Source organism: Prauserella cavernicola (assembly GCF_016595675.1).
Classification (GTDB): Bacteria; Actinomycetota; Actinomycetes; order Mycobacteriales; family Pseudonocardiaceae; genus Prauserella_A; species Prauserella_A cavernicola.
The window spans coordinates 1-57,671 of the sequence record NZ_JAENJH010000008.1 but is presented as its reverse complement, the minus strand read 5'-3'; the positions used below and the strand labels follow the sequence as shown (position 1 = coordinate 57,671).

Sequence of the window (57,671 nt, the reverse complement as noted above, 5' to 3'; positions counted from 1 at the left end):
GGATGACCCACACCGTGCTGCCCGAACCGTAGGGGTCGGGCAGCTCCGCCCACTTGTTCAGCGTCGCGAGCTCGGAGCCGTGGACACCGGCGATCGGCTGGAAGGGCACGCCGAAGGCGGAGGCGCGCATGCCCGCGGTCAACGTGGCGCAGGCGTGCTCCTCCAGCTCGACGGCGCCGCTCTCGATGGCCCTGCGATACCACGGCGCCAGCCCGAAGTTGCCCTCCATCGCCACGATGCCCGCACGTGCCCTGCGGACGGCGCCCGCCCGGCACAGCAGGTCGATGTCGTAGCCGGGCGACTGCTTGACGATCTCCAGGTCCCGTCGCCCCGCGCGCACCAGTTCCCGCACGAGCGCGAACGGTCCGCGGTGCAGGAAACTGCCGCCGAGCGCGACGGAGTCACCGTCCCCGATGTGTGCCGCCAGCTCCGCCAGCGACCCGATCTTGCCTGTCGTCGTCACGCCGCCTTCTCCTCCCGGAATCGTTGGATGCGCTGCCGCAGACCCGGCACCGAGGCCGAGCGCACGAGCTCGGCCAGGTCGGCGTCGGCGGTGTCCGCGGTGAGCGCCCTGTGAAAGCTCGCGCGCGCCTGCGTGGTGAGCCGGCCCGAGCGCTCGGCCAGCGCGTCCCGCCGTCCGTCCCAGTCGGACGGATCGGCGAGCTCGGTGAGCAGGCCCAGCCGCAGCGCGGTCTCCGCGTCGAGGACGGCGCCCTCGCCCTGGATCCACCGCGCGGCCGAGGACCCGACGCGCTCGGCCAGCCTCCGCGTGCCCAGCACGATGCCGAACGCCAGCCCCGGCAGCCGGAACGCCGAGCCGGGCGCGGCGATGCGGTGGGAGCAGGCGCAGAGCAGGTCCGCCGCGGCGCCGAAGACCTTGCCGTGCACGAAGGCGGCCGTCTCGAACGGCGCGTGGTGCACGAGCTGCAGGAGGTGCTCGATGCGGACGAAGCGGTGCAGCAGCTCGCCGTCGGTGGTCTCGGCCAGGCCGCCGAAGTCGAAGCCCGCGCTGAAGGTCCTGCCCTCGCCCCGGAACTCCACCAGGTCGGTGGGCTCGGCGTAGGCGCCTTCCACGGCGTCGATAAGCTGCTCGACCAGCGGAGCCGACAGCGCGTTGCGCTTGGCGGGCCGGTCGAGGATCAGCGTCAGCGCGCGGCCACTGCGGTTGACGCGCAGCTCGCTCATCACGCCTCCCCGAGCTCGGCAACGACCTCGGCGTTGTGCTCGCCGAGCGAGGGAGGCCTGCGGCGGATCTCGGGCGCTTCGCCGCCGAAGCGCAGTGGTGAGCCGAAGGTGCGGGTCACGCGCCCGCCGGGCAGGTCGAGGTCCGACACCCAGCCCATGTGCTCGACCTGTGAGTCGGCCAGCGCCTCGGAGTAGCTGTTGACCGGGGCGCACGGCACGCCCGCGTCTTCGAACAGGGTGATCAGTTCGGCCGCGGAGTGCCCCGCGAACTGGGTCTCCAGCAGTTCCCTGAGCTCGTCCTGGTGCTGCGCCCTGGTGGTGGTGGAGGAAAAGCGCGGGTCGGCGGCGAGGTCGTCCCTGTCGAGCGCGCCGCACAGCGCGCGCCACAGCTTGTCGTTGCCCGCTGCCATGGCGACGTGGCCGTCGGCGGCGGCGAAGACCTGGTACGGCGCGTTGCGCGGGTGGGCCGAGCCGAGCTTGCCGGGATCGGTTCCCTTGCCGAAGTACTCACTGACCTGCAGTGCGGCGATGGCGAGCGAGGAACCGAGCATCGACACGTCGATGTGGGTGCCCTGCCCGGTGTGCTCGACCTCGCGCAGTGCCGCGGCGACGGCGAAGGCGGCGTAGAGCCCGGTGGCGAAGTCCGAGATCGGCACCCCGCACTTCACAGGTGCACCGCCGGGCTCGCCGGTGACGCTGATGATGCCGCTCATGGCCTGGATGGTGAGGTCGAAGCCGCCCTCGCGGGAACGCGGGCCCTCCTGCCCGAACGCGGAGATCGACGCGTAGACCAGCCCGGGCTGATCGGCGCTGACGGTGGCGTAGTCCAGCCCGAGCTTGGCCATCACACCCGGCCGGGAGTTCTCGATCACGACGTCGGCCTCGGCGATGAGCCTGCGCGCGGTCGCGTTGTCCTCCGGGTCCTTCAGATCCAGTGCGACGGAGCGCTTGTTGCGGTTGAGGGAGGCGAAGTTGTCGCTGAAGCCGTCGGTGATCGGCGGCCACTGCCGCATGGTGTCACCCGCGGGGGACTCCACCTTGACGACATCGGCTCCCAGATCCGCCAGCAGCATGCCGCAGTACGGTCCGGACGCGACGGTGCAGAGCTCGACGACCCGGACATCGCGCAGCGGGACAACCATCAGCAAACACCCTTACCTTCGTGAGTTCGTAACGGGTCAGGTCCGCGACTCGCGTCGCGGGGGATAGGCGGTGCAGCCCAGGTCGAGCGAGATCGCCCTCGCCGCCTCGACCACGGCGTCGCGGTAGCTGCCGCCGGAGTTGGGTTCCACGCGCTCGAGCGGGCCGGACACGCCGATGGAGGCCTCGACGGCACCGGCGGCGTTGACGATCACCGCGGCGACGCCGCCGACCGACTCCCGCCACTCGCCGTGGTTGACGGCGTAGCCGCGCTCGCGGATCGAGGCCAGCTCGGCCGCCAGCTCGGTGCGGTCGCGCACGCCGCGACCGGTCGAGGCCGGTACCTCGTCGCCGAACAGCGCGTCCACATTGGACTCGCTCAGCTCGGCGAGTAGTGCCTTGCCCGACGCCACGCAGTGGGCCGGCGCCCGGCCGCCGATCGAGGAGTAGGCCCGCACCGGTTGCGGGCTCTCGATCTTGTCCAGGTAGACGACCTCGGCGCCCGACAGCGTCGACAGGTGCACCGTCTCCTCGGTGACCTCCGCGAGCCTGCGCATGTGCGGCGCGGCGACGCGTGTGACGTCGACGCGGTCCATGACGGCGCTGGACAGTTCGAACAGTTTCAGCGTGCACTCGTAGGTGCCGGGGGTGCTGCCCTGGCGCGCGTAGCCCGCGGCCGTCAGCGTCTGGAGCGTGCGGTGCACATTGCTGCGCGTCAGGTCCAGCTGGCGCGCCAGCTCGCTCACTCCCCGGGGTTCGTGGCTTCGCGCGAGCGTTTCGAGCACTCGCAGTCCTTTCATCAGCGTGCTGTCCATGCGTTCTAAAATACAGGACAACGTTTCAAAATACGATACCGACTGCGTTCTGGCGCCGTCAATCCGTTGACATTCGCGCGCGTCGAGGTCAAGACTGTCGGCCTCGTCCCGAAAAATGACACAACGTTCTAAATAATAGAACAACCCAGGAGGGCGGATGTCCGGCTCCCGATCAACGACGAACCCGCGGAGCAACGTCGTCAAGGCCGCTGCGGGCAACTTTCTCGAGATGTACGACTTCGCGGTCTACGGTTTCTACGCGGGCGCCATCGCGACCGCGATCTTCCCCACCGGCAACGAGTTCGTCTCGATGATGTTGTCGTTTCTGACCTTCGGTGTCGGGTTCCTCATGCGCCCGCTGGGCGCGATCGTGCTGGGTGCCTACATGGATCGCCGCGGCAGGCGGGCCGGGCTCATCGTCAGCCTGTGCATCATGGGCGTCAGCGTGGTGATCCTGGCCGCGGTGCCCACCTACAGCACGATCGGCATCGCCGCGCCGATCCTGGTCGTGTTCAGCAGACTGCTGCAGGGCTTCTCCGCGGGTGCGGAGTCGAGCGGGGTGTCGGTGTATCTGGCGGAGATCGCCAAACCCGGCCGTCGCGGGCTGTACGTGAGCTGGCAGTCGGCCAGTCAGCAGCTCAGCGTGGTCTTCGCCGCCGTCGTCGGCGTGGTGCTGTCGGCCTCGCTCACCCAGGACCAGCTCAACGACTGGGGCTGGCGCATCCCGTTCCTCATCGGCTCGCTCGTGCTGCCGTTCATCTTCTGGGTGCGGCGCACCCTGCCGGAGACCGAGTCGTTCTCCGAGCGCACCAGCCGCAGCACGCCCAGTGTGCGCACGATCTTCCGCACGTTCGCCTCCGCCTGGCCGATCGTCTCGGTCGCCGTCGGCCTGGTGACGCTGACGAGCGTCATGTTCTACCTCATCACCGCCTACACGCCGACGTTCGGCGAACGCGAACTGAACCTCGGCTACCTCGCCTCGTTCGTCGCGACCGTCTGCGTCGGACTGTCCAACTTCATCTGGATTCCCGTCATGGGCGCGCTCTCGGATCGCATCGGCAGGACCCGCCTGCTCGTCACGGCCTCCGCGGTGACGGCCGTCGCGGGCTACCCGATGCTGCTCTGGCTGACGTCGGACCCGTCGTTCGGCAGGCTGCTGACGGTGCTGCTGCTGTTCTCGGCGCTGTACGGCGCGTACCAGGGCGCGATGGTCGTGACGCTCACCGAGATCATGCCCGAAACCGTGCGCGTCACCGGGTTCGCGATCGCCTACAGCCTCGCCCAGGCGATCTTCGGCGGTTTCACCCCGGCCATCGCGACATCGCTGATCGAGTTCTCCGGTGGCAACGCGGCCATGCCCGCGGTCTGGCTCTCCTTCGCGGCGGTCATCTCGCTCATCGCGGCGCTGATCGTGCGGAAGCGGGGGATCGCGCACCAGGGCAGCGGGCCCAGGGCGCGATCGACGAAGCCCGCGGCGCAGAACGTGTGACGGTATGCACCCTGAACCGATCCGCTCCCGCGCGCCGTGTTAGATCGGGCAGGTCGCCGACGCACGTGAGGAAGCCAGGTCATGCCGAGCGCAGTTGCAGACGAGTCGATCCGCGCGGCAGGGCCACGGTGGTGGCACCGCGAGTTCTTCCGGCAGCAGTTTCCGTTGCTGCCGGGAGCACTCGGCTTCCTCGTGCCGGGCGAGAACGTGGTGAAGGTGATCGCGGCGTGGGACATCTACGCCATCACCTACGTGCTGCTGACGTGGCTCACCTACCGCGGCCGCGACGCCGAGGGTCTGCGGGTGCTCGTGCGGGGCCTGCGGCAGCGGAAGGTGACCCACTTCCTGTTCGGCTCGCCGACTCAGGACCTGCCCAAGGTCGCCGCCGTGATGGCACTGGCCACCACCGTGGTCGTCATGCCGATGTTCCGGACACTCGGAACGCCACCGGCACTGTTGTTCACGATCTGCATTCTGTCGGTGGTCACCGGCTGGATCTCGATGCAGGTGGGCTTCGCCATCACCTACCTCACCGTGTTCGTGAACGACGGCGGGCTGTCGTTTCCCGGCGACGAGGAGCGCAGGCTGATCGACTTCCTGTACTTCGCGTTCGCCGTGGGCGCCACCTCCGGCACCACCGACGTGTCGGTGACCAGTCAGGCCATGCGGCGCCAGGTGCTGGTCCACGGCGTGTTCGCCTTCGTGTTCAACACGCTGATCCTCGCCGCCGCCGTCTCGATCGTCGCCTCGTTCGTCAGCTCGTGACGGCACGGGTCCCGCAGGAAGAGTCCACTGAGGACCAGCGGCGGCACTCTGGGCGACGACTATGACGGCAATCACTTTCCGTATCGTATAGTTTGACCCCGCATGCTCCGTTTTCACTCTTGTGAGTGTCAATGCGCATGCGAAATGCTGCGAAACGTGAATACTTCTGGGGACAATGGCCTGTCCCGGCGGACACTTCTGGGGATCACCGCCGGAGCCGCGGCGACCACGCTCGCCACGGCGGGGACCGCGAGTGCCGCGGTGCCGGCAGCCGGGTCGCGCCGCGCCGCCGATCCGAAAGCGACGGACCTGACCGCCGGCCAGGCCTGGCGCAAGCTGGTCCGGGGCAACGACCGGTTCGTCGACGGCAGGCAGAAGCACCCGCACGAGTCGCTGGAGTGGCGGGAGTCGCTCGTGGAGGGGCAGCACCCGTTCGCGGTGGTGCTCGGCTGCGCCGACTCGCGTGTCACGCCCGAGCTGGTCTTCGACGAGGGTCTCGGTGACCTCTTCGTCATCCGGTCGGCGGGAGAGGTGCTCGACACCGCGGTGATCGGCAGTATCGAGTACGCCGTCGAGCACCTGTCCGTCCCGCTGATCGTGGTGCTGGGTCACGAGAGCTGTGGCGCGGTCTCGGCGACGGTCGACGTGGTGCGGAACGGCACCGAGGTCAACGGCGACATCTCGACGCTGGTCCGGGCGATCGAGCCCGCCGTGCGGGCCACTCCCGCCGACTCCGACGCCGATGCCTACCTTGCCGCGTGTGTCGCCGAGCAGGCCCGCCGCAGCGGTCAGTACCTGCAGGAGCGTTCGAGCATCATCCGCGACGCGGTCGCGCACGACGGCGTCACGGTGGTCGCCGCGACCTACGAGCTGGCAGGCGGCAAGGTGGCCAGACTCTGACGCTTCACTGGGAAACGTCACACCCGCGCCGTCCTCACTGGACGAGGCACGGTGCGGCCGGGTCGGGGATCACGTGGTGGCTCAAGGGGTTCTGGTCCCACGCGGTTGGTCTCGACCATCCGGGTGAGCAAAGATCGACGGAGAGTAGCCCCTCCTTTCGGATGCCACACTAGGAACTTTCGCGGGTGTCACCCGGTTCATCCCCCTCGTTACCTTCCGAATAACCCAACGTGAGGTCGGGAAGGAGCCAGAGCATGAGGGTACGTTCACTACTGGTGGGAGTGGTCGCGGCAGCAGCCGCGGCCCTCGGTGTCGCGGCGCCGGGAGTTGCCGCCGCCGCGGAGCCGCCGGTCACGCCGTTCATCGTCGGCGGACAGCCGGCCGACCAGGCCTACTCGTTCATGGCGTCGCTGCAGTCGGGTGGTCAGCACTTCTGCGGTGGTTCGCTCATCGACCCGGAGTGGGTGGTCACCGCCGCGCACTGCGTGGAGGGCTCCAGCGCCTCCGAGGTCTCGCTGCGCCTCGGCAGCACCGAATGGGCCTCCGGCGGCGAAGAAGCACAGGCCGCCGAGATCATCGTGCACCCCGACTACGGCCCCACCGGCACCGGTGACATCGCGCTGATCAAGCTCGACGCGCCCGCCACCTCGGAGCCCGTGGCGGTGGCCGACTCCGCTCCCGCAGGCACCGAGTCGCGGATCATGGGCTGGGGCCAGACCTGCCCCGAGTCCGGCGGCTGTGGCGCTCCCGACGAGCTCCAGCAGCTCGACACCCAGGTCGTCGACGCCGCTGACTGCACCGGCATCGACGCCAACACCGAGCTGTGCACCGACAACCCCAACGGTGACTCGGGCGCCTGCTACGGCGACTCCGGCGGACCGCAGGTGGTCGCCGACGGTGACGGTTGGAAGCTGATCGGTGCCACCAGCCGCACCGGCAACAACGACCCGACCTGCGCCACGGGCCCGTCGATCTACACCAGTGTTCCGGCCTACCTCGACTGGATCGGCGAGACCACCGGCGGTGCTGTCGCCGCCTGAATGGTCAGCACGTGAACCCGGGCCCACCGGGCACGAACCCCTCCGGGGTCTCGTGTTCGGCGGGCCCGGTTTCGTGTGCGTCCACACGCGACAGTCAAGGACCTCGGCCGAACCGTGCCCGAACGGACAGCGCGTGATGCCCGTTCGCGCCCCGCCGGGAGCTGCCAGCGGCACCTGTCCCACGTCCGGGTGGCCACCACTAAGCTTTCCGGGTGATCGATCTTCGGCGAGTCCCGGAGTTGTGGCGCCGGTTCCACGGCGTGGCGTGGTACCTCCCGATCGGCGTGCTGCTCTTCGTCGGGTCACTCGTGCCCGCGCTGCACAGTCACGGCACGCAGTTCGGTGGCATGTCCAACCGGCCCTACGACGTGCTGGCCATCGTGGCGATCGCGCTGCAGTGCGTGCCGCTGGCCATGTGCCGCCGGTGGCCCGCCGTCAGTCTCACGCTGGTGTCGCTCGGGTTCGTGCTCGACCAGCTGCGCGGCTACCACACGTTCGCGGGCACCGCGCTGGCCATCGTCCTCGTGAACACCGGCTCCAGACTGGAGAAACGCAGGCGGGTCACCATGCTCGCCTTCTCGGTCGCCTACGTGCCGCTGACGGTGACGTTTCATCTGCTCGGCGGAACCGAGTCGCTGGCCGGGTACGTGATGTTCTACCTGGCGCTGGTCCTCGCGTTCGGGATCGGCTCGTGGTTGCGCGCCACGCGCGTCGCGGAGGCCGAACGCCGCCGTCGCGTCGCCGAGGACACGCGCAACGCCGAACGCACGCGCATCGCCCGCGAACTGCACGACGTCGTGACCCACCACGTGACGGCGATGGTGGTGCAGACCGAGGCGGCGCGCTACCTCGCCGCGAAGCCGGAGCGCCTCGACGCGACACTGGCGTCGGTCACCGACACCGGCAGGCAGGCCATCTCCGATCTGCGGGACCTGCTCGATCTGCTCAACCCGGAGCACGGCACCACGGCCGGGCACCAGCGCGCCGACGGGTTCCTCCCGCTCGTGGAGCAGACCCGCCGGGCCGGGCAGCCGGTGGAGTTCACCGAGCGGGGCACGCCCGCGCCGCGCGCGGGAACCGCGGGACCGGTGGCGTACCGCGTCGTGCAGGAGGCGCTGACCAACGCCCTCAAGTACGCCCACGGCAGCCCGACGTCGGTGGACGTGCTGCACGGCGAGCGGGAGATCACCGTCGAGGTGCACACCGACGACGCAGGCTCGCCCTCCACCGGACAGACCTCGCCGGGCGGGAGCGGACGAGGACTGTCCGGGCTGCGCGAGCGGGTCGACGTGCTCGGCGGAGACTTCGCCGCGGGGCAGCGCTCCGGCGGCGGGTTCTACGTCCGGGCGCGGATTCCGGCGGGGAGCGCCTCGTGACCGAGCAGATCCGGGTGCTGGTCTGCGACGACCAGCTGCTGATCCGAACCGGACTGGTGACGATCATCGACGCGCAACCCGACCTCGAGGTGGTGGGGGAGTGCGGTGACGGGAAGGCCGCGGTGGAGCTCGCTCCCAGGGTGAACCCCGACGTGGTGGTGATGGACGTCCGCATGCCCGTGCTCGACGGCATCGAGGCGACGCGCAGGCTGGCCGGAGCGGGTGTGGAACGCCCGGTGAAGGTGCTCGTGGTGACCACGTTCAACCTCGACGAGTACGTCTACGAGGCGCTGCGTGCCGGGGCGAGCGGGTTCCTGCTCAAGGACGCGCCGCCCGCCCAGCTGCTGCACGGGATCCGCACCGTCGCGTCGGGCGCGGCGCTGCTCGATCCCGAGGTGACGCGCCAGCTCGTCGGCGTGTACGCCACCCGCATCCGGCCCGTCGAGGGCTCGGTGGACGACAGCCCGCTGACGCCCCGCGAGCTGGAGGTCCTGCGCCTCATCGCGGAGGGCTTCTCCAACAGCGAGATCGCCGGGACGCTCGTGATCAGCCACGAGACCGTCAAGACCTTCGTGTCCCGCATCCTCACCAAGCTCGCGCTGCGCGACCGCGTGCAGGCGGTGGTCTACGCCTATCGCCACGGTCTGGTCGCCTGAGTGTCGATCACACCGGCGACACCCCGACGAGCAGGTCCTGCCCGTCGGGGTGCTCCTCCCCGGATCCCACCGCGTCCAGCTCCTGCCGCGCGGCGTCCTCACAGGCCACCAGCACGCAGCACAACGCGAGCACAGCGGACGCCCTGCCGTCGCCGTTCATCCAGTCCCCCCGAGCCGTTCTCGTGTCCAGGAACCTACGGGCCGGTGGCTCGGAAATCGTCACCTCGCGGTGGACACCTGGGCGTAGCTCTCCCGGGGGACGCGAGCGTCCCGGTTCGTCCGGCGGCCGATCGGGGTAACGTCAGGGCGTGCGCACCCGGGAACGGCGCGTAGCCGACGCGATCACCGAGATCCTCGCGCGGGACGGACAGGATCCGGACCCGCGCGAGCTCGCCCGCGTGGTCGGCGAGAACGCGGGCGCCACCGGCTGCGCGCTGGTGATCGGGCAGCGCCGGTTCTGGTGGGGCGAGGGCGACGGGCCCTGGCTGGAGCACGAGGTGACCTACGACGGCGAGGTCCGGGGCCGGCTCTTCATCACTCCGGAGTCGGCCGGCCCGCTCCCGGCGGTGGCCCTGGTGCTGGGTCCCGTGGTCGCGGCGTTCCAGCTGGCCGACGACACCGACCGGCTCCGCCGTGAGGGCGATGCGGCGACCAGGGAGCTGGTGGACGACCGCTGGCGCGCGGCGGCTGAGATGGAGCACCAGCGCCGCAGCCTGGAACGCGATCTGCACGACGGTGCGCAGCACCACCTGGTGGCGCTGCGGATGTCGCTGGCCGTGGCCGAGCATGCGCTCAGCGAGGGGCGGGGCCGCGAGCGCATCGCGGATCTGCTGGCACAGCTGGAGAACGCGGAGCGGGTGCTGATGGACACGGCGGCCGGGATCCTGCCGAGCGCGCTGGTGGCCGACGGGCTCGCCGCGGCGTTGCGCACCCAGCTCGCCCGCTACGACACGGTCCTGCTCGACATCTCGAGTCTGCTCCGCCGGTATCCGGCGCCGGTCGAGTCGGCGGTGTACTACGTGGTGCTCGAGGCGGTGAACAACGCGCGCAAACACGCGCCGGGAGCGAGGGTGATGGTGGCCGTGCGCGACAGCTACCACGGCCTGGAGTTCACGGTCGCCGACGACGGCCCGGGCTTCGAGGTGAGCGCTCCCTCCGACGGGCTGCCCGGCCTGGCCACGCGCGCCGGGTCGGTCGGCGGGACCGTCCAGGTGCGTTCGACGCCGGGCGCCGGGACGACGGTCGACGGCAGCGTGCCGCTCTGAGTCACGTGCCGCTCAGCTGAGCAGGCCCTCCAGCGTCCGGACCAGCAGCTCGCAGGCCGCGCGGTCGCGGCCGCCGACCGCGGGGTGCTCGGCGTGCGCGCGCCAGCGGCCGACCGCGGCGGCGGCCGCCGCCCCCACAGCGGAGTCCGGCGCGTCGACGGGCAGGTCCAGCCTGCTGCGGGGGTCGATGCCCTCGGCGCCCAGCACACGTGCCGCCGCACCGGCCACCCCGCGCAGCAGCTCACCGCGCGCGATGGCGTCGAGCAGCTCCAGCTCGGCGAACTCGTGGGTGTCGACGCGAACCCGTTCCACGGCCCAGCGCAGCCGGTGCCCGCTGGGCAGACGCCGCACCAGCTCGGCCATCGAGACCACCGCCCGCTTGGCCGCGATCACCGGACCGCGGGCAGCGAGCGCGGCGGCCACCGCCTGAACCGTCGACGTGCCGGCGTCGGCGAGCACCACCCGGTGTCGCGCGTCCCGCAACGCCCTGCGGAACTCCGGTGCGGGCGTGGCGACGCACAGCACGGCGTCGACGCCGCCCCTCGGGCCGTCGTCGGCGAGGAACTCCTCCGCCAGCGCGCGGTCCGGCTGCGCGTCGATGGCGAGCACGGCCACGCCGCGAACGTCGGCAGGGTCGTCGAATCCGTCGATCCGTTCGGTGCAGCCGACCACCGCGAGCCGGGGCGCCATCGTGAGCCGTTCCGCCACCGCGTCCCACGCGGCGCGCTCGGCCGTGCCGTCGGTGGCCTCCTGGCCCTGCCGCACCAGCTCGCGCACCTGCCGGTAGGTGGTGCTGCGTTCCAGCTCGGCCGGGTCGGCGTGGGTCGACATCGGCGGCTCGATGCGTTCCGGCAGCCGCACCGTCACGTGCGCGACACCGTCCACGAGCGAGCACCGCATCTCGCCGCCCAGCACCGCGATGCGCTCCATGTCCTGGCGCAACGTGCCCAGTTCGACGTCGCCGGGCGCCGACAGCCTGGCGCGCAGCGCGTCGTCGCGGGCGAAGGTCACCGTCACCGGCTGCGCGGACTCCGCCCCTGCCACCAGGTTCAGCGCCGCCGCGACCGCGTGGTAGAAACCGGACTCCAGCTGCCAGCCCGCCCGCAGTCCCAGCTCGCCGGTGAACACCACCGGGCGCGGCAGCGTCGCGGCCAGTTCCTCCAGCGCGGCCCTCGGCCCCGAGTCGGGCAGCATCGCGGGAAACACGCCCCGCACCACCACGCGGAAGGAGTCGATCAGCTCGTCCAGCGTGTCCTGCGCCTCGGACAGGCCGGTGCCGTCGTCGGCGGCCACCCGCAGCCAGCGCCGCACCTCGCCGAGATCCCGCAGGGTCGTGGTGGTGACGGCACCCGCGAGCCGCTGGCGTTCCAGGTCCCGCACCACGGCGAGCCGCGTGCGGGCGATGTTCAGTTCTCCGACAAGCCTGCGGGCCCGCAGTTCCGCCGCCTCGTGGTCGGCGTCGAGCCGGACCAGGCGCACCGCCATCCCGAGCCAGGCCGCCGTGTCGCGATGCCTGTCCTGTGCTTCGTCGTCCCAGCGGTCCGGGGCGATGACGTAGACCGAGCCGCCGCCGCGCACCCGCGCCTCGGCCACCGCGCCCGCGATCCCGGTGATCCCCGGCGGCCACGACTCCACGACGGCGGGTGCCCGTTCGCCGGGCACCGCGTAGACGACCTGGCCCGCGACGCTGTCGGCGAGGTTGCGCACGAGCGCGGCCGCCAGCCGGGCGGGGGAGACGTCGGCGGCCACCTCGTACGGCGGACGTCCCCGCGAGGTGAGCCTGCGTAGGGCACGCACTCGCTTACCCGCCCGATCCGTCGATCCGCCTCGCCTGCAGGTAGGCCAGCACCGCGAGCACGCGGCGGTGGTGCACGGTCGCGTCGCCGGGCAGGCCGAGCTTGGTGAAGATCGCGGCGATGTGCTTCTCCACGGCCTTGGCGGAGATGAACAGCTCGCCCGCGATCGCGTTGTTCGCGCGGCCCTCGGCCATCAGCCGCAGCACGTCGGTCTCCCGCTCGCTCAGCGAGGCGAGCGGGCTGCCGTCCTGGCTCGCGCCGCCGCGCACGAGGCGCTGCGCGAGCGCCGGTTCGATGACGATCTCCCCGGCGGAGATACGGTCCAATGTGTCGCCCAGCACCCGCACGCCTGCGATGCGTTCCTTGAGCCGGTAGCCGATGCGCTCGGCGCCGATCTCCAGCACCCGCGTGAGGTAGTGGGTCTCCGCGTAGTGCGACAGCAGCAGGATGCCCGTGTCGGGGCGCAGCGCCCGCACCCGCTCCGCCGTGGTGAGCCCGCCGTCGGGGCCCGGCGGCATGCGGATGTCCAGGATCGCGACGTCGACCGGATCGGTGGCCACGGCCGCGATCAGCGCGTCCCCGTCGGCGAAGCAGCCCGCGACTTCGTGCCCCGCCGCCTCCAGCAGCAGCACCAGGCCCTCGCGGAACAGGGCGCCGTCCTCGGCGATCGCTACGCGCACCGCAACACCGCCCTGCGCTCGCGCGGCATCGCGCCACCCGGTTGCTGATCGGTGATCCTCACCCTGACGAGTCGTCGCCCCCGCACACGCACGCGCACCACGCTACCGGGCCGCAACGTCTGGAAGTGATCGGCGACCAGTAGCCCGGTGCGCGAGCGCGCCTCAGCGCCGAGTTCGGTACTGGGCAGGTCGAGCCGTAGCCGCAGTCCTCTGCCCTCCGCGACGGCGTGCAGGCCGGGGCCGAGCCCGGTGGTGGCCAGCACCGGCGGGTAGATCATCGAGCCGACCTTGCGCAGGTCCTCCAGGATGTCGGTGACCCGGCGCTGCGCGTCGGCGAGTCGTTTCTCCACGTCCCGGTCGGCCACCGCGCTGGAGATCATGCCGAGTTCGAGCGCCAGCGCCGAGGTCTCGGCCGCGGCGCCGTCGTGCAGGGTGCGCTCCAGCCCGTACCGCAGGAACGCGGTGGTGCGGTCGGGCGGCCGCAGCAGTCCGGGCAGCGACGTGCCCCAGTGGTGTAACCAGCGGACGAGGCGGCGCATCACGCCAGGGTCGTCGCACTCCGACCTCCCGGCAAGGGGGATTGCCCTCCTCGTCACTGGGGATATCCCCCGCGGTAGCGAACCGTGTCCGGACAACGCCATCGTGCGGCCGGTCTCACTCGGCACGGCGTCGCCGGGCGGCGGCCGCGATCGTCGGGCCCGCGAGCAGCAACGCGGCCGCGGTGACACCGCCCGCCAGCCACAGCGCCCGGTTGGCGGGCTCGGGGTCGGGTGTCTCGGGCTTGGGCACCGACAGGTCCTCCGGTGGCGCCGTGCCGGGCGCGTCGGTGTTCGGGATGGTCGTCACCGCCGAGAACGGGTTCACCACACCGTAGCCGATGAGCTCGTTGGGCAGCGCGGTCGAAGGCTGGTCGGCGCCGTTCTGCAGCCGTTCGACGACCTCCGTCGCCGACATCGCCGGGTAGTAGGCCCTGACCAGTGCCGCCGCGCCCGCCACGTAGCCCACGGCCAGCTCCTCGCTCGACGCGACGCGGTGTCCCTCGCCCTGCGGCGCGACCCCGACGAGGTCCTCCGAGGGCGCCGCCAGGGTCGGGTCGGCGCCGTAGGTCGGCTGGCCCACGGGACCGTCCTGTCCGAGCGGAGCCACCGACACCACGCCGGGAATCCGCGCGGGGAAAGCGAGTTGGCCCTTCTTCTGCACCGAGGCGGCGCCGACGACGACCACGTCGCGCTGCTGCGCGTAGGCCACCGCCGCCCGCAGCTCCGGCATGTCGAGCGTCGCCACCAGACCCACCGCGACCACCCGCGCGCCACCGTCGACGGCGGCCCTGATGCCCCTGCCGATGTCCACGGCCAGGCCCGCGTGGTCGAGGATCTTCGGCGGGTCGTCGTTGACCCGGACCGGGAAGATGCGCGCTTCCGGTGCCACGCCGCTGAACGGCACGTCCGGCGTGCCACTCGGGCGTGCGGCGATCAGCGACGCGATGAACGTGCCCCGGCCGAAGCAGTCGCCGTTGCCGGGGCCGCCCGCGAGGTCCGTACCGGGCAGCACCGCGCCCCGCAACGTGGGCGCGTCGGCGCTGACGCCGGTGTCGACGACGCCGACGATCACGTCGCCCTTGGTCAGCGGCCACGTCCGGTCGGCGCCCATCCGTTCCTGTGCCCACGACATCTCGTTGATCGCGGTCTGCGACGGCGGGGTGCACTGACCGGCGGGCTGGGCCGCGGCCTGTGGCACCGGCAGCGTCGTCAGCACCAGCCCGCACGCCGCCGCGGCGAGCATCGTCCTTCTCATTCCGGCGCCTCCGTCCAGCCGATCTGCAAACCGATCCCGTCGCGGCGGGTCACCAGCTGCGCCCTGCCAGGGGGCAGCTGCCTGCCGCGGGCGCCGTTGAGCAACGGCAGTTCGTTGGCGGGCATCGACAGCGCGAGCTCCGGCGTGTTCGATTCCTGCAGCCGCCGCGTCACCGGCTCCATCGCGGAGCGGCTCGACCCGGCCGCCGCGCGGGCCATCACCATGTGCAGCCCGATGTCGGCGGCCTGCGGCACGAGCTCCACCATCGGGCCGAACGGCCCGCCCGTGGCGCCGAGCAGCAGGTCGTAGTCGTCGACGAGGACGAAGACCTCCGGGCCGCTCCACCAGTCTCTGCGGCGCAGCTGCGCCGGGGTGATGTCGGTGCCGGGGACGCGTTCCCGCAGCAGCTCGCTCACCTCGCGGACCATCGTCTCGGCCGCCGGTGCCGACACCGCGGCGCCGCGCCGGTAGGCGTCGGGCACCGACTCCAGCAGCGTCCGGCGCGGGTCGACCACCAGGATCTGCGCCTGTTCCGGGGTGTAGACGGCGGTGATGGCCTGTGCGATCAGGCGCAGTGCCGCCGTCTTGCCGCTCGCGCTGTCGCCGACGATCGTGAGGTGCGGGCGGTCGGTGAAGTCGTGCCACACCGGCTTGAGGTCCAGCTCGCCCGCGCCGAGCGCCACCTTCGGGCCGGGCAGTGGTGCGGGCAGTTCGCTCGCGGGCAGCACGGTGGGCAGCATCCGCACCGCGGGCGCGCGCCTGCCGGACCAGCTCTCCGCCACGGCGGTGCCGAGCTCGCGCGTCGCGTCGGAGAGCCCGTCGGCACTCTCGAGACCGTCGATGCGGGGCACGGCGGACAGGAAGTGCATCTGGTCCGGCGTCATGCCGCGGCCGGGGATCTGCGGCACCTGCGCGGCCTTGCGCATGTTGATCACCGAGTCGATCGAGTCACCGAGCCGCAGCTCCAGGCGCGTGCCGAGCTGGTCGCGCAGCGCGCTGTGCACATCGGACCAGCGGTTGGTGGTGAGCACCAGGTGCACGCCGTAGGAGAGGCCGCGTCCGGCCAGTGCCCGCAGCGCGAGGTCGTGCTGCTCGAACTCCGAGCGCAGCGCGCCCCAGCCGTCGACGACGAGGAAGACGTCGCCGTACGGGTCGTCGGCGAACTCGCCCTTGGCGCGCCGTTCCCGGTAGGCGGGCATGCTCTCGACCTCGTACTCGGCGAACTTCTTCTCCCGCTCGGCCAGCAGCGTCTGCACCTCGGCGATGGTGCGGGCCACGCGCTCGGCCTGCAGTCTGCCCGCGACGCCGCCGACGTGCGGCAGAGCGTCCAGAGAGGACAGTGTCCCGCCGCCGAAGTCGAGGCAGTAGAACTGCGCCTCGGCAGGTGTGTGCGTGAGCGCGATCGAGGTGATCAGGGTGCGCAGCAGGTTGCTCTTGCCGGACTGCGGGCCACCGGCGATGCCGACGTGCCCACCGGCGCCCGAGAGGTCCACGACGTGCAGGTCGCGGCTCTGCTCGAACGGCTTGTCCACCACGCCGACCGGCACGACCATCCGGCCGCTGCCCGGCCAGCCCGCCGCCGTCAGCCCGCGGTCGGGGTCGGGCACGAGCGGCGGCAGCAGGGTGTCCAGGGTCGGCGGGTCGGACAGCGGCGGCAGCCACACCTGGTGGGCGGGCGGGCCGAAGCGCACCAGCTTCTCCACCGCCACCGACAACACGGACTCGCCGGTCTCGGTGGTCTCCTCCTGCCGCTGCGGTACGGGAGTCGGTTCCGGCGCGGGCACGGGGAGCTTGCCGGCGCCGAAGGGCACGACCTGGCGCCGCACCTCCTCCTGCCGCTGCTCGCGCGTGCGCCTGCGGTGCGGGCCGGACACGTACGCGGCCTTGAACCGGCTCAGCGTCGCCACGTCACTGCGCAGGTAGCCGTTGCCCGGCGCGCTCGGCAGCTGGTAGGCGTCGGGAACGCCGATCACCGACCGGCTCTCCATCGCCGAGAACGTCCGCAGGCCGATCCGGTAGGAGAGGTGGCTCTCCAGCTTGTGCATGCGGCCGTCGTCGATGCGCTGACTGGCGAGCAGGAGGTGAACGCCGAGCGAACGGCCCAGGCGCCCGATCATCACGAACAGTTCACCGAAGTCCGGATTGGACGCGAGCAGCTCGGAGAACTCGTCGACGATCACGAACAACGTCGGCAGCGGTTCGAGCGGAACACCGGAGAGCCGCGCCTTCTCGTAGTCGAGCAGCGAGCTGTAGTTGCCCGCCGCGCGGAGGAACTCCTGGCGCCGCACCATCTCGCCGTGCAGCGCGTCCTGCATCCTGGTCACCAGCGTGGCCTCGTCGGCGAGGTTCGTGATCACCGCGGAGACGTGCGGCAGCTGGTCGAGCCCGAGGAACGTGGCGCCACCCTTGAAGTCCACGAGGACGAAGTTCAGGATCTCGGAGGAGTGCGTCATCGCCATGCCCAGCACCATCGTGCGCAACAGCTCGGACTTGCCCGAGCCGGTGGCGCCGATCAGCAGGCCGTGCGGGCCCATGCCGCCCTGCGCCGACTCCTTGATGTCCAGCTCGATCGGCGCGCCGTTCTCGGTGATGCCGAGCGGGATGCGGAACCGGTCGCGCGTGAGCCCGTTGCGGGCGAGCGCGGCGGGGTCCCACGTGTCGAGGTCGGTGACGCCCAGCAGCTGCGGCAGCTCGAAGTTCGCGACCATCGGCTCCGCGACGTCGGTGGTGCCGCCGAGCCGGTAGGGCGAGATCGTGCGCGCCAGCGTCGCCGCCCTCGGCATGCTCAGCACGTCCGGGGTGCACAGCTTGGTGCGCACCTCCTGGCCGGTGCGGTCGGTGCGCACCATGTCGACCTGCTCGTCGCTGACGTCGAGCCGCAGGGTCGTCCGGCCCACCGCGTTGCCGAGCGCCCCGGACACGTCCAGCACCACCGAGTTGCGGTAGCCCGTGCCCGCGAGCCGCGACTCGGCGGGCACCTCGACGCCGTCCAGCACGATCACGACGTAGGGCTCGTCGGCGCTGGGAGAGGCGGCGGCCTCGAACCGGCCGCGCTCGCCGAGCTCGGCGTCGAGCAGGTCGGTGAGCGCGTCCACGCCGTCGGCCAGCAGCCGCACCTGACCCGCGCCGTCCTGCTCGACGGGGTGCTGGGCGTGCGGCAGCCACTTCACCCAGTCCCAGTGCTCCACCCGCTCGGGGTCCGTGCACACCGCGACGCGCAGGTCCTCCGGCGAGTGGAAGGTGACCAGCTGGGAGAGCATCGCCCGCGTCACGCCGCGGACGGCGTCCTCGTCGCCGAAGAACCGGACTTTGGCGAACCCGCGCAGGAACAGCGAGGTCGGCAGGGTCGGGACCGTGCTGTGGGCGTTGATGAACCGGCGCAGCGCCCGCGCGGACAGCGGCTCGAGGTCGGAGATCGGTTTGGTGGCCAGCGGGGTCATCCGCACCGCGAGCCGCTGGGAGCCGGTGCCGATGCGGACCTCGGCGAAGTCGCCGTGCGCGGCGCGCCGTTCCCACAGCCGCCCGCTCATCGCGACCGACCACAGGCCGTCCGGGTCGGGATGCCGCCACGACAGGGACTCCCGCTGCTTGGTGGCCGCCGCCTTCACCTGGGTCCGGACCTGACCGAGGTAGCGCAGGTAGTCACGACGCTCGCCGCGCATCTTGCCCTTGCGCTCGGTGCCGCCCCTGGCCATCTGGACGACGAACATCAGCAGCGCCATCAGCATCATGACGCCGAACATCGTCATGCCGAGTACCGGGTTGCGCGGCGCGATGAAGATCAGCATGAACACGCCGCCGCCCATCATCATGGGCAGCATCATCATCGCGGACAGGAAGTCCCTGCCCACGGTCTCCGGCAGTGCGGGCGGTTCCTGTAGCGAGAGCTCACCGCTCGGCATCTCCGGCGGTTTCTCCCGGCTCGGCCTCCGGAACAGTGTCGTCGTCATCGCGGTCGGCTCCTCGCTGCTGGTGCCCGGTCCGATCCGTACACGGGCGAACGGCCCCGAGACGTTCACTCCGGTCACTGAACCTTTCGAGACGAGCGCTCCGTGTGGGGGTCATGGCGGCGACGAACTCGAACGCTCCGGCGACCACTCAGCCGGCGTCCTCGGCGGGCGGTTCCGGGGAGATGTGCAGGCTCACCATCTGCGGTCCGAACTCCCGCGTCGAGCTGGCCGTGCCGGCTCACGTGCCGATCGCCGATCTCATGCCCACGGTGCTCGGCCACCTCGACCCCTCACTCGCGACCACCGGCCTCGCGCACGGCGGCTGGGTGCTGCAGCGGCTCGGGGGAGCCGCGCTCGACGAGGACCACGGCACGGCCGCCGCCGGGCTCTACGACGGCGACGTCCTGCATCTGCGGCCTCGCAACGACCAGCTGCCCCTCGCCGATTTCGACGACCTCGTGGACGGTATCCACACCGGACTGTCCACGCGCACCGACAGCTGGCGCCCCGAGCTGACGCGGTGGTTCTGCGTCGGGCTCGCCGGTCTGTTCGGCGTGCTGGCCGTGCTGGCCACCACGTTCGCCGCACAGGGCACCACGACGGCGGTCGTCGCGGCCTTCGTCGGCGTCGTGCTGATCGCGGGCGGTGCCGTGATGACGCGGGTGCTCGACGACACGACCAGTGGCGTCACGCTCGGCAGCGTCGGCGTGGCCGCGATCGGCGTCGCCGGACTCGCCATGCCCGCGGGCGCGGCGGGGCCGTCGGCGTGGTTCTCCGGAGCCGGGGTGCTGGCGGCGGCGGTGGCCGTGGCGACGGCGGCCGCGGCGGTCAGGGCCGCGCTCGGCGTGGCACAGGCCGCGTTCCTGGCGGTGGCCTGCGGCGCGGTGCTCTCCGCGCTCGGCTGTGTGCTCGGACTGCTGATCGGGCTGCACGCTCAGGCGACGGCGGCGGTGCTGGTGGCGATGGTCCTGGCGGTCACCAGGGCAGCGCCGCAGCTGGCCACGTGGCTCGCCGGATTGTCGGCCGAACCCGTGCCGGTGACGACGGCGGAGTTCCAGAAGGGGCTGGAACCTCTGCCCAGCAAGGATGTTCTCGACCGCGCGGCGCGGGCCGACGTGCACCTCACGGCGTTCATGGTCGTGCTCGGCGCCGTGTGCGCCGTCGCGCTGCTGGTGGTGTCGTCGACGCTGCGATGGGACACGATGACGCTCAGCCTCGTCGTCTCCGTGTTGTTGCTGTTGCAGTCCCGTGAGCTGAACGGGATCTGGCACCGGGTCGCCGCGATCGCGCCCGCCGCGGCCGCGTTGACGTCGGTGCTGTTGCGCTGGGCCGTCGACCTGCCGTTGCTCGGTCTGGTGTGCGTGATCGTGGGCCTGCTCGGCCTCGCGGGCAACGCCGTGGCGGGCGCCCACGTCCTGCCCGGTCGCAGGCTCGTGCCGAAGTGGGGCCGGATCGGCGACTTCCTGCACTGGGTCTGCGCACTCGCCGTGCTGGCGCTCGTGCTCACGATCACCGGCTTCTACGGCTGGGTCGCTTCCTGGCTGTGAACCATTTCCGACGCGGTGACCGTGTGGGGGAAGGGAAAGGAGGGCGCACATGTACGGCAGGCGTGAGCAGGCCGAAGCACATTCGTTTCTGGTCGGCCGGATTCTCGCGGCGGTGCTGCGCACCGATCCGGACGCACCGGTCCGGCCGTTGCGACGCACCACCGTCGGCCTGGCCGTCGGCATCGCCGTCGCCGTACTCGTGGGAGGCGTCGTGCTGGCCGTCTCCTTCCTCACCGGCCGGGGCAGCGACGCCTGGCGCGACCAGCCGGGCACGCTCGTGGTCGACGAGGACTCCGGAAACCGTTACCTGCTCATCGACGGCAGGCTGCGCCCGGTACTCAACTACTCGTCGGCGAGACTGCTGGTGGAGGGCAACCCTCCGATCTCGACGGTCGGCACCGAGGACCTCGCCGACTTCCCCAAGGGCGCACCGGTCGGCATCGCCGGCGCGCCCGACGCGCTGCCCTCGCCCGACGCGGGCGGTCAGCCGTGGACGGTGTGCGCCGGAGCGGGCGACGCCGAGACGTCGGTCTCGGTGAGCGTCGGCGCCCCGACGGGCGTCACCGCGCTGACCGAGGACCAGTCCGCGCTCGTGCGCACCGGCGACCAGCTCTACCTCGCCTGGAACGGCAGCAAGCTGCGGATCACCGAGGACTGGGTGCCGAGGGCGATGGGCATGGACCCCGCCAAGGCCGTCGCGGTGGACTCGGCGTGGCTCAACACGTTGCCGTCCGGCCCCGACATCGGCTCGCAGCCGGTGCAGCACGGTGGTTCCGGCCCACAGGTCGCCGGTGCGCAGACCCAGCTCGGTCAGCTGGTCACCGTGCCCGAGGCAGTCGGCAACTCCGCCTTCGTCGTGGCGCCGGACGGACTGATGCCCGTGTCGCCACTCGTCGCGGCGCTCGTCGGCGCCGACCCCGAGCTCGATCTGCCTCCGCCCATCACGCTCACCCCGGCGCAGCTGGCCACCGAGCCGGTGACGCCCGCGCCGGTGTGGCAGGCGGAACTGCCCGCGCAACCGCCCGCGGCGCTGGACTCCGAGACGCAGATGCCGTGTGTCCGGTGGGAGAACGACCAGGCCACCCTCGCCACCGCGGGGAACCTGGACGGCTCGTCCGCGAGCAGCGACCCGGCCGGAGTGACCCGCGACGGGCGGGTGGCCGACCTGGTCGACGTCACGCCGGGCGCGGGCATGATCGCCCGCACCCGCCCGGCACCCGGCGTGCCCGGCGCCGGTGTCTACCTGATCACCGAAGCCGGCGCGAAGTTCCCGGTTGCCGACGCGGAGGCCGCGGAAGCACTCGGGTTCTCGGTCGACGGTGCCGCACTGGTTCCCGCGGAGCTCCTGGCTCTGCTCCCGACCGGTCCGGTCCTCGACATCCCGGAACCGTCCATTGTTCAACCCAACTAGGAGGAAATAAGGATGAGTAGGTCCGGTTACGACGACGGAATGCTGACCCAGGTCATCAGCGCCACCGACACCGCGCTCGGCGAGATGCAGCAGCTGAACTCGATGGTGCAGGGCCTGGCCTCGCAGCTGCCCGCGGTCAACAACTCCACCTCGGGTATGAAGCTGTCCGCGCTGCTCGGGGAATGGAGCGGTGACTACAACAAGATTCTCACCCAGCTCGGCGAGCTCAACACCAAGGCGCAGGGCCTGCTTCAGCTCAACCGCAGCACCGAGGCCGACACCAGCGGCATGGCGCACTGACCCCTGTCGCACCACTCCTCCTGAAAGGGGACTCGCTCATGACCATGTTCGACGTCAACCACGACGGTTATCTGGACCTCAACGAGCAGCTCTACCGTGCTGTCGGCCAGCTCGGCGACGTCCTGGAGCGGCTCAACAACCGCCTGCGGAACATCCCGGAGGCCACGTGGGGTTCGGCGCAGCCGATCTGGCTGGAGAGCCAGAACCAGTGGAACAGCGCCTACCAGCAGATGACCCAGGACATCAACGCCAAGGCGGTGTCGTCGGTCAACATCCACCAGATCTTCAAGGACGGCGACACCCAGGGCGGTCGCATCTTCCTCGGCTGACGCTCTTCCGCGGCGGCATCGGCATTCCCCAGTAGACGGCCCGGCGTGACGGGCCACAGTGGAAGGAGAGTGTGGTGGAGGAGACGGATCCGGAAGAGATCGTGCCCACCAGGCGAAACCTCGGCGAGGCTCCCGGTGTGACGACTCCGGGGTCCATGGCTCCGCCCATGGGGATGCAGATGCCGCCGCGTGTGCCGGGGGAGCCGGGCCACCCGGTGCAGCCCGCTGATCAGCTTCCCGTCGACGGCAGGCAGGACCTGGGTGCGCCGACGGAGTTCGGTTCGCAGTCGGTACCGCTGACGCCGATGGAGCCCGCCCGGATCGAGCCGGCGATTCCCGCGGAGCCGTTCCTGGCCCCGGGTCCGCGAATGCCGGTGGCACAAGGGTTCACGCCCGCGGAGCATCGTGTTCCGCAGGAGCCGCTGGCACACGACGTCACACCCGGCGAGCCCGCTCGGCTCGACGAGGCCATTCCGGGGGATCCAGGGATTCCCCCGGAGCCGCTCTCGCAGGAGTTCGCACCGCTGGAACCGGCGCTGCCACTGGAGCCGCTGCTGCCGCGGGAACAGGGCGTGCCGATGGAGCCCGTGGCGCGGACGGATGCGACACCGCAGTCGATGCCGGCCGACCAGTTCCCGCCGCTGGCGCCCGGCGCCAGGCTCGAACCCCGGTACCAGGGCGAGCAGTTGCCAGCGCTGGAGCCCAAGCGCTGGGATGTCGGACAGCGTCCCGACGACACGTGCTGCCCGTGTTGCGGCAACGTTCACGACGGCGCGACCGAACGCGTGGCTCCGCACCGCGAGACGCTGCCCGAGGGCCAGCACGTGAACGAGCGCGGCGAGGTCGTGCCGCGGGGCGAGCACGCGCCGGGTGAGAACACCGAGGGTGTGGTGAGTGAGCCGCGGGAGACGCCGCGGGGCGAGCACGCGCCGGGTGAGAACACCGAGGGTGTGGTGAGTGAGCCGCGGGAGACGCCGCGGGGCGAGCACGCGCCGGGTGAGAACACCGAGGGTGTGGTGAGTGAGCCGCGGCAGGCGCCGCGGGGCGAGCACGCGTCGGGAGAGGACACCGAGGGCGAGGTCACCCAGCCCGAGGAGTACACGGGCGACTGCGCCTGCTGCGGCGAGCAGCACCCCGGCGCCGTCGACCCGCGCACGCTGGACGGGCCGGGACGGACCGAGCAGACGCCCGCCGAAGCCAGGCAGGACACGGAGCAGAAGCCCGTCGAGTCCAGGGAGTCTCCGGACCAGCCAGCACAGGACGAGTTCGTCCGGTCGGAGCAGCCGGACCCCGCGGGCGAGAACCTCACCCCGCAGAAACCGGGCGAGCCGAGGCAGGGGACCGAGCAGACCCCGTTCGCTCCCATGGGAATGATGCCTCCGCCGGCCGGATCACCGGACCAGTTCTCGGGGGGAGAGCCGCTCGGTCAGGGCTTCTCGGAGCAGGCCCCGCTGATCGACCCGCAGCAGGACCAGATTCCGGTGGAACCGGCGCAGCAGTGGGAGGCTCCGCAGTCCGAGTCACAACAGCCGGGCTCGCCGGGTGAGCCGCCGCTCGATCAGGGCGTCCGGGACCAGGGCCCGCTGATCGACCCGCAGCAGGACCAGATCCCGCTCGACCCCGCGCAGCAGTGGGAGGCGCCGCAGTCCGAGTTCCAGGCTCCGGATTCGCAGGGCGAGGCGCCGCTCGACCAGGGCTTCACCCAGCAGGATCCGTCGCTGCCGCAGCAGGAGCCGATCCCGCTCAGCCCCGCCCAGTCGTTCGTGCCACAGGTGGCGCACGCGACGCAGCCGGAGCCGGCCCCGGAACCGGAGCCGACCCCGACGCAGGACACGACCGAGGACACCACGCAGGACACCCCCGGCGACGGCGAGGGCAACGGCAACGGCGAGGGCAACGGCGACGGCGAGGGCAACGGCAACGGCGACGGCAACGGCAACGGCGACGGCAACGGCGACAACGACAGCTCCGGGGACAACGACAGTTCCGGCGACGGCAACAGTGACAGCGACAGTGACAGTGACAGCTCGGGTGACGGCGACGGCTCTGGAGACGGTTCTGGAGACGGCGACGGCTCGGGCGACGGCTCCGGTGACGGTGACTCGTCCGGTTCGGGCGGCTCCGGCGGAGGGTCCAAGGACGGCAACGTCGGCCCCGATCCCAACGTCAAGTTCGACGAGTCGTCCTACAACCAGCTGATCGGCGAGATCGACAAGGTGAAGAGCTCGCTGCGCGACGCCACGCATCTCGACCTCACGTACCTGGACGAGGAGTTCTACCTGCAGCCGCGCAACCAGAAGTGGATCCGCGCGCAGGACCTCAACAGCCGGGGCACGGCCTTCGGCACGTCCCTCGACGCCGTGAACACCGACCTCCGCACCAAGCTGTCGACGTTCTACCAGGCACTCGAGCAGGCCAAGGTGGTCTTCAAGGACACCGACGACCTGGCCGCGTACGACGCGACCAAGTTCACCTCCGAGTACCCCGGTTTCAACGGCACTTCGACCGGCGGCGGCGCCTGACTGAAGAGGGAAGTGGAGATCAGTCATGACGACACCCGAGGGGACCGGGCCGAGCGAACCGCCCGTGGTCGGCGAGGACACCTCGAACATCACGTTCGAGCAGGCCGTCTTCTCCACCACGGGGATGGGGCCCGACATCCACACCCCGGTGGAGAACGGCGCCGGAGAGCAGGGCTGGTTCAAGACCGACGGCGGGGCGGTCGCGGGGGACGACCAGTCGAGCGACACCCAGTCCGGCGGTGACGCGTACAGCTATCACGCGTGGGAGAAGTGGTACATCTCGGTCTACAAGGACCAGGCCAAGGTGGACGCCTGGACCAACGGCCTCGACGAGCTCAACGACGTCGTGGACCAGCTCAAGGACGGCAAGGCCGGGCTGATGGACGTGAGCAAGCTGTGGGACTCCAAGGCGGCGGTCGACCACTACGTGAACTGGCTCAACGCCAACCACGAGGTCCTGCAGGGCTGGTCGCAGAAGCTCAACAGTGACGACTCGGCGTTCAAGGGCAAGGCGGCCTACGCGATCCGGCAGCAGGTGCTGCAGTTCGCCAACACCCTCGAAGACCTCCGGATGCAGATCGTGGACGAACGCCAGACGTCCCAGGGCATCGCCGACATCGCGAACGCGCTCAGCCGCTTCGCGCAGGGCATGTCCGAGGCGTGGTACCAGTACTCGAACCAGCTCCGCACCCTCCTGCAGGACACGATGAGCGCCGTCATCGGCAACGTCCGGACCTACATCCGTGGCATGGGGCTGGTGCACGGCACGCCGAACTACGCGCTCGACATCCTGTCGAACAAGAACTCCAGGGATCTCGCGCTGTCCTACATCGAGGGCGTCGTGAAGAACTACTCGTCCTCGGCGAACACCGCGCCCGTGTTCACCGAGAAGACGTTGCTCGGTATCCCGATCGGCGCCGAGGTGACCGGCACGAACACCTTCACGCCGGCGCCGCTGCCGCCCGGCTTCCCCGAGCTCTCCGGGCCGCTGGACAGTCCGGGCACGTGGGGCACCATCAACAAGCACATCTCCGACCACCTGCTCGAGAAGCTGGAATCGCTCGACACGTCGGCCCGAGACCTCATGACCACGCTCGACACCGAGTACCAGCGATCGAAGGGACCGCTGGAGGACATCGTGCCGCCCACCATGTTGCCCCCGCCCGGTGGCGGGGACAACGGCCTCGGCGGTGACAACGGGTTCGGCGGCGACAACGGACTCAGCGAGGACGACATCCTCGATCTCTTCGGCGACGGCGACAACAACGGCGGCGGCGGTGACGACGGCGGCGGTGGCGGCCTCGACGAGGACGACATCCGCGACCTGTTCGGCGGCGGGGACGACAACGCCGGGGGCGGCGACAACCCGTTCGGCGGTGGCGGGGACAACCCGTTCGGGGACGGCGGCGACAACTCCTTTGGCGGTGGGGACAATCCCTTCGGTAGTGGGGGCGATAACTCGTTCGGCGGTGGGGACAATCCCTTCGGTAGTGGGGGCGACAACTCCTTTGGCGGCGGGGACAACCCGTTCGGTAGTGGGGGCGACAACTCCTTTGGCGGCGGGGACAACCCGTTCGGCAGCGGGGGCGACAACTCCTTTGGCGGCGGCGACAATCCCTTCGGCTCCGGCGGAGACAACTCGTTCGGCGGTGGCGGGGACAACCCGTTCGGCAGCGGGGGCGACAACTCGTTCGGCGGCGGCGACAACCCGTTCGGCACCGGAGGGGACAACTCCTTCGGCAACGGCACCGTCCCGCCCGGTGGTTTCATGCCGCCGCCCGGTGGCTTCGGAGGCTCGAACGGCACGCCGAACAGCAACCGGTTCGGCAACCAGAACCCGCCCATCGGATCCGAGGGCAACGCCTTCAACGGCGACGGGTTCGGCAACAACTCACCGGATCTCCCGCAGCAGCAGGGCAACGAGCAGAGCCTGCAGGACCTCATCCCCAACCTGGGCGACAGCAACCAGATCCCGCCGGGCGGCAGTGACCAGAACCTGCCCGGCAACCAGGACCTGCAGGAGATGTTCGCGCAGGGGCAGGGCGAGGGCAACCAGCTGCCCGGTGGCAACGACCCGAACCTGCCGGGCAACCAGAACCTGCAGGACCTGTTCTCCAACCTCGGCGACAGCAACCAGACCCCGCCGGGCGGCAGCGACCAGAACCTGCCCGGCAACCAGAACCTCGAGGACCTGCTCTCGCAGGGCCAGGGGGACAGCAACCAGCTGCCCGGCGGCAACGACGAGAACTTGCGGGACTGGTGGTCGGACCTCACCGGCGACGACAACTCCTTCGGCGGCGGCAACGACCAGAACTCGCCCGGCGACCAGAACCTCGAGGACCTGTTCTCGGAGCTGCCGGGGGACAACAACCAGAACCTTCCCGGCGACAACAACCAGAACCAGCCGGGAGACAACTTTCCCGTCGATAACCCGAACCTGCCGGATGTCCCCGAGTTCGGTAGCGGCGACTCCAACGTCGGAGGCGGCGGAGGCCAGGACACTCCGAACTTCGAGGGCCTACCCGGCAGCGGGGACTCGAACTTCGCGGGCGGCGCGGGAAACCCGGACTTCTCCGGCGGTTCCGGTTCGGACTTCCCCAGCGGAAACCAGGGCGAGTCCAACGGCGGCAACGGCTTCGGCGACGGCCCCGGCGGCAACTCGGGAGGCAACGCCGGCGGAAACTTCGGTGGCGAGGGCTGGTCGGACTGGTCCGGGCAGGACCAGGACGGTAACGGGAACAACTCGGCGTTCAACCCCGGCGAACAGAACGGCCGAGGCGGCATGCCGATGATGCCGCCGATGATGCCTCCGGGAGGCGGCGGTCAGGGCGACAGCAAGGAACGCGAGCGCCAGACCTGGCTCTCGGAGGACGACAAGATCTGGGGCACCGACAGCATGGCGGGCAACGGCATCGTCGGACTGCCCAGCGACGTCGCCAACGAGACCGACGAGCCGCTCGCGCCGACCCACGTGCACGTCGGCACGAGTTCCCACCGCGGCAAGCCCGTCGACCAGAAGCCGGCGAAGGAGACCACCGAGACCACCGAGCAGACCGCGAACGGTTAGGAGCCGCGATGTTCTCGCCCCTGCACAACCAGCTCGACGAGGCGATGCGCGAGATGCGCGCCAAACAGGAGGAGCTCGCCGGAGCGTTCGGCAAGCTCCAGGACGTCACGGCCACGGCGACGTCGAAGGACCGGGCCATCCAGGCCACCGTCGACAGCCAGGGCAAGCTCACGGAGCTGACGCTCAACGGCAAGCGGTGGCGCGACATGGCTCCCAAGGAGCTCGCCGCGAAGATCGTCGAGGTGGTCACCGATGCCCAGGACGAGGCGGCCGCCGCGACGAGCTCGGCGATGGCGGGGCTCATCCCGGAGGGACTCGACCTGGAGAAGCTGCGGGAGTCGGGCCCCGATCTGGACGCGATGTTCGACGAGGCACTCAAGGACGCGAGGAAGGGACGACAATGAGCGATCGTCTGTATGTCGACATCAACGCTCTGAACCAGGGCGGGCTGAACCTGGACCACTGGTCGGATCTGGCGAACAACATCACCAGGCGGGTCCGCACGGCGACCGAGCAGTACGGGGACGCGGGCGGGACCGGCGAGATGGGCCAGCAGTTCGACGAGAACTACAAGCCGGGTGAGGGCAAGGCCCTCGAGTTCCTGACGCTGCTGGAGGACGGCGTCGGCGGTCTCGCGGAGAGCACGTTGCTGGTGGCGAAGAACTTCGACCAGACCAACGACGACGCCGACAGCGCGACCCCGCACGAGTAGGTATTCGTCATGGCCATGATGGTCAGCCCGGAAGTGGCGAAGCTGTTCCAGGTGCTCACCGGCGAGGAGTGGCCGGACGCCAACGAGGACAAGCTTCGCGCTCTGGCCGCTGAATGGCAGGGCTCCGCGGAGGACCTGGCCACCTTGGCCGAGGGCCTCCGCGGCGCTGTCGACTCCATCAGGTCGAACTTCGAAGGGGAAGCGGCCCGCGCCTTCATCCAGCGGGTGAGCCCGTTCATCGAGGGCGACCGGCTCATCTACGCGGCCGCGGAACTGTTCAACGGGCTGGGCGAATACCTGGAAGACCTGGCCCTCGATGTCGAGTACATGAAGCTCGTCATCATCAACTCGCTGATCGCGCTGCTGGCGGAGATCGCGCTGGCGATCAAGCTCGCGCCGTTCACCGGCGGCGCGTCGATGGCGTGGCTGGCCGCCCGCATCCCCATCGTGCGGTTCTTCATCAACACGGTGCTGGGCAAGGTTCTCGCCGAGGTCATCAAGCTCGCGACCTTCAGCATCGCCTTCCAGTTGCTCGTCGACGTCGCCGCGCAGGTGACCCAGTACGGCATGGGAACGCGCGACGAGTGGAACACCGACCACACGAAGAACGCGGCCGCGGTAGGCGCGATGGGCGCCGCGCTGGCCCCGCTGGCGGGCGGACTGGGCGCGATCGTCGGCGCCGGGCTCAACAAGATGCTCAACACGGCGTTCGCCAAGCGCTTCGGCGACGACTGGGCCAAGGGCGCGCTGGACAACATCACCGACATCGGCACCGAGTCGTTCCACGAGGTCTTCACCGAGGCGCTCTACAAGTACGCCACCGAGGGCGAGTTCGAGCTGAACCCCTACGCGGCGACCGCGGGCGCGTTCTCCGGGCTGGCCGGAGTCGGTGGCGGCGCGCTCGGTGACCTGCTGGACAAGTACCTCGGCGGCGACGGCCCCGGTGGTTCCGGCTCGCGCGGCCAGGACGGCTCCAGCGGGAACTCCGCGCCCGAGCAGGTGGGCTCCGGCGGCGAGGTGATCGGCGACGGTCCCGGCGGTTCGTCGGGCGACAACGTCGGCGGCAACAACGGTGCCGGAGGTGGAGCGGGTAACGGCCCCGGTGGCAACGGCTCGGGTGACAACGGTGGCGGCGACAACGCCTTCGGGAACAACGGCAGCGGTGACAACGGATCTGGAAACGGCTCCGGACACAACGGGTCCGGGAACGGTGCCGCGAACAACGGGCCGGGTGGCAACGGATCCGGTGAGAACGTGTTCGCTGGCAACGGGCCTGGCAACAACGGGCCAGGCAACACCGGCTTCGGCAACAACGGCTCGGGCAGCAACGGGCCTGGCAACAACGGTGCTGGCAACAACGGTGCTGGGAACAATGGTGCCGGGAACAATGGTGCTGGGAACAACGGTTCCGGCGAGAACGTCGTCGGTGGCTCCGGGCCCGGCAACATCGGTGCTGGGAACAACGGCCCGGGGGACAACGTCGTCGGCGGCAGCAACGGGTCCGGCAACAACGTCGGCGGCAACGTCGGCAACAACGGACCCGGCAACAATGTCTTGGGCGGCAACGGACCCGGCAGCAATGTCTTCGGCACCAACAACTCCGGCGAGAACGTCGTCGCCAACAATGGTTCCGGTGGCACCGGACCTCGGAGCGACGCGTTCGGCAACGGTCCGGGCAACACCGGCACCGTGCCCGCCGATTCCGTCGGCGGCCACACCGACGTCCGGCCGGGGCCAGACCCGGCACAGGGCGGCGGTCCCCACGGCGCCATCGGCAACCCGACCGGCACCAACCCCACCACGCCGTCGACCGTGCCGCCGGTCGTCACCCCGAACAACCCGGAGCCGGTGACCTCACCCCCCGTGGGCGGCCAGATCCAGTCGCCCGGCGGAGTGACGGCTCCGCCGACGGGACAGGACGGCGTCGTCTCGCCGGGCGCGAACGATCAGCAGGGCCCGCCCGCGTCGCTGCCCGGCGACCAGGACCCGGCGCCGCTGCCGGGAGGCAACACCACCCAGCCCTCTCCCCAGGTGGATTCGAACGGTTCGGGCGTGCAGGACCCGCCGGTGCCCGGCGGCCAGAGCCCGGCGCCGGTTCCGGATACCGGCAACACTGTCCAGCCGCCGCCGACGGGCGGGCAGCAGCCGGTGCCGAGTGTGCAGGACCCGCCGTCGCCGGTTCCCGGTGACCAGAGCCCGGCGCCGTTGCCCGAAGGCGACACCACCCAGCCGCCGCCGGTCCCGGACGGGGGCACCGTCCAGACACCGGTGGCTTCGGATGGTTCGGGTGTGCAGAGTCCACCGCCGGTTCCCGGTGGCCAGAATCCCGCGCCGGTACCGGAGGGTGGCACCGTCCAAGCGCCTGTGGACTCGAACGGTTCGGGCGTGCAGGACCCGCCCTCGCCGGTTCCCGGCAACCAGAGCCCTGCCCCGCTTCCCGGCTCGGACACACCCGGCCAGCAGCCGCCGGCCGGCGACTCCGGCAACACCGACGCGACGACCCCGGACGGGCGCCAGGACCCGCCCGCCCCTGGCCGAGGCGACCAGCAGGCACCGCCGGCGGGCGGCCAGGACAACCCGAACGCCGCGCCCTCGGGCCGCGAGGGCGACCAGACCCCGAACCCCGCATCGGGGCAGCAGGACCCGAACACCCCGTCGTCGACGCCCGACCCGGAGTCGCAGACCTCCTCGGTCACCGCCCCGCCACCCCAGGGCGACAGCTCCCGGCAGGCGCCCCCGCCGCAGAGCGAGTCCACGGCCGACCAGACCACGAACAACCAGCAGGGCGACCAGACCGCGCCGCCCGTGGCCCCGCCTGTCACCGGCCCGACCGGCAATAGCAGCCAGTCCGCACCGAACCCGGTCGCACCGCCCACGACACAGTCCCCGAGCACACCGGCCACGAACACGCCGACGAGCAACACCACCACCTCGCCGAACACCACGACGACGCCGTCGACCCGCCCGCCGGGCACCACTGGGGGCAAGAACCGCAAGCCGGCACCGGGCTCCGAGAACGCCGACAGCAATCCGCAGACGACGTCCACCACCGACGTGCCCACCATGACGGAGCCCTCGACGCCCTCCCCGGAGTCGGCGCACGCCGTCGTCGGCGATCCCACCGGACCCGGCGGGCCGACGACCACACACGCCGACAACCAGGGGCCGCCGAAGCCCGTGGTGCCCGAGGCGAACGTCCACACCGATTCGGTGGGCGCGCCTTTCGAAACCGGCCAGTCGTCCACCCCGGCCCCGCCCGCGCCGTCGACCAACACGCCGCCCGCCAACACCCCGAACCCGGGATCGGGCAAGCGCTCCCGCGACACGTTCGAGTCGGACGGTGGGCCCTCGACCCACTTCGACCCGCCGGGCGCGCGCGAACGGCCCGAGACCCTGAACCCGGGCTCGGACCAGGACAACGCGGCCCTGCGCGAGGTGGTGCCGCCCGGTCGGTCGCACGTCGATCCGATCCTCTGGTTCGACAAGGTGCGCGGTGCGCGGCCCGACCAGAACTTCGCCGACTGCCTCGCCTGCAGCGTCGCCGGGTTCATGACCTGGAACGGCATGCCCGAGGTGGCGGGCAGCCTGCCCGGTGGTCCGCCCCGGGGCGCGACGACGTGGGCCGCGGAGCGGCTCAACAGCCCGTGGGAGCAGACCGGCTGGGGCACCGACTCGTTCACCGAGGTGGGCGACCGGGTCCGGAAGGGCGGGCACGGGTCGGCTGCGGTGGTCGTCGGCTTCCCGCCGCCGGACGTGCGCAGGCCGGGACACTCCTGGCTGGTCGTGAACCACCTCGGTGACGTGCGGCTGCTGGATCTGCAGCAGCAGACCAACGAGCGGTTCTCGGACGCCGCGCTGCCGGACTTCGGCAGGGTGGACGCCATCGTCGACCTCGCCAACGACCGCGATCCGTCGATGGACACGATGTTCCGCGACGTCATCGACCTGAACCAGGTGGACCTCGACCCGAACCCGGGCACGAGCATGACCATGGCGCAGGAGTACTACCAGGACCTGGCGACGTCGACGTTCGACCACCCGACCGACGGGCAACTCCCGATCCCGAGCCGGCACCCGGAGGACGGCTGCTACATCCGGGCCCACCTGTGGTCCGAGATGCTCAAGGACTGGGGTGCCGACGTCCGGAAGGTGTACGTCGGGAGCGGTGCGGGCTTGCAGACCCAGTCGAACTTCGCCTACGGCGCCACCAACAACGTGCCCCAGCCGATCAACTGGACTTACCACGTGGCGCCGCTGATCAGCGTCGACCCGCAGAACGGTAACGGTCCGGACTGGGTCGTGCTGGACCCGGCGATGAACCACGGTGTGCTGCCGTTGCGCGACTGGCTGACGCTCGCCGGAGCCGAGGGCGGGTACTCCGAGCAGGACCTCACGCAGGCGCGGCCGCACCCCGACAGCTACGAGGGCCCGCTGGGCCCCGACGAGACCCGGGTGATGGTCACCGAGGATCACTCGGTGTTCCCGCCGTGGGTGTGGTCCTCGCTGGGCTTCCCCGGTTCACTGGCCGCGGCCGACAACCTCATGCTGGAGTACCAGAACCTGTTGCGGGACTACAGCAACGAGGCCACCGTGCGTCAGGAGTTCCGGGACTGGCACGACTCGCTGCCGCCGATCGCGCAGGGCAACTTCGACGTCCTGAACACCCAGCTCGATCCGTCGGGCCGGCGGGAGTTCCACGACTGGTTCCGCAGCCTCACCCCGGACGAGCGGGGCGGGTTCACCAACACCCTCAACAACCCGCACTCCACGGTGGACAGTCTGGTGCCGTCGTGGGACAACCGGGCCGAAGCGGCACATCGACTGGTCAACAACCTGGACCCCGGAAGCCTCGGCGCGGCCCGCGACTGGGCCGAGACCAACGTGCGCAACAACCACGACACCAACTCCGACCCGGTCCTGCTCGACCGGATCACCGACGTCATCGCCCACCGGTTCCACACCGAGGGCCAGTTCGCCGCGATCGCGGAGTCCGTGAGCCTGGGCTTCGAGCACGGCACCCTCCGGCCCGTCGACCTCGACGGACCGGACCTGGGCGGCGCGGCGAACCCGTCCGGCGGGGCGGACAACCCGGGCGACGTCGCCATGACAGGCAACGACGGTCCCGCGGCGAATCCCCAGCAGGTCAACTGGCTCGACACCGTGCCGGACGCGGCGCTGCAGGAACCCGGCGGCCAGTTCGACATCAACGAGTTCCTCAACTTCGACGCCCAGCAGAACGGCGACAACACCTTCCACACCGACTCCGTGGGCGCGCCGCTACCGCCGTCGAACCAGGGCGAGTCCAGCAGCCAGCACGATCCGACCTCCGGCGAGCGCACCGGCCCCGAGACAACCCAGCAGAACACCAACGGCACCAACAACGGCACCAACAACGGAAACACCGGCACCAACGACCAGAACAACCAGCACAACGACACCGTGCGCGGGGCCGAGCGGACCGTCGCCGACGTCACGACGGCGCGCGACAACATCGAGGCCGCCTACGGCAGGGCCTGGAACTCCCACCAGAACGCGCATCAGCACCTGCTCTCGGTCGAACGCTCCGCCCGCGAGGCCGAGGGTGCGGTGATCGGCACCCAGGAGGCGCAGGACCGCGCGAACCAGCGGGTGCAGCAGGCCCAGAACCGGTTCGACGAGCTCACCGCACAGGACACCCAGCGGACGCGGGCACGCGACGACTTCGCCACAGCCAACCCCGACCTCGAGGTGCGGATCATCCGCACCCAGGAGGCCGCCGAGGACGCGCGAGCCGATCTCGCCGCGGTCAACGGCAACCCGGACCGGCTCGACGCCGAGGTCCGGCGACTGGCCGACGAGGTGCGGCACCTGACGGCACTGCAGAATCAGCTCGACGCCCTCACGACACAGCAGGCGGCGGCCCAGTCGGCGGCCAGGGCGGCAGGGCAGGCCCTCGACCAGGTGCGGGCCGAGGCCGCCGTGATCCAGCAGTCCACCGACGCCGCCGTCACCGCGAACAACAACGCCGCGCGGGCGCTCGACGACGCCCGCACCGCGGTCGAGACGGCGGCGCGGGAGCTCGCCGCCGCGCAGGACAACCGCCCCGCCGCGGCCACCCTCACCGGCGACGCCGGGAACTCGCTGACCGACATCCGCACCGCCGCCGACGACGTGACCACGACCCTGACCGGGCTCACCGGCCACGACAACCGGATCGACCAGGCCACCCAGGACGCCCAGCGTTTCACCGAACAGCGCGACCAGCACGGCGGCCGGCTCGGCGACATCGACACCCGGCTCGAGCAGATCGAGCGGCAGCTGGGCGACCTGCCACCCCGCGACGATGCGAACCCCGACCCACGGGTCGAGACCGATCGGCGGACACTGCACGACGAACAGACGAACCTGCGGACCGAGCGCGAGCACGTCTCCGGCAGCCGGGACGAGGCCGAGGCCAACCGGCAGCGCTCACAGACGACGGCCGACGACCTCGCCGCCGACACCGGGCCCCGCGACCGGCACGACGCCGCGCGGAACAACCTCCGCGACACCGTGGACCGCCTGAACCAGCAGCTGGGCGACATCCGCGCGCTCGAGACCGACTCCAACACCCACCGCGACGCCGCCGACACCGCCGAGAAGGACGGCCAGAAGGCCAAGGACACGGCGAAGGACGCAGCCACGCAGGGACAGACCGAACGTGGCCTCACCGTGCTCTCCGGCCTGCCACCGCACTCGCGGATCAACATCGAGACGATCACCTCGCTCGACGGGCTGGCCGACGTGGTCGCCGAGCTGACCGGGCAGAACCGCGACTCCGTCAACACGCAGCTCGTCAATCTCGGCACCGACGGCCTGGCGGCGGCGCTCAACGAGGGCCGGATCCAGCTCACCGGGCCGGACGGCAACACGACCGACGTCGCCGTCCAGGCCGACCTGCACCGGCCCCACGACACCAGGACCGCGCCCCAGCACCAGCAGCCGTCCTCGGTCAAGAAGGACGTCGCCGAGGAGACCTCGACGCCGTTGGGCGAGTCGACCTCGTCGAGCATCCCGGTGCGCATCCCGCTGATGTTCGTCTCGCCGTTCGACGCGGTGGGCGGGGCGATCCGGCCGATGGTCTACGCGGGCGCGCAGCTCAAGCGGTCGCAGAAGTTCGACTCGACCACCGGATCGAGCACCAGCACCGGCACCGAGCAGAGCCTCTACGTCCCCACCACGATGTCCATCACCGCCACGGTGCCCGGTGCGACGCCCGGCGTGGCGAAGGTCGACGCCGGGCTGCGGCTGCCCGACATCACCCCCGGCACCGCACCCGCGGGCCCCGTGCCGAGGACCGCGTTCGGCGGCGAGCTCACGCCCGCCCGGGTGCCCGTGCCGATCGCGTTCGTCGACCAGCTCGGAACGTCGGAGAACGCGTCGAAGCAGCTGACCGAGCAACTGCTGGCCCCGGCCGGCAACCCGCCGCCCGCCACCGTCACGGTCGGCGGCACCGACGTCACCATCACGCCGACGGGCAACCCCTCGATCACCTACGTCGGCACCACCTCCGTGGATCACACGACGGCCGCGAGCCACGGCACCAGCTCGTCGGTCACCCGCGGCAGCGACGCGATCTTCGGCGCCGGGCTCTACGGCGGGCTCAAGGGCTGGTTCGCCGGGCTGTTCACCGACTTCTCCACCGGCGCCACCGACGGCACCAACCCGGCGAACGAGAAGTCGACCAGCCGCACCGGCAACGACACCGAACTGGTCTACACACTCGATCGCGACATGCGGGTCGGCGACGGCGACAACGCCGTGCACGGCACCGTGTCCAGCAGTGTGCAGGTGCCGGTGTCCCTGGCCCGCTCGCTCGGCCTGCCTGTCCCGCCGCACCTCGACGGCTCCCGGCCCACCACCGACCACGGTCAGCCGTACGTCTTCGGCAGGGACAACATCAGCGAGGTCAAGTCCGACGCGATCATCGACTTCCTCTCGAACAAGCTCGTGAAGATCGAGAGCCCGCCGAACGGCAACACCACCGGCGACGGCCGCGAGCTGGACCCGGGTGGCCGCGAGGCCGTCCAGAACCGGTTCGGCTCGAAGGACGGTGCGCGCGACGCGATCTACAACGCGATGCACGGTGGCGAACAGCTCACGTGGCACCGCGACGGCCGCGTCCACACCGCCGTCGTCTACGCGAAGCCCGTGGCGCCGGAGACCACCTCACCGTCGGGCAAGACGGGCCTGAGCACCGAGGACAAGAACTCGGAGCAGTTCCGCCGCGCCTACGACGGCAAGCGCACCTTCCAGGGCGGGATCGGCGGCGCCTTCCGGCCGACCGGGACCGACGTCCCGAACCCGGACGCGCCCAAGACCACCCCTGAGGCGGGCAACCCGAACCCGTACCAGGGCAGTGCCACGACCTCGTCCGGCGCACCGAGGGCCGGGCTCACGTTCGGCTGGGACTTCGGCACCTCCAACAAGTCCGGCTACACCGGCAAGGACGGCAGAGCCGGCAAGTACGACGGCGACATCAGGGACTACGACGGCGCGCTCGACTTCGTGGTGGTGCAGAGCTCCCGCAAGACCCCGGGCTGGGGCCGTCAGTTCTTCCTCGGCGGCCGGATGCTCTTCGGCGGCGACGCCGCCAGCCGGATCACCCAGCCGAGCAGGCCCGAGATCAACCAGGCCTTCACCGACGGGACGGCCTCCCGCCACGTCCACACCGGCAGGGTCGACGACGCGATCACCGTGTCCACGCCCGCCGACAAACTGGAGTGGTCGACCACACCCGTGCCACCGAGCGGGATGCGCCCCGGAATCTACCTCGGTGCGCCGCCCGAGCTGGCGCCGGACACTCAGGTGAACCGGGACCGGACCGGAGAGTTCGTCACCCTGGAACACCTCCGGATCACTCCGGACGCCACCGAGGCCGCCAAGATCGCACTGTCCAAGCGCCTCACGCCGATCGACGGGCCCGGCGACGTGACTCGCACCCCGCCCGCGTACAGCGGCAACTGGTCCTCGCCGGGACAACGGGAGTTCGTCGACTCCAGGTCGGACGGCGACACGACGTACGTGTACAAGGAGTCCGCGCTGACCGCCCCCGGCAGCACGCCCGGCGACGCGGTGAGCGAGTTCATCGGGCAGGTCGGCAGCAGGGGCACGGCGACCCAGTCGTTCAGCGGGCAGCCGCACACGACGGGACAGATGTCCCAGCCGGGCAGGCTGACCGACTTCACCGGCGAGCTGAAGGGCTCGGCGACGTTCCACTCGCCGCGGGTGGTCTCGGTGCGGCCCAACGGAACGCTGCGGCGCAACCAGGCCGGCGACAGCGTGCTCGGGTCGACCAAGAGCAGTGGCTTCGGCGTCGACCTCGGCGTGAGCGGCAACGTGATGCCCCAGCGCGAGGGCAGGACCGGCGCGGCGCTGCGCGGCATCATCGGCGGCGGCTGGAAGAAGGGTCAGTCGCAGGCCAACGACTTGACTCCCGGCGGCAAACAGACCAGCGAGTACCAGGGCCCGACGGTGTTCGTCGCGACCGACGTCCGCTACACCTTCGAAGCGGACATGTTCCTGCGCAACATGTTCACGACCGGCACCTTCGACACGGTCCAGGTCACCGTCGACGTCCCGGACGGGGCGTTCGAGGAGATGCCGGTGGCCAACGCCGTCGACCTGTTCGAGAGCATGGGCCTGCCCGTTCCGCCGGAGCTGCGGGAGGCGGTGCCCGAGGCGAAGACCGACGTGCCCACCCCGTCGCACAGCCTGCTCGGTCAGGGCGACGGCTACAACTCGTTCAGCGACACGGCGGTGACGCGCTCCACCCTGAACGATCCCGGCCTGACGGCCGTCACCGACCGGCTCACCGAGCTCGGCGTCACCGACAAGAACTGGCAGCGGGAGATCCTCGATCAGGTCGGCAAGCACCTGAACACCCCGGCCGGCCACGTCTGGCTGCGCGACGTGCTGGCGGGCGACGACGGTCACGGCGGGCTCATCTCCGTGCCGAACTCCGGGCTCGCGCTCGAGGACGTCGTGGACATCCGCGTCACGGCGACCTCGAACCCCGACGCGGCGACCGGGCCCGGCGAGCGCTCGACGGTGCCCGACAAGCAGACCAACGCCGACTCGCTCAGCTCGTCGAAGCAGACGAAGAACTCCACCACCTGGGCGGGCGCCGCCGCGCTCGAGGCGGGCATGGTCTACCGGGAGACCCCCGCGGTGCCGCCGGGGCAGCCGGACAGCAGCGGCACGATCCAGCAGGCGCCGCCGGAGCCGGGTTCCACGTTCGCGTCGGTCACGCCGCAGGTCTTCGGCATCTCGACGTCCACGAAGACCGACGAGGTGGCGCCGGAGAGCTTCAGCGAGAAGGTGACCTCGCAGACCGACGTCAACAAGGTCGGCCGCAGCACGCACGGCGTCGACTACCACCTCGACATCTCGCGCAGGCGCGCACCGATGCCGGCCGTCAGCACGCCGTTCCTGGACGTGCCGATGCTCGTCGACCGCGACAAGACCAACGATGCACCGGTGACGCTGCCCGGCGTGGTCGACCTGGTGTCGCCCGGCACCGACACGTCCCCGCCGTTGACACAACCGGCGAACCCGCCGACGTTCGAGGTGATGGACACGGCACCGGGGCGGGGGCTGATGTTCGACAAGTCGGGCGGCTGGCGGATCGAGAAGATCGGCCTGAACACCGTCAACGCCATTCACGACTCGCTGTACGCGTTGCTGTCCAACAAGCAGCTCAGCGAGAACCCGGGCCCGGTGAGCGCGGACCGGATCCGTGCCGCGGCCGAGTCCACGTCCGGCTACACCCGGCCTGGCAGCAACTCCGAGACCCATGCCCACAACGCGACCAAGGGCACCTCGCTGCGTCAGGGCATGAACTCCATCTTCACCTCCGGCGACTACTCGATCAGCCGGATCCTCGGCAACCGGCACGTCACCTACGATTCGCTGTTCGACGCCGGAATCACCGGCGAGTTCCGCCCGGACAGCTTCCGGTTCGAGGCCGCGCTGCCCGAGGGCACGGAGCTGAACCTCAGCAAGGACTTCGAGTCCGGGACACCGACGGGCAAGTCGAAGGTCGTCAGCACCTCGTCCGGCCCGTCGCTACCGTGGTTCGCCGGGGACTCAGGCAAGGCCGCCGGACCCGCGCCGACCACCACCACGACGGGCCCGCCGGTAGCCGAGGGCATCACCATCGACGACACCGAGGCGTCGTCGGGCAAGAAGGGCGGCACCAGCGGCGTCACGTACGAGGGCCGCTCCTACCTCTACACGGCGGACGCCGACTTCTTCGTCAAGGTCAAGCGCTACGGGTCGAACTGGACGCAGCACCCGTTCTCGTCGATGGCCGACCTGTTCCGCGGCGGGCAGCACCACAATGTCATGAAGATCGGCTCGACCGACGACATGCAGGTCCGCGTGTGGGAGAACGAGGCACTGGACAAGGGACTGCTCACCCTCGGCGACGTGTTCCAGCACGCGGGCAAGGACGCGCCCGAGAACCACACGGTGGTGCGCAACGGCTCCGGCGCGACGATCCACGGCCCGGACCGGCAGGCACCCGACGCCCCCGCGCCGGACGTCAACCGGCCGAGGGGCCGCAACCTCCACGTCGGCAACGACGTGACGATCGAGACCCTGCGGACGTTCGTCGGCGGCCTGCCGACGGACATGCGGCCCTCGACCTACACCGTGGAGCCGGGTTCCGCGCTCACCCCGGACGGGATCACCGACGCGGTGCGGGGTCTCCCGGAGCCGCCGAAGCCCGACCCCGGACAGTCCACAACGAACGCGACGAACGGCACGACGAACTCGGGCGGCACGAACAACACGGGGGGCACGAACAACACCACGACAACGGAGTCGAACGGGCAGCGGAACGGCTCGGTGCCCCCGGCGACGGACACCCGCACCCCGGCCCCGCGGCCGAACCCGTCCGGATCGACCTCCGAGGGCACCTCCGGCAGGCAGGGGAACACGACCTCGCAACCCCAGCCGACTCCGCAGACGGGCACCACGCCGCGGACGGCGCCCGGCCAGAACACGAGCTCGCAGCAGACCCCACAGGCTCCACAGCAGAACCAGACCACGCAACACGACACTCGGACGGTGCCCGGCCACGAGTCGCAGGTCCGGTACCACCCACCGGCCGAGAGTTCCCGGGGCACGCAACAGGACCCGAGCACCCGGGCTCACGGCGCGCAGACCACCTCCGGTGAGCAGCCCGCCTCGCGTGTCCAGAACCCTCCCAGCGAGCCGACGATGAGCGGTGCGCTGCCTGCGGAGGACCCGTCGCCCGGCACGAACAACGGTCCCGAGACCGTGCGGCGCGTGGTCGATCCCGACCTGACGGGCGGGACGGGCCGGGCGGCTCCGGTCTCCACGCGGGGCACGCTCGAGGCGGGTCAGGCGTTGACCGCGCCGGAGGGCTCCGCGATCTCGCGGGGCAGTTTCCGCTCGGTCGCCGACGAGGAGGGCTACTTCTCGGCCCGCTACGGCAACACTCGCGGCATCGACGAGGGCTGGAACACCGACAACTGCCTGCCGGTCACCATCCAGGGCTCGTTCGCGGTCATGGAGAACGACACGTTCGTCGCCGGGCCGGGCGGCCCGACCCGGATCGGCGACGTCAACGACCTCGTGGGCACGGACTTCCGGGAGGCGGGCTACACCGAGATCCACGAGCACATGCGTACGCAGGATCCCGGCGCGCAAGGCATCGTCTTCGTCGGCGGAGCCGGTCAGGACGGGCACTACTTCCTGGTGCACACCGACGATCGCGGCGTCGTCAACTTCGTGGACGTGAAGAACGAGTCCATGGCCGACCTCGACACACCCCGGCCCGTCACCGGTTTCGCCCCGCTGCCGTGGACCGGAGCCACTGAGATGACGCCGGGGCCCGTGGTGGACCCGGGCCGCACCGGTGGCGTCGGCGACCTCCCCGCTCCCGGACGGCCGCTCGATCCCGAGCGTCTCAGCGCGGAGCAGCGGGACCAGCTGACGCGGCAGGGCGCCCGCGCGATCGTGGCGGACCCCAGGGCCAACCCCGTCGAGAACCTCCTCGACGCCGTCACCCGCAGCCTCGACGAGCACGCGCCGAAGGAGCACACGCGGCTCGCCGCCGCGGTGACCGCGGCCGCTGCGCGGCCCCGGGGCTACTTCGACCTCGCCAGTGTCGCCGAGGAGGCCGGGCTGACGGTGCACGTCCTCGACCACTTCGGCGCGTGGCACCCCTACGGGCCGTCCACCGGCCGTCCCGTGCACGTCGTCGACGCCACCGTGAACGGGGTGCCGCGGTTCGTCGCCACGGAGCAGGTGGTGGAGCTGGGCCGCGCGGGCGTGGTCTACCCGGGCTCGACGACGACGGCCGACAGCAGCGGCACCCAGCTCGAGCACCGCGGCGAGTTCGAGGTCGAGACGATCGCGGGCGAGCACTTCGTGCGCATGTACACGGCGGTCTACGACGCGGCCCAGCCGGGATCACAGCACAAGGACGTCCACCAGGACCGGCGCACCGGTGAGATCACGGTCTCCACCGGCAGCGGCAGCATCGGGTGGGTGTCCGGCGGGCGGCCGATGCGGGCGCTGCAGTGGATCGAGAAGTACCGCAACGACCAGGCCCGCAAGAACGAGGACCAGTACACGCCGCTGGTGCGCTCCTACCTCGTGCCGCTCGAGAAGTACGTGGCCGCCAGCGAGAACGCCCGCTCGGAACGCGTCGCGCGCGGCGACGTCACGATGAACGTCGACCAGGGCGGCGACGTCAACCAGTTCGGCCTGCGCGGCGACGACCTGGCGGAGCTGCAGCGGCACGCGGTCGACGGCTCGCTGGTCACCTACGCGCCGGACGGCGGCGAGCAGCGCGCCGGTGCGGACACGTCCGGCCGGGTCGAGGCGCTGTCGGACCTCTACGCGCGGCTCGGCGTGTCACCCGGCTTCCGCTCGACCGCGCTCGGCTACGACAACGACCCGTGGTTCAGCTGGAAACGCGACGACAAGGGCGACTACACGTTCGACGGCTTCCGCAACGACCCGCGGGCGTTGCGGGAGCTGGCGAACCGGCTGCGCGACGGCTACGCCCTGTGGGTGCGGCCCGACGTGGCCGCGGGCGCGAACCGCTCGGCGTTCCTGGAACCGGACGACGGGATTCCCGGCGACCGGGGCAATTCCGCCGACCGGCACGAGGGCGATCTGCGACCGCGGCTCAACGAGTTCGTCAACACCCTGGGGCCGCTCGCGAACACCGTCGACACGGTCACCAGCGCCATCCGCACCGGTGTCGGCACCGTGGCGGACGACGCGATGCCGTCGCCACTCCCGGCCGATGCGGGACAGGTGCTCACCGACCTGGGCGAGACGATGAAGCTGGAGACCCGGCGCAAGGAGCTCGACGCCATCGAGGCCGTCGTCCGCCGCATGAACGGGCCGGACTCGGGCGAGGGGAAACTGCCGCTCGGCACGACGAGGCTGTCGAAGCTGGGCGAGCTGATCGAGCACGGCAACAGCCACCACCGCAGCTTCGACGACACCGTGATCGAGCCGCTGGCGGAGCGGATGGCCGCCGACGCCGTCAGGGACGGCCGGTACGAGATCCTGGGCGAGGCGTCCCGGCAGCGGCTGCGCGAGCTCCTGGGCGAGCATCTGGAGAACCGGCTGCGGCAACACTTCCAGGAGCTGGTCGCCGAGGGCTCGGACCGGGCCGCGGCTCTGGAGTCGCTGCCTCCTGGCGGAAAGAAGGCCGGCTGGCTCAGCGGTGCGCGGCTCGAGCGGTTCGTCAACGACGTCAAGGCCGAGACACTTCGCGACCCGGAGTTCGGGCAGGTCGTGCGGGACGCCGGGTTGACGGTCGACTCCGCGGTGGTGCGGGAGATCATCGAGGGCCCGGTGATGGACGGCGTGCGCCGCGACACCATCGACCAGGTCCTCCGGCGCGACCTGATCGGCCTCAGCCCGGACGTGCTGGGCGGCCTTCTGCGCGACGCCCTCGGCGACGCGTTCACGGACTCCGTGCGCGACCGGATCAGCGGCGAGAGCCTCCTGAACGCCGTCGACGGCCCGGCACGGCAGGCCCTGGCTGACGAGGTCAGCACCGGGTCGTCGCGCACCGTGGCCCATGCCGTCGACACCGTCGACCTCCCGCGGGTCGAGCACGCCGACGTCGACGCCTTCATGCGCACGACCGTGCCCGAGTTCGCCACGATGGCCCAGATCGGCGCGACGATCGCCGCCGACGCGCTGCGCACCAAGGCCGACTTCGACACGCGGGACAGCGCACTCGGCCCGTTCCCCAACGACTTCGCCACGTGGCGGGACCAGTACGTCCCCGACTCGAGCTACACCCAGCGCAACGACCCCGCGGAGTTCCGTAGGCAGCGGGAGATCGGCGCGCGGCTGAGCCAGACCATCGAGGACGGGCTCGCCGCTCCCGCGCCGGACACGGCGAAGAAGATCCTCGACCAGCTCCTCGCCGGGGTCGACGAGACCGCGACCGGCTACCACGACGAGCTGCGGCGCAAGTTCGACGAGGTCGTCAAGGCCGAGGGCGGTTCGACCCGGTACCGGGCCGCGGACACCGGCCAGCCGATGACCTACCACGAGCACGCCCAGATGGTGCTGAACCAGTTCCTGTCGCTGACCGCGGGCGACGACGACGGTGCCCGGTTCGTCTCGCGGGAGGCACTGGCCAAGGCCATCCTCTTCCACGACATGGACAAGCTGAACTCGAAGAACCAGTACGGCGACGACCAGACCCGCCACGACAGGGAACCGGAGCACCGGGGCGCGGTCCGCTACCTCAACCGGTTCGAGGGGCTGTGGTCCAGCGAACGGGACTTCCGCCTCGCCAGGGCGATCGTCGACTCGGACCCGTTCGGCGGCTACCTGCGGGGCAAGCTGTCGGCTCAGCAGGCCCACGCGTTCATCACGGGGCTGGCCCACGACTCGGGCAGGCCGGACGGCGGGCGGACCACCGCGCACGACGTGCGCGGGTTCTTCGACGAGTTCCACCAGTACTACCAGGCCGACTACTCCTCCTACAGCGACCAGTCGGTGTTCGTGAACCCCAGGACCGGCGCCGAACAGCACGGCACGCCCTCGGGCATCGTCGAACTGGCCCGCGACGGCAGGAACACTCCGTTCCACAAGACGGCCGACGGCCGCCACTTCGAGTACTCCGACACGGCGGGCGAGGGCCGGACGAGCTACCGGCAGAAGATCGCCGAGCTGCGCGAGTTGTTCGACCGCGATGTCCGCGCCGAGGACGCGTCGCGGCCCGCGTCGCCCGTGCCCGGTCGCAGCGGCGCGTCGACACCGGTCCACGACGGTGCCTCGGCGGATCCGCTGCGGCGGTTGATCGACCCGGACCTGACCGGTGGAGCCGGGCGGGTCGCGCCGAGCGCCGGGCCCGTGCCGGACGCGCCCGCGGACCTGCTCGCCGCGGTGCCGCCGGGCACCCGCTTCGCCGACCCGGCGACCTTCGTCTCGCTGATCGACCCCGGCGGTGACCACCCCGGCCACGTCGAGCGCGCACTGGCGTTCCACGCGACTTTCCACGGCGAGGCGACCGCCGTGGGCACCGGACAGCCGGTGCCGGACCTGCGGTACGCGCCGGAGCTGTTCAGCCGTGGCGCGGACGGCGTGGCCGAGGTGCTCGACCGGGTCACCAACGCGGGCCACGGCGCGGCCGCGGTGCTGCTCGGCCAGGGCGCCGACGGCACCGAACACGCGTGGAACGTGGTGAACCACGACGGCGAGGTGTCCATCGTGGACACTGGGTCGGGCACCGTCGTGCCTGCCGACTCCCGGGCGCTCGCGTGGCTCGACCAGGTCTACGCGGTCCCCGTCGACGCCGACGGGCGCTTTCTCACCGACGGTGCGCCGCCGCCGGTGCTGCCCGCCGACGCCGACGCCTACACCGTCGCCGAGCACGAGCGGGCCGAACGGGCGTACCGCATCCGCGAGGCCGCCGCGGCGGGCGAGGACATCCCGGTGCCGGGCACCGGCGGGCGCCTCGTGCCCACGATCGACGGCCTGCGGCTGGTGGGCGCGGCCATCACCGTGGAGCTGGCCGCGGAGCTCGCCGTGTTGTCCGGCCGCAGGCTGATCGTGCTGGTGATCGGCCCGGACGCGGTGGAGGACGAGCGCGACGACGACCCGGTCGGCGAGCACCTCCTGCTCAGGGTTCCTCCCCGCGGACGCCCGGAGCCCGTCGAAGATCCTTCCGCCCGGTGAACCCTCCCGGGGCGCGTGGCCGTGTCCCCGGTGAGTGAGGAGGCGGAGTGGACGAGTCGATCACGGTGGAACGCGTCCGGCACGCGCTGGTCGTCGGCAAGCTCGACGCGGACGGCGCCGCGGTGCTGCTGGCGGCGAACCTGCCCCACAAGCGGGACCGGACGTTCGTCGTGGTCGGTGACTCCTCCGTCGGCGCGATGACCAGGCTCGACCCGTGGGTGCTCGCCGACCTCGCCGACGAGGCCAACGGCGACCTGTGCGTCGTCGCCCCCGACTTCGGCGCGATGGGGCAGGACGGGACCCTGCCGCCCGCCAGGCTGCTCGCCGACCGGCTCGGCGTCGAGGTCACCGCCGCGGACGGGACGCCGGTGGCGCTCGCCGACGGCAGCGTGTTCGTCCCCGGCCGCAGCGCCGGCTGGGTGTCCTACCGCCCCGGCGGCACGCGCACCCGCGTCGGAGCCCGGTTGCCCGCGCCGTGGTGGCAGGACGGTCTGCCCACGCCGTCGGAGGACAGCATCTCCGTGCCGGTCGGGCTGTGGGTGCGGCGTCCCGGTGCCGGGGAACGCCCCGCCGACCCGCTGCTGCGCCGCGTCCCCGACCCCGACCGCATGTACGTCGTGCTCGGCGCGCCGGGGGAGCGGCCGCCCGAGACAGGCGTGGTGGTGGAGGTGCTGCGCTCCCTGCCGGACGAGAACAGGGACCGCGCCGTGCTCGCGTGGTACGGCACCGGCGGCACCGCGCAGGAGGTGGCCGAGGAGCTGGGCGCGCCGATCCGCGTGGCGCACGGCGTCCCCGGCGACGGCGGGCTGGTCCACTCCGACGATCGCGGTGAGGTGCGCTGGCGCCCGTTCGCCGTGGAGAGCGTGTACCGGCCGGGCAGCGCGCCCGTGCTGGACCGGTGGGTGGCGCCGCCCAGCCTGGCGCTGGCCGAGCCGGGCTCCTACCGGCTGACCGACGGCTGGCGGGTCGACGTGGTGCCGCGCGGCCTGGTGGTGCGCCCCGAGTCGAGGAACCTCGACCTGTCCGGAATGGCCACAGTGGACACCGGTCCGCACGCGGACGTGGTGTTCGTCGCCGACGGCCCCGTGTCCGACGAGGCTCGCTCGGCGTTCGACCGGCTCCTGCGCGAACTGCCAGCCGACACCAGGAAGATCCTGCGCATCCTGCCTGCCGACGCCGCATCCGAGGAGGCGCTCGCCGAGATCGAGGCGTCGGACCGGGTGGTCCCGGTCGCCGAGCAGGACCAGCCCGCGATCGCGTCGACGTCGACGCGGACGGCCGCCCAGGCTCCCCGGGGAGCGCTCGTGGTGACCGCCGACGGCAGGCTCCGGCCCGCCGAGCCGATCCTCGCGCCGGTCGCCGACGACGACACCAGCGTCGACATCCAGGACGGGGTGCTCACTGTCGCACCGTCCACCAGCGGTGCCGCCGAGGCGTCCGCGGCCGGGAAGCCGGAGCAACCCGCCGCGGAGCCCGGTACAGCGGTCGAGATCCAGGGCGGAGTCCTGACCGTCGACGAGAGCGAGCCCGATGCGGACATCCCGGCCGTGGCGGCGGCCGCGGTCGCGCCGTCGGTCGTCCCGCGGACGCCGCCGGTCCCGCTGCCGGACTCCGCCGCGAAGCCGCGCGTGGGCACCGGGTCTGCACCCGCGTTTCGCGCGCCGTCGACGCCGGTGCCGGATTCTGGCGTGAAGCCGCGCGTGGGGACTGGGTCCGCGCCCGCGGGCCGCCCGCCGTCCGCACAGTCCACACCATCGACGCAGTCCACGTCGTCCACGTCGCAGACAACGTCCATGCCGTCCGGGCCGGGCGCCGCCCCGGTCGGCCCGGGGGCGCCCCCGCCGTTCGTCCGTCGGCAATCGGCCGCGGCACGCACGCGCATGTCCGCCCCGGCCGGTCGTCCCTCGTCCAGCGGGCAGCCTGCGGCCGGTCCTGGTTCGCCCGGTGCCGCGGCGGCGCGGACGGACCTGCCGACTCATCCGGGTGGCCAGCCTCAGGCGAACCCCGCGGCGGGCGCAGGGCGCCCGGGCGAGCGGACTCCGCCTGCCGGCAGGCCGTCGATGAGCGCACCTCCGTCGGCCGCGCGCGCCCCGGCCGGTCCGGGGGCACCCGATTTGTTCGCCGCTCAACAGTCCGTGGAGCCCGAGCGGTCCGGTCACGTGTCCGCCTCGACGGCGCGGTCGTCCGCCGAGTTCCAGGCTCCGCCCTCGCGGATCACGGCGGAGCTCGGCGCGAACGACGACACCCGCGAGTTCCCGCAGAGCGAGTCCGCCGCAGCCACCGACCAGTCCCACGACGGGCCGGTCGCACCCGTGCCCGGGGCGGCGCCGCGTTCGCCCGGTGTGCCCACTCCGCCGGGAGGTCAGGCGCGGATCGCTCCTGAGCCCGAGGGAACGGCAGCAATCGTGGGCGCATCCGGTGGGCAGCCACCCACCCGTGCTTCCGCCGCATCCGCGCCGTCCGGCCCGCCACCGGCCGTGACCCGGCCGGCTGCCGCCGCGCAGGCACCTGCGGCCGAGCAGGCGTCCTCGGCGACACCCGCCACGCCAACGCCGACCGCGACACAGGCACCCGTCGCGCCGGTGTCGAGCGTGGCGCAGCGCCCCGCCGCCCCGGACGCGCAGGCACCCGTTGCACCGGCGCCGAGCGGGACCGCGCGGCCTGCCGCCGCGGACGCGCACCCGCCCGTCGCACCGGCGCCCAGCGTGGCGCAGCGCCCCGCCGCCCCGGACGCGCAGGCACCCGTCGCACCGGCGCCGAGCGGGACCGCGCGGCCTGCCGCCGCGGACGCGCACCCGCCCGTCGCACCGGCGCCCAGCGTGGCGCAGCGCCCCGCCGCCCCGGACGCGCAGGCACCCGTCGCACCGGCCCCGAGCGCGACCCCGCGGACTGCCGCCGCGCAGTCGAGGGCAGTGCCGTCGACCCCGGCTCCTGCCGCACCGGCGCCGAGCGCCGCTTCGCGGCCTGCCGCCGCGGACGCGCACCCGCCCGTCGCACCGGCGCCCGCGGGCCCTCGGACCCCCGTCGCCTCCACGCCCGTCACGCAGGCCGCGGCACAGGCGCCCTCCGCCACCGAGCCGGTCCCCACCGCGCAGCAGGCACCTCCCGCGGCGCAGGAGCCCGCCGCGCCTCCCGCGCCGCAGGCGGCAACGAACGCCGCCGCCACGGCGGAGGAGACCGCGGCGACGGCGGACTCCGTCACCGGACTCCTCCCGGGGCGCGCGGCCCTCCAGGTCACCGTCGAGACACCCACCGCGGTCCCCTCGGCCGCACCCGCGGCGGACACACCTCCGGCCGTCGCGCCCACCGCCGAGGAGCCCGCAGCGCCGTCCACCGGCGAGGCCACCACGGCCGCCCCCTCCGAGACGACTCCCGCCGAGACCCCCGCCGCCCCCGCCGCCCCCACCGCGGCCATCGAGGTGCCCGAGCACGCCCGCAGCACCACCGAACAACGGCGCGCCATGCGCGGCAGGCTCGGTTCCCGCTACGACGTCGCCACCCGTGCCGTCGCGCAGCTGCTCTCCGAGCGCCCCGGCCTGCGCTTCGGCTCGGGCGATCGGTCGGCGCTGCTCGCCGAGCTCGCCGTCGTCCGAGTGTTCGCCGACGAACCGGACGGCGCCTACGACGCCGACTTCTACACGTGCCTCGCCGACGGCCTGCGCAGACTGCCCACGGCCAGGACCGTGGTCGTGCGGGGCATTCCGGAGGGCACCGACGTCCAGCCCGAGTCGGTCCTGCGCCTGCCCACGCCCGTGGTGGCCGCGCCGCTGACGGCCAGCGTCGCCGGTCCCGCCGAGGCGCTCATCTGGACCACCACCGCCCGCAGGCTCGACGGCCTGCGCGACGAGGGAGGAGCCGAGGTCGTGCTGTCCGGCCACACGCGGCTGCGCGTGCTGGCCGTCGAGACCACGCCCGTGCGGCGCGTGCTGCTCGCCGAGGACGGCTCCGCGGGCGAGGCGGCGCTGACCCGCCTGCGCGCGGCGTCCGCGGCGAGGGCCGCACCCGCCGAACCCGTGCCGGCGAGCCGGTGGTTCGGCCCGCTCCCGGCGGCCTGAGGAGGCGACCATGGACCAGCACCAGAAGTTGCTCGGCTTCGCGGGCACGGCGCCGGACGGCTGGCTGTTCGTCGCGCGCGAGGCGCTCGCCGACGGCGACATCGGCAGGCTCGACGAGCTGCTCACCGCTCTCGCGGAGTCACCGGCCACGCCGCGCAGGCACCTGTTCATCCCCGAGCCACGTGGCCACGAGGCCGCCGACCGCGCACTCGTCCACGCGATCAGGAACACCGCGACCGCCTGCTGGGCGACCATGCGCGACGGCACCGATCGCGTGCACCTCGTGCAGGCCGAGACCGGACACGCCGCCATCGCCGCCGCCGCACAGCAGGCGCTGCTGAAGTCCGGTGTGGACACTCCAAGGGTCGAGGTGTTCGAGCCGGGACACCCGTTGCCCGGCTACCACGAGCAGGCCCTGCTCGCCTCGACGCTGCTCTGGTCGGCCGAGCCCGGCACGCCCGTGCACGTGGCCCGCGCGTTCGACGGCGCCGGTGAGGACGGGCCGTGGTTCGCCTCCGACCACGAGCTGGTGGTCGATCCGAAGGTCCGCAGGCGGTTGCTGGACTTCCTCGCTGGCGGAGAGGTCGTGCTCGGCGCGGACAGCCGGATGACCGACATCGTCTCCGGCTCCGCGGGCACGGTGCCCGCCGATCTGCGCTCCGACGGCACGTGGGTGTGGTCGGAAGCCACCCGCTACTACCTCGACCGCTACCAGTTCGCCCCGGATCCCGAACTGGCCGGGCACGCGCTGGAGACCCAGCCGGGTGACCGGTTGAGCCCACTCACCCGGCATCGCGTGCGCGCGGCGCTGAACCCCATCGATCAGGAGGGCCCATCGTGGCGAGCAGGATGACCGGCGTTCGCTCCGTGCTCGGGGTGTCACCGTCCGAGCCGGACTGCTACCGCACCATCGGCGACGCGATCAGTGCGGCGCGCGACGGGGACGTGATCTCCGTGCGGCCAGGGGTGTATCCGGAGTCGATCGTGCTCGACCGCGACGTGACGCTGTCCGGGTCCGGTCAGGCCGGGGACGTGCGGGTCGAGTCGTCGGGTGACGCCGTGCTGCGGGCGACCGTCGAGCACGCCGAGGTGTCGGGCATCGAGTTCGCCCACTCCGACGGTGAGGTCGCCGTCGACGTGCGGTCCGGGATGCTGAACCTCGACGAGTGCGTGGTCGGTGCCGAGTCCGAGGTCGCCGTGGTGGCGCGCAAGGGTTCGCAGCTGCGGCTGGGCGGCACCACGGTGCGCAACCCTGGCGGCGCCGGGGTGCTGGTGTTCGACGGCGCGAAGGCCGAGCTCACCGGCTGCACGTTCACCTCCGTCGGCACGACGGCGGTGGTCGCCCGCTCCGGCGGCGCACCGACCATGGTCAACTGCGTGGTGACCGAGGCGAAGGGCGCGGTGCTCGCCGCCGACCAGGGGCTCGGCGAACTGCGCGGCTGCCGGATCGAGAGCATCTCCGGCACCGCGATCGTGGTCGAGGAACGCAGCAAGCTGACCGTCAGCGACACCCAGGTGTCCACCGTGGACGGTGTGGCGCTGCTGTCGGCGGGTGGGTCGCGGCCGGTGCTGAGGGACTGCCGGATCGCGGGCACCACCGCCCAGGCGATCGTGGTGGTGCAGGACGCCTACGCCGAGCTGGACCGGGTCGTCGTGGAGGGTGCGCGCGGGCACGCCGTGCAGGTGCTGGACTCCTCGACGGCCGACCTCAACGAGTGCGTGGTCACCGGCGCGGGCCACGACGCCGTCGTCGTGGGCGGCGACGCCTCGGCCAGGCTGGCCGGCTGCCAGATCACCGGCGGCTCCGGCGGCGGGATCGTGGCCGAGCAGCAGGCCACGGTGAGCGTGCGCGACACTTCGGTCGTCGGCGCCGCCTCGGCCGGGCTGACCGCCCGGAACCAGGCGCGGCTCGTGATCGAGGGCGGCGAAGTGCGCGAGTGCCAGACCGGTGCCCTGTGGCGCGACCACGCCGAGGGCTCGATCAACGGCGCCGTCGTGCGCGACAACCTCGGCGACGGGATCTCGGTGCTCACCGACCAGCCCGTGGACGTCGCGGGCTGCAGCGCCGACCGCAACCTCGGCAACGACACCCGACTGCCCGGCGGTACGGGACTCCCGGAACCCGGCGGGTCCACAGAGGACGAGAAGCCGCCGTCGCGCTCCGACGGCGACGAGCTGGACGGGCTGCTCGAGGAGCTGTCCGCGCTCGTGGGGCTGGACGGCGTGAAGCGTGAGGTCGAGACGCTCGTCCGGCTGCACCAGATGTCCGAACGGCGGGCCGCGGCCGGGCTGCCGTCGCCTCCGCTGTCGCGGCACCTGGTCTTCACCGGCGCGCCCGGTACCGGTAAGACCACCGTGGCGCGGCTCTACGGCCGCATCCTCACCGCGCTGGGCGTGCTGCGCTCCGGCCAGCTCGTCGAGGTGGCCCGGCCAGACCTGGTCGCGTCGGTGGTCGGCGGCACGGCGATCAAGACCACCGAGATGTTCAACAAGGCCATCGGCGGCGTGCTGTTCATCGACGAGGCCTACACGCTGTCGGCGGGCAACGGCTCCTCCGGCGGACCGGACTTCGGCCGCGAGGCGATCGACACGCTCGTGAAGCTGATGGAGGACCACCGCGACGAGGTGGTGGTGATCGTCGCCGGCTACACCAACGACATGCGCTCGTTCCTCGCGGCGAACCCCGGGCTGTCGTCGCGGTTCTCGCGCACAATCGAGTTCGCCGACTACTCCTCGGCCGAGCTCGTCACCATCGTCGAGGGCCTGTGCGGCAGCCACGACTACCGCCTGGAGTTCGAGACCCGCGCGGCGCTGCACACCTACTTCACCGATCTGCCGCGCGACTCGGCGTTCGGCAACGGCCGCACCGCGCGCAAGGTGTTCGAGGAGATGCTGGGCAGGCAGGCGTACCGGCTGGCCGACGACCCCGACGCCGGGCACGTCGCGCTCACCAGACTCCTTCCCGCCGACCTCGGGCCGCTGCCCGGCTCGTCCGTCGGCGCGGGCGCTGGCCGGGCCGACGAGGAGCGCATCGAGCAGCTGCTCGGCAAACTGCGCGCGCTCGTCGGGCTGGACGAGGTGAAAGCCGAGGTGTCCGACATGGTCGACCTGCTCGCGTCGGCACGACGGCGGCAGGCGGCCGGCCTGCCAGCGCCGTCGGTGAGCAGGCACCTGATCTTCGCGGGTCCGCCCGGTACCGGTAAGACCACCGTCGCGCGGCTCTACGGCTCTCTGCTCGCGGCGCTGGGCGTGATCGCGCAGGGACAGGTCACGGAGGTCGCCAGGGCCGATCTGGTGGGCGAGTACGTCGGGCACACGGCGCGCCGCACCACGGAGGCGTTCGACCGTGCCAGGGGAGGGGTGCTGTTCATCGACGAGGCGTACACGCTGTCGTCGAGCAGGGGCGCGGGCCACGACTTCGGCCGCGAGGCGATCGACACGCTCGTGAAGCTGATGGAGGACCACCGCGACGAGGTGGTGGTGATCGCGGCGGGCTACGAGCGGGAGATGGCGGGCTTCCTCGCCGCCAACCCCGGTCTGTCATCCCGGTTCAGCCACCGGGTCCGCTTCGCCGACTACACCGCGGACGAGCTCGTCACCATCGTCAACCAGCATGCCACGGAGTCGGGCTACGAGTGCACGGGTCCGACGGTGGCGGCTCTGCGCACCCACTTCGCGAACATGCACCGCGGCGACTCGTTCGGCAACGGCCGCTATGCCAGGCAGGTGCTGGACTCGACCGTCGCCCACCACGCGCGTCGCACGCGGTCGCTGACCGACCCGACGATGGACGACCTGTGCGTGTTGCTGCCCGAAGACGTGCCGACCCCGCCGCGCGCGGAGTAGCGCGGCGGGGCCGGCACGTCTTCGAGAGTCGTGGAGAGTGGTCGCGACCTCAGGCCGCTTCGAGCTGAACCGTGGAGCGCAGTGTCCGCAACGCGTTGTGCAGCCTGCTCTTCACAGTTCCCGCGGGGATTCCGAGCACTTTGGCCGCGGACGTCGCGGTGCGGTCGGCGTAGTACACCTCGACGAGCGTGTCCCGGTGCACCGGCGGCAGGCCGTCGAGGATCTCCCCGACGACCATGCGGGTCTCCACTTCGTCGGCGGGCTGCTGGATGATCGTGTACTCGAACCCCTGCTCCGGCAGTTCGACCTCGGAGGGCCGAGCGCGGCGGACGCGGTGCTGATCGATGGCGATGTTGTGCGCGACCCGCATCAGCCACCCGCGAACGGAGCCGCGATCCTCGGTGAGCCGGTCGAGCCTGCGCCACGCGCGTACCCAGGTTTCCTGGACGACATCTTCGGCGGCGTGCCGATCGCCACCGGTGAGCCGGGTGGCGTAGGAGTGCAGAGCGGCGCCATGTACGCGCACGATGTCCTCGATGGTGACCATTTTCTGACCTCGCCCGTATCGCGTTGCCCTTGTGGACAAAGCTTCTCGCCGGAACGGGTCGAAGTCGCTGGGACTATCCCTCCACGCGGGGGAGTTAACCCGCGTCCACGCGTAGGGATAACCCCATTGACCCCTCCGGCGAGGGGCGAGCGCGGTGGTCGTGGGTCAGAACTTGACCCACATCTGCGTGGTGCTGCCCACGCCCCGGCAGTCGACGGGGCGGCCGGGGTAGTCCTGGCGGGCCTGTACCTCACAGATGGTGTGGACGTACTTGTTGTTTCCCTCGAACCACTTGACGTAAACCCAGGAGGCCTGGGTCTCGACCTGCTGGGTGCCGGTCTCGGCGGTCGCGGCTAGCGCGGGCGCGGCGGTGGCGAAGCCGAAAGCGGCCAGCGTGAGGCCGACGGTGGTCACGAGTTTGCGCATCATCAGTTCTACCTCGAATTCTCGGTGAAGTGCCGGGCTCATTGCCCGCATTCGCACGGTATCGATCATCGTCGCGAATTGGCGCCCGCCGAGTGCGAACAGGTACGAATCCTGTCCTCAGGGCACAGAATCGTCGTCGGTGCGCGTTTCTCTCGGTGCATTGTGGAGCCTGCCGGAGGATTTTTTCGTGGCGATACCGAGATTCTCCGGACCGGACCGGTGTGTGACGACTCCACTCTGGACGTCACACTCCGGTCGCGGATCGCACCCGCTGGATCAGGGCACGGCGGCGCACGGGGTCGCGTCGGAGTCCTCCGCGACGTCGGCTTCCCAGCGGATGTTGCGGAAGGTGGCGTCGAACGGACCCTCGGAATACACGACGAAAGGAGTGTCCACCTGGGTCGGGTCCAGACCCTTCTCGACGAAACAGCGCAGTGGGATCTTGACCGTCCGCTGCTCGCCGACCGGCAGCTGGCCGAACAGGTTGGTGGTGTCCAGCGTGCCGCCGCACGGGTAGCGGCAGTGCGCGCCGACGGTCGACGGGCCGGTCGCGGCCTCGTTGACCTGCACGTCGAACACCAGTGCGCCGTTGCGCTCGGTGTAGCCGGACAGGTCCGGGTACTCGTTGACCGACTGGAGGTAGACCTGACCTGGGGACTCGCCCCGCCACATCACCCGCAGCCCGTCCTCGATGTTGGCCTCGATCGCCTCGTGGCTCACGGCCTTGCCGACGACCTCGCTGCCGCCCCAGTTCTCGTTGGAGCCGATGAAGGCGTGGTACTGCTCGGCGAGCTCGTTGTCGAACAGCGTCAGCGGGGTGTCCGGGTTGGGTCGTCCGCTGGCCTGGCCGCCGTCGTTCTGCAGCGCCGTGCCCGCCGGAGCGCCCGCGGGAACCACGTCGGAGTCGTCCACGATCAGCGTGGTCACCAGCACCGCCGCCGCGGTGACGGCCCCGCCGGCCAGCAGGGCTCCCCACCGTCCTCGGCGCGACACCTTCCTGGTGGGAGCGGGTGTGATCGGTTCCGCGCCGTCGGTGCCGCTCGCGGCCTCGGGCGCCTGCCCGGCGGCCGGGGCGCCGGAGGCGGCGCGGGTGGCGGCGGTGGCCGCGCCGAGTGCCACGGTGAACTTCGGGTGCTGGGTGACCCGCACCGGCTTGTCGAACTCCTCGAACACGAGCTGGTTCACCAGCGGGATCCGCGAGGACCCGCCCGCGAGCAGGACCGCGGAGAGGTCGTCGGGGTGCAGTCCCGCGGACGAGACCGTGCGGCGCAGCGCGCCGACCGTGAGCTCCACGGACGGCCTGATCACGGCGTTGAACTCGCGCCGGGTGATCGTCAGCTCGCGCGGTCCCGACGGCAGCGGCACGGTGATCGTGACGTCGGGCTCGGTTGACAACGAGATCTTGGTGCTCACGCACAGCGAGCGGATCTGGGCCAGCGCCTCGGCCGCCGTGGGGTCGGCAGGGTCGAGCCTGCTGATCGCGCCCTCGAGCCGTGCGTCGAGGTGGGAGAGCAGGGCGTCGTCGAAGTCCATGCCGCCCAGGTGCTCGATGCCCTCGGGCGTGCCGAGGATCTCCATGCCGTCGGAGCGCATGCGCAGCACCGTGGTGTCGAGCGTGCCGCCGCCGAGGTCGTAGACGGCGACGACCTCGCCCTCGCCGAGCGTGCGTTCGCGGCTGTAGTGCGTGGCCGCCGCCTCCGGCTCGGTGATCACGTGGGCGTCGTCGAGGCCCGCGAGCCTGGTTACGTCGGCGAACTGCTCTCGCCGGTAGGGACCCCAGATGGCGGGGCAGGTCAGCGCGATCGAAGCGGGCGCGCCGCCCATCGCGCCGATGATCTGGTCGAGCACGCCACGCAGCTGCGCGGCCATCAGCGCGGTCGGTGAGTACGCCGCGCCGCCGAGCAGCAGTGGGGTGGGGTCACCGAGCCGTCGCTTGAACCCGCGTCCGAGCCGCGCCGGGTCGGTGGCGGCCTGCTGGGCCGCGGCTCCGGTGAGCAGGCTGCCGTCGGGCGCGTGGTAGGCCAGCGACGGGATGACGAACCCCTCGGACAGTGGCGCCATCCGCGAACCCGACTGGTCCCCGATCGCGGCGGAGGTGAACGTGGTGCCGAGATCTATGCCCACCGCGTAGTGCACGACGAAACCTCCTTTTTCCCGTCTGCTGCCCGATATCTCGGCGCTACCGGCAACCCGGCGTGACCTGCTGTGCCTGGCCGGACCGGCCAGTCATCACTAGGATGGAGCAGTATCGAGGCGCTCATAGTTACTCTCCGAAGTTGATCAGCGAGTCTGCGACTAGTGTGGTCCCGGCTTCGCGGTGGCACCAGTGGCACTGCGTCCTGCGAACACCCCATGCGCCGTCATGGTGGATATTCTGGACTCCGGCGGGGTTCCGTGAGCGTATGCACCGGGAATCCGCCCAGCTCGGAGGCCTGGCGGGCGTTCGTCGCCATCACGTCCACTCCTCGCGAAATCCGTCTCGCCGATACCGCTGCTGGCAACGAAGGCTAGTCTCGACCGCGCCGTCGCGGCATGGTCGAGACCTGTCGGTGCGCTCCCTACAATAGTGACGCCCGTCCCGGGGGTGGAGTTGCCACCGGTGTCGTAATGACCCGGTTACCTGGCACCATGCCGGACCGCCCGCGGGAGCCTGCCGCTCTCGGCGAGGCGTGCCGTAGCGGCCTGGTTCGCGAATTCGCCCGGCAGCTCGTATCGCCATATGACACTGCGTCATATGTTCACCCCAAGGAATGTCATGGGGGATTGATGACGTGGTTGCACTGGCAGTTGTGGGCTGGTGGCGCTGTGATTGTGGCATGACTTCCACGGCAGTGATCGATGTTGAGC

Annotated in this window: 32 protein-coding genes (1 of these 32 running past the window's edge); 19 read left to right on the top strand and 13 right to left on the bottom strand. The window is 71.5% G+C overall.

From position 1 onward, the window contains the following. The 4 genes in view from JHE00_RS26050 to JHE00_RS26035 are tightly spaced (at most 36 nt apart) and all read right to left on the bottom strand, a layout consistent with a single transcriptional unit that may run on beyond the window. A protein-coding gene (locus JHE00_RS26050; RefSeq protein WP_200322872.1) for a CoA transferase subunit A crosses the window boundary here: on the bottom strand, positions 1–463 show its 5' portion. Its footprint begins 362 nt before the window's first position; the window shows 463 of its 825 coding nt (coding positions 1–463); its start codon is at positions 461–463; its stop codon lies beyond the left edge, outside the window. Beyond that, positions 460–1,185, bottom strand: a complete 726-nt coding sequence (locus JHE00_RS26045; protein ID WP_200322870.1) for an enoyl-CoA hydratase/isomerase family protein — start codon at positions 1,183–1,185, stop codon at positions 460–462. The genes JHE00_RS26050 and JHE00_RS26045 overlap by 4 nt, the downstream gene beginning before the upstream one ends. Continuing rightward, complete coding sequence (locus JHE00_RS26040) at positions 1,185–2,327, bottom strand: CaiB/BaiF CoA transferase family protein (protein ID WP_200322868.1); 1,143 nt, start codon at positions 2,325–2,327, stop codon at positions 1,185–1,187. Before JHE00_RS26040 ends, JHE00_RS26045 begins: the two co-directional genes overlap by 1 nt. A gap of 36 nt (positions 2,328–2,363) precedes the next feature. Beyond that, positions 2,364–3,140: an IclR family transcriptional regulator gene (locus JHE00_RS26035; protein WP_200322866.1), complete on the bottom strand. Its 777-nt coding sequence runs from the start codon at positions 3,138–3,140 to the stop codon at positions 2,364–2,366. Positions 3,141–3,297: 157 nt separating this feature from the next. Here JHE00_RS26035 and tcuC point away from each other — a divergent pair, with 157 nt between their 5' ends. The 6 genes from tcuC to JHE00_RS26005 all read left to right on the top strand — a co-directional run bounded on the left by tcuC (position 3,298) and on the right by JHE00_RS26005 (position 9,366). Then, positions 3,298–4,629, top strand: coding sequence for a tricarballylate/proton symporter TcuC (gene tcuC / locus JHE00_RS26030; RefSeq protein WP_200322864.1), 1,332 nt, complete (start codon positions 3,298–3,300; stop codon positions 4,627–4,629). A gap of 81 nt (positions 4,630–4,710) precedes the next feature. Beyond that, positions 4,711–5,394 carry a DUF1345 domain-containing protein gene (locus tag JHE00_RS26025; RefSeq protein WP_200322862.1) on the top strand — a complete coding sequence of 228 codons (684 nt, stop codon included), beginning with the start codon at positions 4,711–4,713 and terminating at the stop codon, positions 5,392–5,394. Between the two features lie 156 nt (positions 5,395–5,550). Then, positions 5,551–6,294 (top strand): carbonic anhydrase, encoded by a 744-nt coding sequence (locus JHE00_RS26020; protein WP_200322860.1) that lies wholly within the window; start codon positions 5,551–5,553, stop codon positions 6,292–6,294. A gap of 254 nt (positions 6,295–6,548) precedes the next feature. Beyond that, on the top strand, positions 6,549–7,334 hold the full coding sequence (locus JHE00_RS26015) for a S1 family peptidase (RefSeq protein WP_200322858.1): 786 nt from the start codon (positions 6,549–6,551) through the stop codon (positions 7,332–7,334). 212 nt (positions 7,335–7,546) lie between these two features. Further along, positions 7,547–8,710, top strand: a complete 1,164-nt coding sequence (locus JHE00_RS26010) for a sensor histidine kinase (RefSeq protein WP_200322856.1) — start codon at positions 7,547–7,549, stop codon at positions 8,708–8,710. After that, the gene (locus JHE00_RS26005) at positions 8,707–9,366 is read left to right on the top strand and encodes a response regulator (RefSeq protein ID WP_200322854.1); all 660 of its coding nucleotides are present in this window, start codon (positions 8,707–8,709) and stop codon (positions 9,364–9,366) included. Before JHE00_RS26010 ends, JHE00_RS26005 begins: the two co-directional genes overlap by 4 nt. 7 nt (positions 9,367–9,373) lie before the next feature. Here the strand turns inward: JHE00_RS26005 and JHE00_RS26000 are convergent, their stop codons facing one another. Beyond that, entirely contained in the window at positions 9,374–9,526 is a 153-nt protein-coding gene (locus tag JHE00_RS26000; RefSeq protein ID WP_200322852.1) for a hypothetical protein, read from the bottom strand. 148 nt (positions 9,527–9,674) lie between these two features. Here JHE00_RS26000 and JHE00_RS35965 point away from each other — a divergent pair, with 148 nt between their 5' ends. Next, positions 9,675–10,631, top strand: coding sequence for a sensor histidine kinase (locus JHE00_RS35965; RefSeq protein ID WP_200322850.1), 957 nt, complete (start codon positions 9,675–9,677; stop codon positions 10,629–10,631). A gap of 12 nt (positions 10,632–10,643) precedes the next feature. Here JHE00_RS35965 and JHE00_RS25990 read toward each other — a convergent pair whose 3' ends face one another. From JHE00_RS25990 to eccCa, 5 genes are all read right to left on the bottom strand, one after another. Continuing rightward, positions 10,644–12,428, bottom strand: a complete 1,785-nt coding sequence (locus JHE00_RS25990; RefSeq protein ID WP_200322848.1) for an amino acid adenylation domain-containing protein — start codon at positions 12,426–12,428, stop codon at positions 10,644–10,646. 4 nt (positions 12,429–12,432) lie between these two features. Further along, a complete protein-coding gene (locus tag JHE00_RS25985) occupies positions 12,433–13,107 on the bottom strand; it encodes a response regulator transcription factor (protein WP_200322846.1) in 675 nt (224 codons plus the stop codon). Next, positions 13,098–13,646, bottom strand: coding sequence for a histidine kinase (locus JHE00_RS25980; RefSeq protein ID WP_200322839.1), 549 nt, complete (start codon positions 13,644–13,646; stop codon positions 13,098–13,100). Before JHE00_RS25980 ends, JHE00_RS25985 begins: the two co-directional genes overlap by 10 nt. Positions 13,647–13,761: 115 nt before the next feature. Next, the gene (locus JHE00_RS25975; RefSeq protein WP_200322837.1) at positions 13,762–14,901 is read right to left on the bottom strand and encodes a S8 family serine peptidase; all 1,140 of its coding nucleotides are present in this window, start codon (positions 14,899–14,901) and stop codon (positions 13,762–13,764) included. Further along, entirely contained in the window at positions 14,898–18,851 is a 3,954-nt protein-coding gene (gene eccCa, locus JHE00_RS25970; protein ID WP_200322835.1) for a type VII secretion protein EccCa, read from the bottom strand. Before eccCa ends, JHE00_RS25975 begins: the two co-directional genes overlap by 4 nt. A gap of 113 nt (positions 18,852–18,964) precedes the next feature. On the opposite strand from eccCa, the gene eccD reads away from it, so the two are divergent. The 12 genes from eccD to JHE00_RS25910 all read left to right on the top strand — a co-directional run bounded on the left by eccD (position 18,965) and on the right by JHE00_RS25910 (position 53,851). After that, positions 18,965–20,398: a type VII secretion integral membrane protein EccD gene (gene eccD / locus JHE00_RS25965; protein ID WP_200322833.1), complete on the top strand. Its 1,434-nt coding sequence runs from the start codon at positions 18,965–18,967 to the stop codon at positions 20,396–20,398. 49 nt (positions 20,399–20,447) lie between these two features. Then, positions 20,448–21,809, top strand: coding sequence for a type VII secretion protein EccB (gene eccB / locus JHE00_RS25960; RefSeq protein WP_200322831.1), 1,362 nt, complete (start codon positions 20,448–20,450; stop codon positions 21,807–21,809). A gap of 12 nt (positions 21,810–21,821) precedes the next feature. Further along, entirely contained in the window at positions 21,822–22,109 is a 288-nt protein-coding gene (locus JHE00_RS25955; protein WP_200322829.1) for a hypothetical protein, read from the top strand. Between the two features lie 38 nt (positions 22,110–22,147). Next, positions 22,148–22,438 carry a WXG100 family type VII secretion target gene (locus JHE00_RS25950; RefSeq protein WP_200322828.1) on the top strand — a complete coding sequence of 97 codons (291 nt, stop codon included), beginning with the start codon at positions 22,148–22,150 and terminating at the stop codon, positions 22,436–22,438. Positions 22,439–22,512: 74 nt separating this feature from the next. Next, the gene (locus JHE00_RS25945; RefSeq protein WP_200322826.1) at positions 22,513–24,960 is read left to right on the top strand and encodes a hypothetical protein; all 2,448 of its coding nucleotides are present in this window, start codon (positions 22,513–22,515) and stop codon (positions 24,958–24,960) included. Positions 24,961–24,985: 25 nt separating this feature from the next. Continuing rightward, entirely contained in the window at positions 24,986–28,027 is a 3,042-nt protein-coding gene (locus JHE00_RS25940; RefSeq protein ID WP_200322824.1) for a hypothetical protein, read from the top strand. An 8-nt stretch (positions 28,028–28,035) separates the two neighbouring features. Then, on the top strand, positions 28,036–28,431 hold the full coding sequence (locus tag JHE00_RS25935; RefSeq protein ID WP_200322822.1) for a YbaB/EbfC family nucleoid-associated protein: 396 nt from the start codon (positions 28,036–28,038) through the stop codon (positions 28,429–28,431). Beyond that, on the top strand, positions 28,428–28,739 hold the full coding sequence (locus JHE00_RS25930; RefSeq protein ID WP_200322820.1) for a hypothetical protein: 312 nt from the start codon (positions 28,428–28,430) through the stop codon (positions 28,737–28,739). The genes JHE00_RS25935 and JHE00_RS25930 overlap by 4 nt, the downstream gene beginning before the upstream one ends. 9 nt (positions 28,740–28,748) lie before the next feature. After that, on the top strand, positions 28,749–45,950 hold the full coding sequence (locus tag JHE00_RS25925; RefSeq protein WP_200322818.1) for a toxin glutamine deamidase domain-containing protein: 17,202 nt from the start codon (positions 28,749–28,751) through the stop codon (positions 45,948–45,950). A gap of 47 nt (positions 45,951–45,997) precedes the next feature. Beyond that, entirely contained in the window at positions 45,998–50,005 is a 4,008-nt protein-coding gene (locus JHE00_RS25920; RefSeq protein ID WP_200322816.1) for a hypothetical protein, read from the top strand. Positions 50,006–50,015: 10 nt separating this feature from the next. Continuing rightward, positions 50,016–50,858: a hypothetical protein gene (locus JHE00_RS25915; RefSeq protein WP_200322814.1), complete on the top strand. Its 843-nt coding sequence runs from the start codon at positions 50,016–50,018 to the stop codon at positions 50,856–50,858. Then, positions 50,843–53,851, top strand: coding sequence for an AAA family ATPase (locus tag JHE00_RS25910; protein ID WP_307832112.1), 3,009 nt, complete (start codon positions 50,843–50,845; stop codon positions 53,849–53,851). Before JHE00_RS25915 ends, JHE00_RS25910 begins: the two co-directional genes overlap by 16 nt. 49 nt (positions 53,852–53,900) lie before the next feature. Here JHE00_RS25910 and JHE00_RS25905 read toward each other — a convergent pair whose 3' ends face one another. The 3 genes from JHE00_RS25905 to JHE00_RS25895 all read right to left on the bottom strand — a co-directional run bounded on the left by JHE00_RS25905 (position 53,901) and on the right by JHE00_RS25895 (position 56,960). Next, positions 53,901–54,398, bottom strand: a complete 498-nt coding sequence (locus JHE00_RS25905) for a sigma-70 family RNA polymerase sigma factor (RefSeq protein WP_200322812.1) — start codon at positions 54,396–54,398, stop codon at positions 53,901–53,903. 165 nt (positions 54,399–54,563) lie between these two features. Then, positions 54,564–54,827, bottom strand: coding sequence for a hypothetical protein (locus JHE00_RS25900; protein WP_200322810.1), 264 nt, complete (start codon positions 54,825–54,827; stop codon positions 54,564–54,566). Between the two features lie 273 nt (positions 54,828–55,100). Then, positions 55,101–56,960: an Hsp70 family protein gene (locus tag JHE00_RS25895; RefSeq protein WP_307832111.1), complete on the bottom strand. Its 1,860-nt coding sequence runs from the start codon at positions 56,958–56,960 to the stop codon at positions 55,101–55,103. Between the last annotated feature and the right edge of the window lie 711 nt (positions 56,961–57,671).

Bases quoted from the DNA above. Each gene is read 5' to 3' on its own strand.
- JHE00_RS25935 (WP_200322822.1), top strand. From the start codon at position 28,036: ATGTTCTCGCCCCTGCACAACCAGCTCGACGAGGCGATGCGCGAGATG.
- JHE00_RS25930 (WP_200322820.1), top strand. From the start codon at position 28,428: ATGAGCGATCGTCTGTATGTCGACATCAACGCTCTGAACCAGGGCGGG.
- eccCa (WP_200322835.1), bottom strand. From the start codon at position 18,851: ATGACGACGACACTGTTCCGGAGGCCGAGCCGGGAGAAACCGCCGGAG.
- JHE00_RS26045 (WP_200322870.1), bottom strand. From the start codon at position 1,185: ATGAGCGAGCTGCGCGTCAACCGCAGTGGCCGCGCGCTGACGCTGATC.
- JHE00_RS25905 (WP_200322812.1), bottom strand. From the start codon at position 54,398: ATGGTCACCATCGAGGACATCGTGCGCGTACATGGCGCCGCTCTGCAC.
- JHE00_RS25975 (WP_200322837.1), bottom strand. From the start codon at position 14,901: ATGAGAAGGACGATGCTCGCCGCGGCGGCGTGCGGGCTGGTGCTGACG.
- tcuC (WP_200322864.1), top strand. From the start codon at position 3,298: ATGTCCGGCTCCCGATCAACGACGAACCCGCGGAGCAACGTCGTCAAG.
- JHE00_RS26040 (WP_200322868.1), bottom strand. From the start codon at position 2,327: ATGGTTGTCCCGCTGCGCGATGTCCGGGTCGTCGAGCTCTGCACCGTC.
- JHE00_RS25950 (WP_200322828.1), top strand. From the start codon at position 22,148: ATGACCATGTTCGACGTCAACCACGACGGTTATCTGGACCTCAACGAG.
- JHE00_RS26035 (WP_200322866.1), bottom strand. From the start codon at position 3,140: ATGGACAGCACGCTGATGAAAGGACTGCGAGTGCTCGAAACGCTCGCG.
- JHE00_RS25925 (WP_200322818.1), top strand. From the start codon at position 28,749: ATGGCCATGATGGTCAGCCCGGAAGTGGCGAAGCTGTTCCAGGTGCTC.
- JHE00_RS26015 (WP_200322858.1), top strand. From the start codon at position 6,549: ATGAGGGTACGTTCACTACTGGTGGGAGTGGTCGCGGCAGCAGCCGCG.
- eccB (WP_200322831.1), top strand. From the start codon at position 20,448: ATGTACGGCAGGCGTGAGCAGGCCGAAGCACATTCGTTTCTGGTCGGC.
- JHE00_RS26000 (WP_200322852.1), bottom strand. From the start codon at position 9,526: ATGAACGGCGACGGCAGGGCGTCCGCTGTGCTCGCGTTGTGCTGCGTG.
- JHE00_RS25955 (WP_200322829.1), top strand. From the start codon at position 21,822: ATGAGTAGGTCCGGTTACGACGACGGAATGCTGACCCAGGTCATCAGC.
- JHE00_RS25980 (WP_200322839.1), bottom strand. From the start codon at position 13,646: ATGCGCCGCCTCGTCCGCTGGTTACACCACTGGGGCACGTCGCTGCCC.
- eccD (WP_200322833.1), top strand. From the start codon at position 18,965: ATGGCGGCGACGAACTCGAACGCTCCGGCGACCACTCAGCCGGCGTCC.
- JHE00_RS25900 (WP_200322810.1), bottom strand. From the start codon at position 54,827: ATGATGCGCAAACTCGTGACCACCGTCGGCCTCACGCTGGCCGCTTTC.
- JHE00_RS26025 (WP_200322862.1), top strand. From the start codon at position 4,711: ATGCCGAGCGCAGTTGCAGACGAGTCGATCCGCGCGGCAGGGCCACGG.
- JHE00_RS25915 (WP_200322814.1), top strand. From the start codon at position 50,016: ATGGACCAGCACCAGAAGTTGCTCGGCTTCGCGGGCACGGCGCCGGAC.
- JHE00_RS25940 (WP_200322824.1), top strand. From the start codon at position 24,986: ATGACGACACCCGAGGGGACCGGGCCGAGCGAACCGCCCGTGGTCGGC.